Annotated in this window: 53 protein-coding genes, 1 tRNA gene and 1 riboswitch (1 of these 55 running past the window's edge); of the genes, 27 read left to right on the plus strand and 27 right to left on the minus strand. The window is 70.3% G+C overall.

Annotated features, from left to right (window positions below; all coding sequences use genetic code 11):
• Positions 1-1,980, plus strand: a 1,980-nt coding sequence (locus DAERI_RS14600) for a glutamine--tRNA ligase/YqeY domain fusion protein (RefSeq protein ID WP_103130174.1), incomplete at its 5' end; no start/stop codon positions are given.
• Positions 1,981-2,160: 180 nt separating this feature from the next.
• The gene (locus DAERI_RS14605; RefSeq protein WP_201262771.1) at positions 2,161-2,961 is read left to right on the plus strand and encodes a hypothetical protein; all 801 of its coding nucleotides are present in this window, start codon (positions 2,161-2,163) and stop codon (positions 2,959-2,961) included.
• Between the two features lie 40 nt (positions 2,962-3,001).
• Here the strand turns inward: DAERI_RS14605 and DAERI_RS14610 are convergent, their stop codons facing one another.
• Positions 3,002-4,402 carry a tetratricopeptide repeat protein gene (locus DAERI_RS14610; RefSeq protein ID WP_165794225.1) on the minus strand — a complete coding sequence of 467 codons (1,401 nt, stop codon included), beginning with the start codon at positions 4,400-4,402 and terminating at the stop codon, positions 3,002-3,004.
• A gap of 447 nt (positions 4,403-4,849) precedes the next feature.
• Here DAERI_RS14610 and ftsH point away from each other — a divergent pair, with 447 nt between their 5' ends.
• A complete protein-coding gene (gene ftsH / locus DAERI_RS14615) occupies positions 4,850-6,709 on the plus strand; it encodes an ATP-dependent zinc metalloprotease FtsH (RefSeq protein ID WP_103130176.1) in 1,860 nt (619 codons plus the stop codon).
• Positions 6,710-6,859: 150 nt separating this feature from the next.
• On the opposite strand, the gene DAERI_RS14620 is transcribed toward ftsH, so the two are convergent.
• The 4 genes from DAERI_RS14620 to DAERI_RS14635 form a co-directional block, all read right to left on the minus strand.
• Positions 6,860-7,399 carry a DinB family protein gene (locus DAERI_RS14620; RefSeq protein ID WP_103130177.1) on the minus strand — a complete coding sequence of 180 codons (540 nt, stop codon included), beginning with the start codon at positions 7,397-7,399 and terminating at the stop codon, positions 6,860-6,862.
• Between the two features lie 21 nt (positions 7,400-7,420).
• Positions 7,421-7,933 (minus strand): DinB family protein, encoded by a 513-nt coding sequence (locus DAERI_RS14625; protein ID WP_103130178.1) that lies wholly within the window; start codon positions 7,931-7,933, stop codon positions 7,421-7,423.
• Between the two features lie 287 nt (positions 7,934-8,220).
• The gene (locus DAERI_RS14630; protein WP_103130179.1) at positions 8,221-8,508 is read right to left on the minus strand and encodes a DUF1905 domain-containing protein; all 288 of its coding nucleotides are present in this window, start codon (positions 8,506-8,508) and stop codon (positions 8,221-8,223) included.
• A gap of 28 nt (positions 8,509-8,536) precedes the next feature.
• Positions 8,537-9,019 carry a DinB family protein gene (locus DAERI_RS14635; RefSeq protein WP_103130180.1) on the minus strand — a complete coding sequence of 161 codons (483 nt, stop codon included), beginning with the start codon at positions 9,017-9,019 and terminating at the stop codon, positions 8,537-8,539.
• An 89-nt stretch (positions 9,020-9,108) separates the two neighbouring features.
• Between DAERI_RS14635 and DAERI_RS14640 the strand changes: the two genes are divergently transcribed.
• The 6 genes from DAERI_RS14640 (at position 9,109) to DAERI_RS14665 (ending at position 14,329) form a co-directional block, all read left to right on the plus strand.
• Complete coding sequence (locus DAERI_RS14640; RefSeq protein ID WP_103130181.1) at positions 9,109-9,636, plus strand: (4Fe-4S)-binding protein; 528 nt, start codon at positions 9,109-9,111, stop codon at positions 9,634-9,636.
• Positions 9,637-9,660: 24 nt separating this feature from the next.
• Positions 9,661-10,968: a thymidine phosphorylase gene (locus tag DAERI_RS14645; RefSeq protein WP_103130182.1), complete on the plus strand. Its 1,308-nt coding sequence runs from the start codon at positions 9,661-9,663 to the stop codon at positions 10,966-10,968.
• Between the two features lie 7 nt (positions 10,969-10,975).
• Positions 10,976-11,905 (plus strand): phosphotransferase family protein, encoded by a 930-nt coding sequence (locus tag DAERI_RS14650; protein WP_103130183.1) that lies wholly within the window; start codon positions 10,976-10,978, stop codon positions 11,903-11,905.
• 69 nt (positions 11,906-11,974) lie between these two features.
• Complete coding sequence (locus DAERI_RS14655; RefSeq protein WP_103130184.1) at positions 11,975-12,427, plus strand: hypothetical protein; 453 nt, start codon at positions 11,975-11,977, stop codon at positions 12,425-12,427.
• 109 nt (positions 12,428-12,536) lie between these two features.
• Entirely contained in the window at positions 12,537-13,391 is an 855-nt protein-coding gene (gene accD / locus DAERI_RS14660) for an acetyl-CoA carboxylase, carboxyltransferase subunit beta (protein WP_103130185.1), read from the plus strand.
• The gene (locus tag DAERI_RS14665; protein WP_103130186.1) at positions 13,388-14,329 is read left to right on the plus strand and encodes an acetyl-CoA carboxylase carboxyltransferase subunit alpha; all 942 of its coding nucleotides are present in this window, start codon (positions 13,388-13,390) and stop codon (positions 14,327-14,329) included. Before accD ends, DAERI_RS14665 begins: the two co-directional genes overlap by 4 nt.
• A gap of 241 nt (positions 14,330-14,570) precedes the next feature.
• Here DAERI_RS14665 and sugE read toward each other — a convergent pair whose 3' ends face one another.
• The 8 genes from sugE to DAERI_RS14705 all read right to left on the minus strand — a co-directional run bounded on the left by sugE (position 14,571) and on the right by DAERI_RS14705 (position 21,015).
• On the minus strand, positions 14,571-14,891 hold the full coding sequence (gene sugE / locus DAERI_RS14670; RefSeq protein ID WP_103130187.1) for a quaternary ammonium compound efflux SMR transporter SugE: 321 nt from the start codon (positions 14,889-14,891) through the stop codon (positions 14,571-14,573).
• Between the two features lie 9 nt (positions 14,892-14,900).
• Positions 14,901-14,971, minus strand: a riboswitch (guanidine-III (ykkC-III) riboswitch).
• Positions 14,972-15,052: 81 nt separating this feature from the next.
• Positions 15,053-15,586, minus strand: a complete 534-nt coding sequence (locus DAERI_RS14675) for a hypothetical protein (RefSeq protein WP_103130188.1) — start codon at positions 15,584-15,586, stop codon at positions 15,053-15,055.
• A complete protein-coding gene (locus DAERI_RS14680) occupies positions 15,583-16,071 on the minus strand; it encodes a hypothetical protein (protein WP_103130189.1) in 489 nt (162 codons plus the stop codon). The genes DAERI_RS14675 and DAERI_RS14680 overlap by 4 nt, the downstream gene beginning before the upstream one ends.
• A 96-nt stretch (positions 16,072-16,167) precedes the next feature.
• A complete protein-coding gene (locus DAERI_RS14685) occupies positions 16,168-16,875 on the minus strand; it encodes an ABC transporter ATP-binding protein (RefSeq protein WP_103130190.1) in 708 nt (235 codons plus the stop codon).
• The gene (locus DAERI_RS14690; protein ID WP_103130191.1) at positions 16,868-17,671 is read right to left on the minus strand and encodes an ABC transporter ATP-binding protein; all 804 of its coding nucleotides are present in this window, start codon (positions 17,669-17,671) and stop codon (positions 16,868-16,870) included. Before DAERI_RS14690 ends, DAERI_RS14685 begins: the two co-directional genes overlap by 8 nt.
• Positions 17,664-18,641, minus strand: coding sequence for a branched-chain amino acid ABC transporter permease (locus DAERI_RS14695; RefSeq protein WP_103130192.1), 978 nt, complete (start codon positions 18,639-18,641; stop codon positions 17,664-17,666). The genes DAERI_RS14690 and DAERI_RS14695 overlap by 8 nt, the downstream gene beginning before the upstream one ends.
• Positions 18,638-19,498, minus strand: coding sequence for a branched-chain amino acid ABC transporter permease (locus tag DAERI_RS14700; protein WP_103130193.1), 861 nt, complete (start codon positions 19,496-19,498; stop codon positions 18,638-18,640). Before DAERI_RS14700 ends, DAERI_RS14695 begins: the two co-directional genes overlap by 4 nt.
• Positions 19,499-19,875: 377 nt before the next feature.
• Positions 19,876-21,015: an ABC transporter substrate-binding protein gene (locus tag DAERI_RS14705; protein ID WP_103130194.1), complete on the minus strand. Its 1,140-nt coding sequence runs from the start codon at positions 21,013-21,015 to the stop codon at positions 19,876-19,878.
• A gap of 341 nt (positions 21,016-21,356) precedes the next feature.
• Between DAERI_RS14705 and DAERI_RS14710 the strand changes: the two genes are divergently transcribed.
• From DAERI_RS14710 to DAERI_RS14720, 3 genes are all read left to right on the plus strand, one after another.
• Positions 21,357-21,665 (plus strand): hypothetical protein, encoded by a 309-nt coding sequence (locus DAERI_RS14710; RefSeq protein WP_103130195.1) that lies wholly within the window; start codon positions 21,357-21,359, stop codon positions 21,663-21,665.
• An 81-nt stretch (positions 21,666-21,746) separates the two neighbouring features.
• Entirely contained in the window at positions 21,747-22,190 is a 444-nt protein-coding gene (locus tag DAERI_RS14715; protein ID WP_103130196.1) for an acyl-CoA thioesterase, read from the plus strand.
• A gap of 20 nt (positions 22,191-22,210) precedes the next feature.
• Entirely contained in the window at positions 22,211-22,798 is a 588-nt protein-coding gene (locus DAERI_RS14720) for a histidine phosphatase family protein (protein WP_235610420.1), read from the plus strand.
• A gap of 6 nt (positions 22,799-22,804) precedes the next feature.
• Here DAERI_RS14720 and DAERI_RS14725 read toward each other — a convergent pair whose 3' ends face one another.
• Positions 22,805-23,323: a DinB family protein gene (locus tag DAERI_RS14725; protein ID WP_103130197.1), complete on the minus strand. Its 519-nt coding sequence runs from the start codon at positions 23,321-23,323 to the stop codon at positions 22,805-22,807.
• A gap of 43 nt (positions 23,324-23,366) precedes the next feature.
• Here DAERI_RS14725 and DAERI_RS14730 point away from each other — a divergent pair, with 43 nt between their 5' ends.
• From DAERI_RS14730 to DAERI_RS14760, 7 genes are all read left to right on the plus strand, one after another.
• Complete coding sequence (locus DAERI_RS14730) at positions 23,367-23,963, plus strand: hypothetical protein (RefSeq protein ID WP_103130198.1); 597 nt, start codon at positions 23,367-23,369, stop codon at positions 23,961-23,963.
• Positions 23,960-25,138, plus strand: a complete 1,179-nt coding sequence (locus DAERI_RS14735) for an MFS transporter (protein ID WP_235610413.1) — start codon at positions 23,960-23,962, stop codon at positions 25,136-25,138. The genes DAERI_RS14730 and DAERI_RS14735 overlap by 4 nt, the downstream gene beginning before the upstream one ends.
• On the plus strand, positions 25,135-25,956 hold the full coding sequence (locus tag DAERI_RS14740) for an enoyl-CoA hydratase/isomerase family protein (RefSeq protein ID WP_103130199.1): 822 nt from the start codon (positions 25,135-25,137) through the stop codon (positions 25,954-25,956). Before DAERI_RS14735 ends, DAERI_RS14740 begins: the two co-directional genes overlap by 4 nt.
• A gap of 1 nt (position 25,957) precedes the next feature.
• A complete protein-coding gene (locus tag DAERI_RS14745; protein WP_103130200.1) occupies positions 25,958-26,854 on the plus strand; it encodes an aminoglycoside phosphotransferase family protein in 897 nt (298 codons plus the stop codon).
• Positions 26,855-26,951: 97 nt separating this feature from the next.
• Positions 26,952-27,944: a malate dehydrogenase gene (locus tag DAERI_RS14750; RefSeq protein ID WP_103130337.1), complete on the plus strand. Its 993-nt coding sequence runs from the start codon at positions 26,952-26,954 to the stop codon at positions 27,942-27,944.
• A 188-nt stretch (positions 27,945-28,132) separates the two neighbouring features.
• On the plus strand, positions 28,133-30,205 hold the full coding sequence (locus tag DAERI_RS14755; RefSeq protein WP_165794226.1) for a prolyl oligopeptidase family serine peptidase: 2,073 nt from the start codon (positions 28,133-28,135) through the stop codon (positions 30,203-30,205).
• Positions 30,206-30,497: 292 nt separating this feature from the next.
• Positions 30,498-30,582, plus strand: a tRNA-Leu gene (locus tag DAERI_RS14760).
• Between the two features lie 56 nt (positions 30,583-30,638).
• Here the strand turns inward: DAERI_RS14760 and DAERI_RS14765 are convergent.
• Entirely contained in the window at positions 30,639-31,814 is a 1,176-nt protein-coding gene (locus DAERI_RS14765; protein WP_103130202.1) for a glycosyltransferase, read from the minus strand.
• Positions 31,815-31,853: 39 nt separating this feature from the next.
• Between DAERI_RS14765 and hisA the strand changes: the two genes are divergently transcribed.
• Positions 31,854-32,576 (plus strand): 1-(5-phosphoribosyl)-5-[(5-phosphoribosylamino)methylideneamino]imidazole-4-carboxamide isomerase, encoded by a 723-nt coding sequence (gene hisA, locus DAERI_RS14770; protein ID WP_103130203.1) that lies wholly within the window; start codon positions 31,854-31,856, stop codon positions 32,574-32,576.
• 27 nt (positions 32,577-32,603) lie between these two features.
• Here the strand turns inward: hisA and DAERI_RS14775 are convergent, their stop codons facing one another.
• Positions 32,604-33,800, minus strand: coding sequence for a YihY/virulence factor BrkB family protein (locus tag DAERI_RS14775; protein ID WP_103130204.1), 1,197 nt, complete (start codon positions 33,798-33,800; stop codon positions 32,604-32,606).
• A 94-nt stretch (positions 33,801-33,894) separates the two neighbouring features.
• Here DAERI_RS14775 and DAERI_RS14780 point away from each other — a divergent pair, with 94 nt between their 5' ends.
• From DAERI_RS14780 to DAERI_RS14795, 4 genes are all read left to right on the plus strand, one after another.
• Positions 33,895-34,314, plus strand: a complete 420-nt coding sequence (locus tag DAERI_RS14780) for a thioesterase family protein (RefSeq protein ID WP_103130205.1) — start codon at positions 33,895-33,897, stop codon at positions 34,312-34,314.
• Positions 34,315-34,385: 71 nt separating this feature from the next.
• Entirely contained in the window at positions 34,386-36,134 is a 1,749-nt protein-coding gene (locus DAERI_RS14785; RefSeq protein ID WP_103130206.1) for an NAD-dependent malic enzyme, read from the plus strand.
• Between the two features lie 147 nt (positions 36,135-36,281).
• Complete coding sequence (locus tag DAERI_RS14790) at positions 36,282-36,653, plus strand: hypothetical protein (protein ID WP_133162044.1); 372 nt, start codon at positions 36,282-36,284, stop codon at positions 36,651-36,653.
• Positions 36,654-36,719: 66 nt separating this feature from the next.
• The gene (locus tag DAERI_RS14795) at positions 36,720-38,456 is read left to right on the plus strand and encodes an NAD-dependent malic enzyme (protein ID WP_103130208.1); all 1,737 of its coding nucleotides are present in this window, start codon (positions 36,720-36,722) and stop codon (positions 38,454-38,456) included.
• A gap of 59 nt (positions 38,457-38,515) precedes the next feature.
• Here the strand turns inward: DAERI_RS14795 and lon are convergent, their stop codons facing one another.
• The 3 genes from lon to clpP all read right to left on the minus strand — a co-directional run bounded on the left by lon (position 38,516) and on the right by clpP (position 42,961).
• Positions 38,516-40,963 carry an endopeptidase La gene (lon, locus tag DAERI_RS14800; RefSeq protein ID WP_103130209.1) on the minus strand — a complete coding sequence of 816 codons (2,448 nt, stop codon included), beginning with the start codon at positions 40,961-40,963 and terminating at the stop codon, positions 38,516-38,518.
• A 169-nt stretch (positions 40,964-41,132) separates the two neighbouring features.
• Positions 41,133-42,353, minus strand: coding sequence for an ATP-dependent Clp protease ATP-binding subunit ClpX (gene clpX / locus DAERI_RS14805; RefSeq protein WP_103130210.1), 1,221 nt, complete (start codon positions 42,351-42,353; stop codon positions 41,133-41,135).
• Complete coding sequence (gene clpP, locus DAERI_RS14810; RefSeq protein ID WP_103130211.1) at positions 42,350-42,961, minus strand: ATP-dependent Clp protease proteolytic subunit; 612 nt, start codon at positions 42,959-42,961, stop codon at positions 42,350-42,352. Before clpP ends, clpX begins: the two co-directional genes overlap by 4 nt.
• Positions 42,962-43,510: 549 nt before the next feature.
• Here clpP and DAERI_RS14815 point away from each other — a divergent pair.
• Complete coding sequence (locus tag DAERI_RS14815; RefSeq protein ID WP_103130212.1) at positions 43,511-43,702, plus strand: hypothetical protein; 192 nt, start codon at positions 43,511-43,513, stop codon at positions 43,700-43,702.
• Between the two features lie 65 nt (positions 43,703-43,767).
• Here DAERI_RS14815 and DAERI_RS14820 read toward each other — a convergent pair whose 3' ends face one another.
• A complete protein-coding gene (locus DAERI_RS14820; protein WP_103130213.1) occupies positions 43,768-45,456 on the minus strand; it encodes a ribonuclease J in 1,689 nt (562 codons plus the stop codon).
• Positions 45,457-45,716: 260 nt separating this feature from the next.
• Between DAERI_RS14820 and DAERI_RS14825 the strand changes: the two genes are divergently transcribed.
• Positions 45,717-46,382 (plus strand): response regulator transcription factor, encoded by a 666-nt coding sequence (locus DAERI_RS14825; protein WP_103130214.1) that lies wholly within the window; start codon positions 45,717-45,719, stop codon positions 46,380-46,382.
• A 233-nt stretch (positions 46,383-46,615) separates the two neighbouring features.
• Entirely contained in the window at positions 46,616-47,071 is a 456-nt protein-coding gene (locus DAERI_RS14830) for a response regulator (protein ID WP_103130215.1), read from the plus strand.
• Between the two features lie 63 nt (positions 47,072-47,134).
• On the opposite strand, the gene DAERI_RS14835 is transcribed toward DAERI_RS14830, so the two are convergent.
• The 7 genes from DAERI_RS14835 to DAERI_RS14865 all read right to left on the minus strand — a co-directional run.
• A complete protein-coding gene (locus tag DAERI_RS14835) occupies positions 47,135-47,602 on the minus strand; it encodes a WGxxGxxG-CTERM domain-containing protein (protein ID WP_103130216.1) in 468 nt (155 codons plus the stop codon).
• Between the two features lie 126 nt (positions 47,603-47,728).
• Complete coding sequence (locus DAERI_RS14840) at positions 47,729-48,268, minus strand: HD domain-containing protein (RefSeq protein WP_103130217.1); 540 nt, start codon at positions 48,266-48,268, stop codon at positions 47,729-47,731.
• Between the two features lie 71 nt (positions 48,269-48,339).
• Positions 48,340-48,864: an HNH endonuclease gene (locus tag DAERI_RS14845; RefSeq protein WP_201262773.1), complete on the minus strand. Its 525-nt coding sequence runs from the start codon at positions 48,862-48,864 to the stop codon at positions 48,340-48,342.
• Between the two features lie 196 nt (positions 48,865-49,060).
• Entirely contained in the window at positions 49,061-49,711 is a 651-nt protein-coding gene (locus DAERI_RS14850; RefSeq protein ID WP_103130219.1) for a MarC family protein, read from the minus strand.
• A 359-nt stretch (positions 49,712-50,070) separates the two neighbouring features.
• On the minus strand, positions 50,071-51,699 hold the full coding sequence (locus DAERI_RS14855) for a C1 family peptidase (protein ID WP_103130220.1): 1,629 nt from the start codon (positions 51,697-51,699) through the stop codon (positions 50,071-50,073).
• Between the two features lie 139 nt (positions 51,700-51,838).
• On the minus strand, positions 51,839-54,919 hold the full coding sequence (locus tag DAERI_RS14860; protein WP_103130221.1) for an ATP-binding protein: 3,081 nt from the start codon (positions 54,917-54,919) through the stop codon (positions 51,839-51,841).
• A 101-nt stretch (positions 54,920-55,020) separates the two neighbouring features.
• Positions 55,021-55,625, minus strand: partial view of a hypothetical protein gene (locus tag DAERI_RS14865; protein WP_103130222.1) — the 3' portion only. It continues 49 nt past the right edge of the window; only the last 605 of its 654 coding nucleotides appear in the window; its start codon lies off the right edge, out of view; it ends in the stop codon at positions 55,021-55,023.

Below are 55,625 nucleotides of genomic sequence, written 5' to 3' on the forward strand. Positions count from 1 at the left end.
ACCGTGGACACGCCCGGCACGCCGAGCCCCTACCGGGACCGCACCCCGGAGGAGAACCTCGACCTCTTCCGCCGGATGCGCGCGGGCGAGTTCCGGGAGGGTGAACACGTCCTGCGGGCGAAGATCGACCTCTCAAACCCCAACATGAAGCTGCGCGACCCGGTGCTGTACCGCATCATGTACGCCGAGCACTACCGCACGGGGAACGACTGGTGCATCTACCCGATGTACGACTTCCAGCACCCCCTCCAGGACGCGATGGAAGGGGTCACGCACAGCCTGTGCAGCCTGGAGTACGTGGACAACCGCGCGATCTACGACTGGCTGATGGAGCAGCTTTTCGCCGGGGGGCCTCGCCCGCACCAGTACGAATTCGGGCGCCGGAGCCTGGAGTACACCATCGTGAGCAAGCGCAAGCTGCGCCGACTCGTCGAGGAAGGCTTCGTGACCGGCTGGGATGACCCGCGGATGCCCACCATCGCGGCGCAGCGGCGGCGGGGCGTGACCGCCGGGGCCATTCGCACCTTCGCCTCCCAGATCGGGGTGAGCCGCACGAACCGCACGGTGGACATCGCCCTCTACGAGCACGCCGTTCGGGACGACCTGAACCACAAGGCGCCCCGCGTGATGGCGGTCCTCGACCCTGTGAGGGTGATACTGAGCAACGTGGAGTCGGGCGAGACGCGCCTCCTCTCCCTCCCGTACTGGCCCCACGACGTGATCCGCGACTCGCCGGATGGTCGGGTGGCCCTGCCCACGGGTGAGCGAGTTTCACCTGAGCAGGCGGTGCGCGACGTGCCCCTCACCCGCGAGCTGTACATCGAGCGCGAGGACTTTTCCCTCGATCCCCCGAAGGGGTACAAGCGGCTGACGCGGGGCGGCACGGTGCGGCTGCGCGGCGCGGGCATCATCCGGGCGGATGAGGTGGAGACGGACGAGGCCGGGAACGTCATGGCGATCCACGCCACCCTGCTCGGCAACGACGCGAAGGCCGCCGGGGTGATCCACTGGGTCAGCGCGGAGCACGCCCTGCCCGCCGAGTTCCGCCTGTACGACCGCCTCTTCCGGGTGCCCCACCCCGAGGGCGACAACCCCGACGACATCCTCCCGCCCTTCGACCCTGAGCGCATGAGCCACGAGAACGAGGCGGTCCCGGTGGACACGGGCTTTCTGCGGTTCCTCAACCCCCACAGCCTGCGGGTGACGCGCGGCTTCGTGGAACCCAGCGTGGCGCATGACCCCGCCGAGACCCGCTACCAGTTCGAGCGGCAGGGCTACTTCTGGCGCGACCCGGTGGACAGCCGGGAGGGAGCACTCGTCTTCGGGCGGATCATGACCCTCAAGGACACGTGGGCGAAGGAGCAGAAGGCCGAAGGCAGCAAGCCGAAAGCTGAGGCGCCGAAGGTTGAAGCCCCCCAGGCCGCAGGTCCCAGACCTCAGGCCGCCCCCCTCACCCCCGAGCAGGAGGCCGAGGTCGCCCGCCTGACCGCTCAGGGCGTGGCGGAGGCGGACGCGCGCACACTCGCGCGAGACGCCGTTCTGAGGGAGTTCTTCTCCGGGGCGAACGCCGGGGAACACGCCGCGCAGGTCGCTGCCTGGACCGTGAACGATCTGGCGCCGGGCCTACGTTCGGGCGAGAGCCGCCTCTCAGCCTCCGACCTGCCCGCGCTCGCCGCGCTCCTGGCGGGGGGGCAGATCAGCACCCGCATCGCCAAGGAAGTCCTCGCCCGCGCCGCCGAATCCGGGGAGGCGCCCGCCGCCATCGTCGAGCGCGAGGGCCTGCGCGTGGTGACGGACACGGGGGCGATTGAAGCGGCCATCCGCGAGGTGATGGCGGCGAACCCCGACAAGGTGGAGGCGTACCGGGGCGGCAAGACGGGCCTGATGGGTTTTTTCACCGGCCAGGTGATGCGCGCGACCGGGGGCAAGGCGGACCCGAAGGTTGTGGCGGAGGTGTTGGGAGCGGCGCTGAAGGGCTGATCCCTCCGCCATTTCACCCAGCCCGCCGCCCCGCCACGTGGCGCATGTGGGGCGGCGGGTTCCCTTTTACCCTGGGCGGGTAGCAAATCCAGCCTGGAGGTGTCCCCATGTCCCGAAAAGTCAGTTCCGAGTCGGCCCCAGCTTTCGCCCTCTCCCGGTCTTCCCGAGGTTCTTATGGGCATGTCCCCCAGTCTGGAGCGGTCCTTCGCGCGGCTTGAACAGCGTGTGAAGGTCGTTCCGGCCCTCTCCCGCCGGGGCGTTCCGCTCCCGACGTTCGACATCGACGTGGCGCGTGACCGCCGCGGCGAACATTTCCTGGTGCGGCTGCCCCAGGACGGCGCCCCCGAGCTGAGCGTCCTCGACGTGCAGCCGGGGCTGCGGCAACTCCTGCTGCTGGCCCGCACGCCGGGGCGCAAGGACAAGTTCCTGTGCGGCTTCGACGAGCGCCATCTCTTCACCGCCGCCGTGCCGGGCGAGGGGGTGCGCGACGTGATCACGGCCATGCGCGCCCTCAAGCCCGCCGCCGTCCGCGCCGAGGAGGATCGCCTGGGTGTGCGGCCCCGCCACCGCCTGCGCCGTCACAATGCGGCTTCCCTGCGGCAGGGCGAGTGGTTCTTCGTGCCTGTGCCTGAGGTGGTCGTTCCTTCCGAGCGCCTGCGCCGCAACGAACCCCTCTCACGCGGGAACGGCAGCAAGGCACACATTTGTGCCGAGGCGGCCCGTCTCGGTGGTGAGACGGTCTATGTCTCCCGCCGCCACCGCCAACCCCTCACGCCCGCTCAGTACGAGCACCTGATCCGGCGCAACCCCAACGCCCGGACCTGGAACTGGGAGACGCGGGTGCGGAACCCGGAGCTGTACGTGCGCGGCGAGGTCCGCCACCCCGACCACGCGACCCTCTGGTTGCCCGGCTGGCACCGGGTTCTGATGAACACCGAGGGCGAGGCGCCGGGCGCGCGGTTCGTCACGTTCCTCGACTGAGAAGGGGGAGAGGCCGGGCATCCCACTGCCCGGCCTCCCCTCAGTTCAGCATCCGCCCGCTCTTCTCGCCCATCAACGCCTGGGCCTTGGTCAGATAATCCTGCAAGGTGCCGTACCAGTCGTCGCTCTCCGGGGTGTATTCCAGCGCCTGCTGGGCGTGGGCGTAGGCGGCGGCGGGGTCGCGGAAGCCCTGCTGGGCCATCACGTCGGCGGCCATCTGGTGCCCGGTGATCCAGTCGCGGCTGTGGGGGGCCGCCTCGCGCACCACCCGCTCGTAATGGTCGAGCGCCTCGTCGAGGTGGTAGTAGTCGAGCGCCACGCTGCCGAGCACCAGGCTGGCGGGCACGACCGCCCCCTGCGCGAGTGCCTGCTCAGCGGCGGTCTGCGCTTCCTGGAGTCGCCCCAGCCGGTAGTCGCACTCGGCGAGGTCGGCCAGGACTTCGGGCGCGTAGGGGTAGTCCGGCTCCTGCAAGACGGCCTCCAGCCGCTCGCGGGCCTCCACCGGGCGGTCGAGGTCGAGGAGAGCCACCCCGAGTTCGTGGAGCGCATAGGGCCGGTCGGCGTCCGTGGCGAGCGTCAGCGCCCGCTCGAAGTGCCGCAGGGCCTCCTCGTGCTGGCCGAGGTGCGTCATCACCTGGCCCCACACGAGGGCGACACCGTAGCTGGGGTCGCCGTGGGCCCGCTCCAGCCGGTCGGCCTCGCGGATGCTGGAGAGCGCCTCCTCGGGCTTGCCCAGGTTGAGCAGCGCCTGCGCCTGGAGGTAGTGCCAGGTGGCGAGGTTCAGGCCCTCCTCGGGGTCGTGGCCGGTGTAGAGGGGGCGGGCCTGGTCGAGGGCGGCCCCCGCCTCCTGCGGCTGGCCGAGTTGCAGCAGCAGCGCCGCGCCCTCCTGGAGCATGATCGCCCGGTTGAGGCCCCCCGCGTGGTGCGCCGCCTCCGCGTACAGGTGCGCCGCCTCCTGAAGATGCCCGAGCTGTTCCTCGCTGTCGGCCTGCCAGCTCCTGAGCCGCCAGCGCAGGTGTTCGGGCAGTTCTGCCACCGGGAGGTGGATGTCGAGCGCCGCCTGGGGCTGCTCGGCCAGGGCGAGGGCCGCAATCGCGTGATAGCGCGCCAGGGGGTCGGCGGCCTCACGCGCGGCGGGCGGGGGGGGCGCGGCATCGGGGCCATGCGTGCGGGCATCGAGTTCGGCACTCAGGGCGAGGTACAGCGGGTCCTCGCGCAGGGCAGGGTTCAGGGTGCGGGCCTCGCGCAGGGCGGAGCCGACCTCGGTGGTGGCGGCGTCGCCGTACAGGGCGTGGACGCTGGCGAGGTACAGCGCGAGCCGCGCCCGCTCGGGCCTGCGGGCTTCCCCCATGGCCCCTTCCAGCACGCTGAACGCCACGTCATAGTCGCCCCCCGCGAGCGCCGAGCAAGCCTGCTGCCAGGTGGTGGCGACATCGATCATCACCCCTCAGAATAGCGCGGGGAGGGAAGGGGCGTCAGGTTCGGGGCACGGTCTGCGGCCTGGGCTGCCACGCGCGTGACGCCTGCGTCCGGCGTGGGGACGACTTGCTGAACGGGAAAGGGGTCGGGGTGAGCATGACGCGCTCCCCTTCCCGAGCCGCAGGCAGCGCGGGCCTGGGTTGGGGATGCCGCGTTGCGCTCGGGGCCATCCTGCCGCGGGGTCTCGTCCTGAACCTTCAGCGCGCCTCTGCTGCCTCGTCACGTCTGTAGGGGAGTCGGCCCTGTTGCCCGTCCCGTAGGCGCGCTGCTCGCGGCCCCTCCTTTCTGTAGGTCCGCTCAAGCGCCTCTGTGACGCCCGCTACGCCTGGGTACCTTGAGTCTGGTACACTCAAGTCCGGTGGGACGGCTGCCGTCCCGATCGAACCCTTTCTCCCCCGGAGGACCACACTTGAGGCGGCTCAATCCCTGGCTGATCGTCCTGTTCGTTCTGGCGCTGTTCCTGATGTTCTCTCAGGCACCCATGAGCGGGCGGGCCAGTGTCAATTACAACGTGTTCAAGAACCTGCTCGAACAGGGCAGGATCGAGCGGGTCGTCGTGCAGGAAAACGTGGCGCGCGTCACGCTGAAGGAACCCACCACGGTCGACGTGAACGGCGCCGCGCAGCCCCGGCCGGTCACCGACTTCACCGTCCGGCTGCCCAGCAACCAGGCCACGCCCGACAGCGGGCTGATAGGCCAGCTTGAGGCGCAGGGCGTCAACTACCGCTTCGAGCAGGCGAGCCAGTGGCTGGGCATCCTGCTGAACTTCCTGCCCATCATCCTGCTGTTCGGCATGATGTACTTCTTCTTCATGCGCGCGCAGGGCGGTCAGAACGGCGTGATGCAGTTCGGGCAGAGCCGGGCCAAGAAGTACGGCAAGGAAAACCGCGTCCAGACCAAGTTCACCGACGTGGCCGGGCACGAGGAGGCCAAGCGCGAACTCATCGAGGTCGTGGACTTCCTGAAAAACCCCGGCAAGTACCACCAGATCGGCGCCGAGATCCCGAAGGGCGTGCTCCTCGTGGGGCCTCCCGGCACCGGTAAGACCCTGCTCGCGCGGGCCATCGCGGGCGAGGCAGACGTGCCCTTCTTCAGCGTCAGCGCGTCCGAATTCATGGAGATGTTCGTGGGTGTGGGCGCGAGCCGTGTCCGCACCCTCTTCGAGGACGCCCGCAAGAGTGCCCCGGCGATCATGTTCATCGACGAGATCGACTCCATCGGGCGCAAGCGCGGCGCGGGCATCGGCGGCGGCCACGACGAGCGCGAGCAGACCCTCAACCAGATCCTCTCCGAGATGGACGGCTTCGACAAGACGAGCAGCGTGATCGTCCTCGCCGCGACGAACCGCCCGGATGTCCTCGACCCCGCGCTGCTGCGCCCGGGCCGCTTCGACCGCCAGGTGACCATCGACCTCCCCAACCTCAAGGAGCGCGAGGCCATCCTGAAGGTCCACCTGCGGAACAAGCCCCTCGCCCCCGGCGTGGACGTGCCCGAGATCGCCAAGAGCACGCCCTACTTCTCGGGCGCGGACCTCAAGAACGTGACGAACGAGGCCGCCCTGGAGGCCGCGCGGCTCGGCAAGACCCAGATCGACATGAGCGACTTCTACCGGGCGCTCGACAAGATCACGCTCGGCCTGGAGAACTCCTCGCTGACGATCAGCCCCGAGGAGAAAAAGGCCATCGCCTACCACGAGGCGGGGCACGCCGTGACCGCCGCCGTCATCCCCGGCAGCGACAAGCTCCAGAAGGTCTCCATCATCCCGCGTGGCCGCGCGCTCGGCGCCGCCTTCTACCTGCCGGAGGAGCGGGCGCTGATGAGCCGGGAGCGGCTGGAAAACCAGCTCGTCGTCTCGCTGGGGGGCCGCGCCGCCGAGGAGGTCTTTATCGGCAGCGTCACGAGCGGGGCCGCCGACGACTTCCGCAAGGCGACGAACATCGCCCGCAAGATGGTGCTGGAGTGGGGCATGGGCGACAACTTCAAGAACATGGCGCTCACCACCGACTCCGGCCCGGTCTTCCTGGGCGAGGACATGGCGAAGCCCAAGGCCTTTTCCGAACACACCTCGCAGCTCGTGGACGAGGACGTGAAGCGCATCCTGGGCCGCGCCTACGAGCGGGCCAAGAGCCTGGTCAGCGAGTACGCGGAGGCCATGCACGAGGTCGCCGACGCGCTGCTCAGCCAGGAACTCATCACCGGCGACGTGGTGCGTGACGCGGTGACCCGGGCGCGCGGCCAGGGGCAGCCCGCACCGCAGCCCACCGTGTAAGCCCAGCCTGAAGCTGAAAGACAAAGCCCCCCGGAGACGGGGGGTTTGCCCTGTTGCCCGGCGCGAAAGAGTGGAGTCCTGCCGAGCGAGTCACCTCACCAGGCTCTCGGGGGACCCCTCACGCCGCTCAGGATGACTCCCCTTCTTCCGTCAACCGCTCTGCGCTGACGGTATAGGCGGCAGGTAGAACAGCAGGTCGAGGGACGGCGGCTTGATGTCCTGCGTCCTGAGCAGCACGGCAATCTGCGCGGTATGCCGGACCTCGTGCATCATCACGTGCCACAGCAACCCGTCCACCCGGAAGCGTTGGTGCTCCGGCGGCCAGTCCTCGACCGTCACGACACGTGCCAGCTCGGCGGCGTCCAGCCGGGCGAGGTAGGCCCGGGTGCTTTCCTCCACGGCGAGCCAGTAGTCCAGCAGGGGGGCGAGCGGCACGTCATCGTAGAAGGGACGGCCTCGGAGAGCCTGCACCCCGGGCAGATGGTCCTGCACCGGGGGTACCCGCCGGATGTCGCCGTGCAGCCAGCCGTCCTCGACCTCGGCGATGTGCCACACCAGGTCCTTGATGCAGCGGAACCGGTCGCCGTTCAGCAGCGGCCTGGCCAGCACCTCGTCCGGCACGTCCTCCAGCGTGGCCCACAGGTCCCGCCGGGCGCGGACGAGGTACTCGTAGGTTTCGGGGATGTTCATCGGTTCCTCCCGGGGCGACCTTCACTCCCGCCAGATCGCCCAGTGTTCTTCCAGCTTGTCCAGTTGCTCCTTCGGGCGCCCGCCCAGGCGCAGCAGGGCCATGACTTGTCCCCGGTGATGGCTGTCGTGGACGATGATGTGCTGGAGAAAGTGCGCCGGGTGCGAGGGATAGGTCCCCTCGTTCCAGGGATCGGCGAAGGGCTGCCCCGAGGTGATGGCGTCCTGAACCGCGCCGAGGGCCGCATCGTCCCCGATGGCGAAGGCGCGGCCCAGTTCGGCGGGGTCGCGCAGGCGCAGACGAAAGCTTTCGCCGTCGCGCGCGATGGCGGCGGGCAGACCCTCGGCGTGGGGGGGCGAGATGTTGGAGAGCCAGTCCAGGCGGAAATGCGCCATGTGGCCCAGGTGCTGCCCGACCGTCCACCCGCCCCGCCCGTCCGAGAGGTCCAGGTCAGCGTCAGCCAGGGTGCCCAGCAGAACGGCGTTCACCCGCCCGTTGCGGCGGAAGGATTCGAGCAGCAGATCAAGTTGGTTCATGAGGTCTCCTCTGGCAGGTCAGGCCCGCCGGGCTCGCCCGGCCGGGGGATCTTCAAACCCTGCGGGCGCGGGCCGGTCAGGCGGCGGTCTTCCCCGGATTCCACGGTGCGCGGGCTCGCGCGCAAGCGGCACGTCCTCCTGCCTGAACTCGTGGGGAGGCCAGCAGGGAGGACCGGGCGGTCCACCGTCATCTGCTGCGCCCCGGGCTGTCACGGCGGGACAGCCCCTGACCCCGCCGGTCGGCGTGGACATGTGCCGTGCGTTCAGCTCCATCCACAGCCCGGGAATCACGAGCGGAGTTCAAGCCGCACCGTCACCTCGTCGCCCTCCTGGAGCTGTTCTGCCCTTCGAACACTCGCCTTGACGGGCACGATGTAACGGTCATCCTTGGGAAACAGGGACGTTGTCCACTCGGTCCCGCCGATCCGAACCCGGACGGGAAGCATGCCCCAGCCGTACGTCACGAACTTGGAGGCGGCGTGCAGGTCGCGGCACTGCTCTGCGGGAACGGTCACGAAGTACCAGGGGGCGGGGCCAGCCCAGTGCCACACCGGGCCGCTGAACTCCAGGGTCATGGAGTTCCCCCTCGCGGGCATTGGCGGTTCACCGGGCCCAGAAGTCCGGCGGCGTGATGCCCAGCGCCCGCAGGTACACGTAGCCCTGCCCCCGGTGGTGAATCTCGTTGTCCACCACGCCGATGGCGGCGACCCACCCGGTCATGGGACCCCAGGCGAGCGGCTGCTCCTGGGCGTAGCGGGCGGGGGGAACGCCCGGCAGTTCGGCCTCGAGGCGGCGGCTCAGTTCGTCCCACGCGGTCAGCAACGCCTCCCGGGTCCGGGCGGGCTGCGCGTCCCAGACCGGCTCGCCCCAGTTCCCGGTCACCAGGCCGTTCAGCGTGTACGCCGTCACGCCGTGAATCTCCCACGCCATCTCCGCGAAGGGGCGCATGGGCGGCGCGGCAGTGAAGGTGAAGAGCTGGTCCTCGGGAAAGGCCTCGACAAGGCGGCGGGTCAGGCGGCGGTGGCTCAGCCAGTGGGCCAGGAAGTCGGCGGGGGTGAGGAACGTGGCGGTGGATGTCTGGCTCATGGGGGCCTCCACCCCCAGCGTAAGGGCGATTCCCGTCAGGACCTGACGGGTTGGGCGGCCCGGCACTGGGGTGGGGCGTACACTGGACCATGACGCAGACGACCCCACCGGATGACGTTCTGGCGCGCGGCAAGGCGTACACGGGAGACGGGGTGACCGTGTACTACGACCCGCCGCGCTGCGTCCACGTTGCCAACTGCGTGCGCGGGCTGCCGGAGGTGTTCCGCCCCCGCGAGCGCCCCTGGATTCAGGCGGGCAACGCGGCGGCGGAGCGCGTGGCGGAGGTCGTCCGCACCTGCCCGACCGGGGCCCTCCATTACGTGCTGGCGGGCGGCCCTGGTGAGCTGCCCGACCGGCCCACCACAGTCACCCCGGTGACCGACGGCCCGCTGGCGATTCGCGGCGACCTCGTGATTCAGACGCCGGGCGGGGAGGTGCGGGAGGTCCGGGCGGCCCTGTGCCGCTGCGGGGCGAGCGGCAACAAGCCCTTTTGCGACGGCACGCACGCGAGGATCGGCTGGAGGAGCGGGGGAGGGACGGCTCCCGAGGAGCGCGGCGACGACCACCCGGGGCCGGGCCAGCGGGCGGACGGGGCGCGGGAGTCGGGTGAGCAATAACTCCCCCGGGGCCTAGACTGCCGTATGACCTCTGCCCTGAACATCCCCGACCTGATCCGCAAGAAGCGCGACGGTGCCGAGCATTCCCGGGCCGAACTCGAAGGGCTCGTGCTGGGGTACACGCGCGGCGAGGTGCCCGACTACCAGATCAGCGCGTGGCTGATGGCCGTGTACCTGCGCGGCATGACCCCGCGGGAGACCGCCGACCTGACGCTGGTGATGGCCGAGTCGGGCGATCAGATGAACCTGGGGAACCTACCCCGCACCGTGGACAAGCACTCGACGGGCGGGGTGGGTGACAAGACCAGCCTGATCCTCACGCCCATGCTGGCGGCCCTGGGCCTGACCGTCGCCAAGATGAGTGGGCGCGGCCTGGCGCACACGGGCGGCACCATCGACAAGCTGGAGAGCTTTCCCGGCTGGACCCCCGAACTGCCCGAGGAGCGGTTTCTGGCGCAGGCCCGCGAGATCGGCCTCGCGCTGGTGGGCCAGAGCAGGGACCTCGCGCCCGCCGACGGGAAGCTGTACGCGCTGCGCGACGTGACCGCCACCGTGGACTGCCTGCCCTTGATCGCCTCCTCGATCATGAGCAAGAAGCTCGCGTCGGGGGCGCACACGGTCATCCTCGACGTGAAGGTGGGGGCGGGGGCCTTTATGCGCACGCTGGAGGACGGGCGCGCCCTTGCGCGGGCGATGGTGGACATCGGCACCCGGGCGGGGCGGCAGGTGCGCGCGGTGCTCACCGACATGGACGCGCCCCTGGGCCGCATGGCCGGAAACAGCCTGGAGGTGCGGGAGGCCATCTACACCCTGCGCGGTGAGGGGCCGGAGGACCTGACTGAGCTGTGTGTGGCCCTGGCGGTGGAGGCGCTCGCGGCCTACGGGGAGGACGAGGCCCAAGCGGAGGCCCGCGCCCGCGCGACGTTGCGGGACGGCTCGGCGCTCGAGCGGTTCCGCGCCTTCGTCGCCGCCCAGGGGGGGGACGGGGCACTGGTGGACCACCCCGAACGGCTGGACGTGGCGCCCGGACGGGCGGAGGTGCTGAGCCCGGCCTCCGGCTTCGTGGAGCGCATCGACGCCCTCTCCGTAGGGCGGGCCGTCCTCGCCCTGGGGGGCGGGCGCGAGCGCAAGGGCGAGGCCATCGACCACGGGGTGGGGGTGGAGCTGCTGAGGAAACCCGGCGAGGCGGTGTCGGCGGGAGAGGCCGTGCTGCGCCTCTCCCACCGGAATGGGCGGGGGCTGGAGACGGCCCGCGCGCTGCTGGAGGAGGGGCTGACGGTCACCGCGACGGCCCCGGCGCCCCAGCCACTCATCCTCGACCGGGTGAACTGAGCGGTTCGTGCCGTCCTCTTCCCTCTCGGACGTGTGGCGGGCCTGCTTTCCGCATCGGCCACACCCCGACGTGGCCCCGGCGGGGGAGGGCGACTCTTGCCGCGCCTTGCTGGCCGAGCACACCTGGCTCTTCCTGTTCGCCAAGCACCCCCTGGCCTCGGAGTGTCTGGACCGGGTGGCGCGCGTGCTGCCGCTGCTGGCGGGAGACAGTCCACTGCCCATCCCGGCGGTGGAGTACCACGGCCACCTCGCGGGCCTCGCCTACGTCGGCTACCGCTGCCTTCCCGGCACGGAACTCACGGCGGAACGGTTCGCGGCTCTGGCCCCGGGCCAGCGGCAGGCCCTGGCGGGGACGTTGGGCGCGTTCGTCGGGCACCTGCATGCCTTCGACCCGGCTGAGGCTGCCCGTCTAGGCGTCCCCAGCAGTGAATATCCCTTCGCCATGCAGGAGGACGAGTTGCTTCCCGGTTCGGCGGAGGAACTGTACCGGCAAGACCTGGGGGCGTTTGCGTCGTGGCCGGAGGCGGAGAAAGCCCTGGTCGGCGGGCTGGAGGACAGGCTGGCCGAGTATCTGCGGTTGACCCGCGCCTCGGCCCAGCCCCTGGTCCTCCTGCATGGCGAGGTGTCTACCGATCACGTCCTGTACGGTCCACACACTGGCCGACCGACCGGGATCATCGACTTCAACGGGATGATCGTGGGGCGGCCCGCCCGCGATTTCCTGTACCTGTATGGGGAGTATGGGCCTGACTTCGCGGCGGAGGTGCTGCGGCTTTACGGGCGCCTGCCCCTGGGGGAAGCACTTGAGGAACTGCGTTTCCTTCACCTCTGGCACGTGCTGGCACGGCTGCTGTGGGCCGTGAAGTACGGGTATACGACCAGGGCAGGAATGTTGCAGGGGCAGCTCCGCATCCTGCTCGCCGAAGCCGTGCCCTGACAGCTTTTCTTAATCCTCCCGTAACCCAACCTCTCTCAGGAAAAGCCGAGCTTGGGTTACGCTCACCCCATGCGGACGGTCGTGCTGATCATCATCGTCGTTCTCGCCGCCATCTTCGCGGTGCTGAACCGGCACGCCCTGATGTTCGGGCATACCCTGAGCCTGGGCTTCGTGACGTACACGGGCGTGCCGCTGGGCCTGATCCTGCTGCTGACGGCGCTGCTGCTCGCGCTGATCTTCTACTTCTGGGCGGGCGTGTCGCGCCTGCGCGCCCAGGCGGACAGCGCCCGGCTGCTGCGCGACATGGAGGCCCTGCGGGTGAGCCTGGACAGCCAGGAGGGCAGCCGCTTCGCCCAGCTCCAGACGTACATCGACGAGCGCTTCAAGGCGCTGGGACCGGGCACGGCGCCCACCCGGGGCCCCGAGCTGGAAGCCCTGGAGGCCCGCATCGACGCCCTCCAGCGCGACCTGAACGTGCAACTCGCGCAGATCGACGACTACCTGAAGCGGCGCCTGCGCTGAGCCTCCCCTCCGGCTTGCACCCGGTTCAGGGTCTGGCCGGGCTGCGCATCGGGGCCGGGGCCACTAGAATGCCCCGGGAAGCCATTTTTCCCCAGGAGGAGTGAAGCGTATGGCGCTCGACCGTTTTTTCCGCAGGCGCCGCCCCCAGCCGCAGGGCACGGGCGAGCTGCCGGACCTGTGGACCCAGTGCCCCCAGTGCAAGGCGGGGCTGTATAACCGCGACCTCGAGGCGAACTGCTTCGTCTGCCCCAAGTGCGGGCACCATTTTCGCCTGGACGCCCGCCGGCGCCTGGGCGTGCTGCTCGACGAGGGTTCCTTTGTGCAGCAGTCGGGCCGGGTCCACCCCACCGACCCGCTGGGCTTCCGCGACACCGAATCCTACCCCGAGCGGCTGGCCCGCGCCCAGGCGAAGACCGGCCAGCCCGACGCGATCCTGACGGGCACCGGGACGATGGGCGGCATCCCCGTCACCGTCGCCGTGATGGACTTCGCCTTCAGCGGCGGCAGCATGGGCAGCGTGGTGGGCGAGGAGATCGCGCGGGCAGCCGAATATGCGGCCCGGGAGTTCACCCCCCTCGTGCTCGTCGCGGCGAGCGGCGGGGCGCGGATGCAGGAGAGTGCGCTCTCGCTGATGCAGATGGCGAAGACGACGGTGGCGCTGGAAGAACTTGCCGCGCGGGGCCTGCCCTACATCACCATCCTGACCGACCCGACGACCGGGGGCGTGACCGCCAGCTTCGCCACCATCGCGGACGTGATCGTGGCCGAGCCGGGCGCGCTGATCGGCTTTGCGGGGCCGCGCGTGATTCAGCAGACCATCCGCCAGCACCTCCCCGAGGGGTTCCAGCGCGCCGAGTTCCTGCTGGAGCACGGCATGGTGGACGACGTGGTGGACCGCCGCGAGCACCGCATGTACCTCACCCGGCTGCTCGGCGTGCTGACCCGGCGGGAGGTGGGCGCTTGACCGCCGACGCCCTGAGCAAGCTCGAGGCGCAGGTGCGCGACCTGGAGGCGACCGCCCGCGAGACCGGGCAGGACCTCGGGGCGGCCCTCACGCCCCTGCGCGCCGAGGTCCAGAGACTCCGCGCCGAGCGGAGCGCCAACCTCTCGCGCTGGGACCGGGTGCAACTTGCCCGGACGCCGGGGCGGCCCACCGCGCTCGATTACGTCGAGCGGCTCTGCACCGACTTCACCGAGCTGCACGGCGACCGGGCGTACGGCGACGACCCCGCCCTGATCGGCGGCCCCGCGCGCTGGATGGGCACGCCCGTCATGCTCCTGATGCAGCAGAAGGGCCGCGACACCAAGGGCAAGATCAAGCGCCGCTTCGGCTCCGCCAACCCCGAGGGCTACCGCAAGGCCGCGCGCCTGATGGACCTCGCCGACCGCTTCGGGCTGCCCGTCGTGTCGCTGATCGACACCCAGGGCGCCTACCCCGGCATCGAGGCCGAGGAGCGCGGCCAGGGCTGGGCCATCGCCGAGAGCATCCGGCGGATGGTGCGCCTGCGGGTACCCGCCGTCTGCGCCGTGATCGGCGAGGGCGGCTCGGGCGGCGCGCTCGCCATCGGGGTGGGGAACCGGGTGCTGATTCAGGAGAACGCCTGGTACTCGGTGATCTCGCCGGAGGGCGCCGCCTCCATCATCTGGAAGGACGCCGCCAAGGCCCCCGAGGCCGCCGAAGCCCTGAAGCTCACGGCCCCCGACCTGCTGGAGCTCGGCATCGTGGAGGAGGTCATTCCCGAGCCGCCCGGCGGCGCGCACCTCGACCCCGATGCGGCGGCGCGCGCGGTCGGGGAGGCCGTCAGCCGATCCCTCGCCGATCTGGCCGGGCTGGATGGCGAGACGCTGCGCTCGGAGCGGGCCGCGCGGTTCCGCTCGCTGGGGGCGTTCACGGAGAGCTAGGCCCGTGCCGTGCCGGGGTGGGGTGGCCGGGAGGCGCGGCGCTCCACCTCCTCCCTGTTTCCCGCCCCCCGTACGAGTTCCGGCTGAACAGGTAGGCAATACCTGTGCTACGGATTCCGGTTGAACAGTTCCAAAACCGGTTCAACCCGAGCGGAGCGAGCAGGAACGTTGAGGGTTGCGGGGAAAGGAGTGATCGAAGCGGCGCTGTCCCGCTTCGATCACGGATGGGACGGAAACCGTATCAGTGCCCGCTCGTCGCCTTGAGTCCCACGATGGCGACGATCATCAGGACGAGGAAGACGATCCGCGCGGCGGTGACGGGTTCCCGGAAGAGCACGATCCCCAGGATGGCCGCGCCCACCGCCCCGATGCCCACCCACACCCCGTACGCCGTGCCGATGGGCAGCGTCTTGGCCGCCAGGCCCAGCAGCCCCATGCTGGCGACCATGCTGAGCAGGGTCAAGGCGGTGGGAAGGGGCCGGGTAAAGCCCTGGGTGTATTTCAGGCCGATGGCCCAGCCGACTTCCAGCAGCCCCGCGATCACGAGCAGAAACCATGCCATACCAGACCTCCCGCGCCGTCTTGTCGTGACCGGGTACGGCGGTGCTCTCGTCCGGAGTTCAGCCCATTCGGGGCGACTGAGAAGCAGTGTAGCGAAGCCCTGTCAGCAAAGCGGGAGCGGAGTGTAAACGCCCGCTTACACTCCGCTCCGGCCCGCTGTAGTCAGCGCCCGTACACCCGGTACCGGGCGGTGATGTCGAAGGTCACGCAGGGGTCCTCGCCGGGCCGCACCGGGGCGACGCACACGGTGAGCTTGCCCCCGACGCCGACGGTGTCCGGTTTGTCCTTCCCGGCCACGTCGCCGAGTTTGCCGAACGGTCCGCCCAGTTCCACCGCCGCATAGGTGCGGGAGGAGACGGCCCGGTGCAGCGGGTCGTCCCCCCGGTTGACCAGGGGCGCCAGCGGCAGCCAATGGCCGTTCCCCTTGCCGTCCTTCGCGTACAGGGTCGCCGAGACGCGCGGGATGAGGTAGAAGGTGCGCGGGCCCGGCCACCGCTCCCGCAGGGTGAGGGGCAGGCGCAGGACGCAGTTCGGGTAAGTCTCGTCGGCAAGCAGGAAGTTTTGGCGCGGCGCTCGCCAGTACGTGTCGGCGCAGGTCAGGCTGACCCGCTGTCGCGGCACGGCGACGGTGCGGGGAGCCTGCGCGTCCGCGAGGGTAAGCGTGCCGAGGGCCAGCAGAGCCAGGACGTGCTTCATGGGGTCTCCTCCTGAATGAGTTCGGCCTCCACCGACCCGTCGGCGGCGGTGAAACTGCAACTGAAGTCGGTGCGGGTGCCGTCCGGCAGGGCGACCCAGCCGTCCCAGCGTTTGCCGTCGGCGTTGGCGGAGAACTGGCCCGCCGCCTCACGGGCATTGGGGAACCGGAGCCCCGCCTGCCCCAGCCGGGCGCTCACCTCCGCGCGGCAACGGTCCATCAGCGCCGAACTGGCGATGCCGCCCGAGGTGTCGTCGGGGACAGCGGGGCTGGGACGCAGCAGGAGCACGGCGACGAGGACGGCCACGAGCGGCGGCAGCCAGCGCAGCGGCCACCACCAGGCCCGCGGGCGCAGGCCAGCACGAATCTCCTGACGGTAGGCGTGCAGGGCGAGCTGGTGACGGGCGCGCTCCTCCCGTTCCTGAAGGGCGCGGGCGGCGGCCAGCTCCTCGGCCTCGATCCGCCGCCGCTCCCCGTCACTCAACATACTCACGAGAGTGACAGGCTCATCTCAGGCCGTCGTCCGCCGAAAGAGGGAGGCGGAGGACCAGCGGCTGCCCCTCCGCCCCCCTGCCGCTCCCCGCTACACCCCCAGGTACGCGCTCCGCACCCGGTCGTCGCCCAGCAGCTCGCCCTGGGTGCCTTGCAGCGAGACGCGCCCGCCCTCCAGCACGTAGCCCCGGTGCGCGATGCCCAGCGCGGCGAAGGCGTTCTGCTCGGCCAGCAACACGCTCACGCCCGCCTCGTTCACCCGCCTCACCGCCCCGAACACCTGCTCGACCACCAGCGGGGCCAGGCCGAGCGAGGGCTCGTCGAGCAGCAGGAGTTGCGGGCGGGCCATCAGCGAGCGGGCGATGGCGACCATCTGCTGCTGCCCGCCGCTGAGGCTCCCGGCGGCGTCGTGGCGCTTCTCGACCAGGATGGGGAAGAGGGCATACACCCGCTCCAGCTCCCGGGCGGTCCCGGCGGCGTCCCGGCGGTGGACGAAGGCCCCCAGCCGCAGGTTCTTCTCCACGCTCAGTTCGGGGAAGAGCAGGCGGCCCTCCGGGCACTGCGCCACCCCATGCGCCACGTTGAACTCGGGCCGCCCCCCGGTGAGCGGCGTGCCGTTCCAGGTCGCCGTGCCCCCCGAGGGCCGCTGCAGCCCGCTCAGGGTGCGGAAGAGGGTGCTCTTGCCCGCCCCGTTCGCGCCCAGGAGGACCACGATCTCGCCCTTCTGGACAGTCAGGTTCACGTCGTGCAGTGCCCGGAAGGGGCCGTAGTTCACGCTCAGGCCACGGACCTCAAGCATGGGGAGCCTCCCGGCTGGCGGTTTGCCCCATCTGCCCGCCGTGCGCGTGCCCGCCCAGGTACGCCTCAATCACGGCGGGGTCGCGGCTGACCTCCGCCGGGGTGCCCTGCGCGATCTTCTGCCCGTGGTGCAGCACGATGATGCCGTCGGCCAGCCCCATCACCAGGTTCATCTTGTGCTCCACCAGCGCGACCGTCAGGCCACCGACCACCAGGTCGCGGATCAGGCCCATCAGGCTCACCGTCTCCTCCGGGTTCATCCCGGCGGCGGGCTCGTCCAGCAGGAGCAGCTTGGGGTCGGAGGCGAGGGCCATCGCTATCCCGACGCGCTTTTGCCCCTCCTGGGTGAGCGCCCCGGCGGGACGCCCGGCCTGCGCGGCCAGGCCCACCCGTTCCAGCGCCCGCATTGCCCCGCCCCGGCTCTCCGCCTCGTCCCGCCGCTCGCGCCCGGTCCGCAGCAGGGCGTCGAACAGCCCAGCGCGGGTGCGGACCCGGTGGCCGATCATGGCGTTGTCCAGCACGCTGAGTTCCTTGTAAATGGTCGTCGTCTGGAAGGTGCGCGCGATGCCGCGGGCCACGACTTGATGGGTCCTGAGCCGCGTGATGTCCTCCCCCAGAAAGCGGATGCGCCCGGAAGTCGGCTGGTAGAAGCCCGAGATCAGGTTGAAAAAGGTGCTCTTGCCCGCCCCGTTCGGCCCGATGATCGCGGTGATGCGCCCGGCGGGGATGGTGGCGGTCACGTCCCGGACCGCGTGCAATCCGCCGAAATGGATGCCCAGCCCCTCGACCTCAAGCATGGTCCACCGCCCTCTCGGTCCGGGCGCGGACACGGCGCACCTGAGCGCGGTCCCACAGCCCCGCCAGCCCCTGCGGCGCGAACAGGACGAGCAGCACCAGGAGTGGCCCGAACACGATGTACTGGTAGTCCTGGAGCCCCTTCATGAATTGCAGCGCCACGAAGATCAGCGCCGTGCCCAGCAGCGGCCCCGCCAGCGTGCCCACCCCGCCCACGAGCAGGTACAGCAGCACGGTGAAGGTCGTCGTCGGCCCGGTCACGCCCGAGCCCAGGAAGCCCACGTAGGCCGCGTACACGCCGCCCGCCAGCCCCGCCAGCGCCGTCGAGAGCATCAGCGCCCGCAGCTTGTGGGAATAGACGTCGATTCCGGCACTCCGCGCCAGGTCCTCCCCCCCCCGAATGGCGACGAGCGAGCGCCCGAAGACGCTGCCCCGGGTCCGCGCCACGATCAGCACGGTGAGGGCCAGCGCTGCCAGCGCCACGTAGTAGAAGTTGGCGGCCTTCGAGAAGTCGATGCCCAGGAAGGAGGAGGCGGGCGGCACCCCGTTCAGGCCCTCGTTCCCGCCCGTCAGCGCGTCCCACTTGTTGATGATCAGCGAGATGATGACGCCCACCCCCAGGGTGAAGATGGCGAAGGCGTCCCCCTTCGTGCGGAAGGCGACCAGGCCCAGCAGCAACCCGCCCAGGGCACAGATGGCGACCGCGGCGGGCCAGGCCAGCCAGAAGCTCCAGCCTGCCTTCAGCGTCAGGATGCCGACCGCATAGGCGCCGATGCCGAAAAAGCCCGCGTGGGCGAGCGGCAGTTGCCCGGTGTAGCCCAGCATCACGTTCAGGCCATAGGCGAGCATCGCCCAGATCATGGTGTTGATCGCCACGTCGAGGACGTAGCCGCCGGGGCGCAGCAGCGGCACCAGCGCCGCCAGCGCGAAGACGATGAGCCAGCCCAGCAGGCCGGGTTTGAAGCGGTTCACGTCCCCCTCCTGAACAGGCCCTCGGGCCGGATGGCGAGCACGATCACGAGCGCCGCGAAGCCGATCACGTCCGCGAAATCGAGGTTGATGTAAAAGCCCCCGAACACCTCGGCAAACGCCAGCAGGAAGGCGCCCACGATGGCCCCCGGCACGCTGCCCATGCCCCCCAGGATGATGATGGCGAAGACCTTGAGGTTCATCACCTCGCCCATGCTCGGGGCGACCGAGATGATGGGCGCGATGAGGGCGGCGGCGGCGGCGGCGAGCGCCCCCGAGATGGCGAAGGTAAGCATTCCCACCCGGTTCACGTTGATGCCGACCAGCCGTGCGCCCTCGCGGTTCTGGCTCATCGCCTCGATCGTCGCGCCCGTCAGCGTGCGCTTCAGGAAGTAGTTCAGCCCCAGCATCACCAGCAGCGAGGCGAGAATCACGATCAGGCGCTGCCAGGTGATAATCACGCCGCCCGCGTTCAGGATGCCCGGCACCGGCTCGGTGATCTGCTTGAAGTCCGGCCCCCAGATCAGTTGCACGGCGGCCTCCAGAAAGAACAGCACCCCGATGGCGGCGATCATGGAGTGGACGTGCGGGGCGTTTCGCAGCGGGTAGAACACCACCCGTTCGAGCAGCGCGGCGAGCAGGGCGACCGCCACCGCCGCGAGCAGCAGCGCGGGGACGTACCCCACACCCAGGCCGTTCAGGACGGCGTAGGTGAAGTACGCCCCCAGCATGTACAGGCCGCCGTGCGCGAAGTTGGGCACCCGCATCACGCCGTACACCAGGGTCAACCCCAGGGCCACGAGCGCGTACACGCCGCCCAGGGCGAGCGCGTTGAAGAGTTGTTGGAGCAGTAGGGTCAAGGCAGGGTCTCCGGGAAGAAAAAGACCGCGCCCCTCGTGGAGACGGGGTGCGGGCGGGGTGGGGGGAAGTCCATCAGGGTCAGCCAGGGCGGGGGACCCCGGAGGGGCTGGAAACGCGGCGCGGCTCTGCTTGGTGCATCCTGGTTTGACGGAAGAGGGTTCGGGCGGGATTCTCCTGGTCAGGGAGTTGAGGCCGGACAACCCACACCTCCCCTGTGGAGGTCACGCGAAACTGTAAGTACGGTAACTTACGGGGAGAAGGGTTCCGTTTGGGCAAAGCGGGCGTGTAAAGAAGAGCCAGTAGCACGGCGTCCCCTTCCGCTAAGGTGCTTCCCCGCTGGTCGCGCGAAGCCCCCCCTGTCAAAGGGGAGAGCATGTCACTTGTAGACCTTGGCGACGCGCAGCCGGGTGTACTTCCCGTCCCTCACGCTGGCGATGATGAACTCGGCGTCCACGTGGCCGTTCGGGGTCACGCCCGCGAGCTTGTAGACCGTCTTGCTCTGCGGCAGCGCCTTGGCGGCGGCGTTGAGCTGGGCGCGGATGGCCTGCGGGTCGTCGGTCTTCCCGGCCAGTTCCATCGCCTTGGCGATCACGTTCATGCCCATGTAGTTCAGGGCCGCCTCGCTGGTGGGGATCTTGCGGTAGGCGCGCTGGTACTGCGCCACGAAGAGCTGGGTGCCCGGGAACTCGCGGGTGGGAAGCACGCCGACCGAGCCGTTGAGGTAGGCGCGCGGCACGACCGTCTCCATCTGCTCGAACTTCGCCTGGTCCATCACGATGAAGCCGCCCTTGAAGCCCTGCTCGCGCGCCGCCTTGATCACGAGCGCGGTGGGCTGCGACGGCCCGCCCACGAACAGCACGTCGGGCTTCTCGGCCAGCGCCTTGGTCACCGCGCTGGAGTAGTCCACGGTCGTGGCGTAGTCCACCCCGTTGTTCGTGCCCACCGTGCCGCCCTGCTTCTTCCACTCGCCGGTGATCGCCTCGGCCCACTGCTTGCCGTAGGCGCTCGTGGTGCCCACCATGCCGAGCTTCTTGCCGAACGCCTTCATCTGGGTGGCGACGAAGGGTTGCAGGTAGTTGTCGTAACGCGGCGGCAGCATGAAGGTGAGGGGATTGTTGGCGTCCAGGATCTTGGGCTCGCTGGAGTAGGCCACCAAGAGGAAGTTGGGGTCGCGCGTGGTCAGCGGCTGCACGGTCAGGATGCCGCCCGCGTGCGGCACGAAGATCACCTCGATTCCCTGCGAGGTGAGGCGCCGCACGTTCGTGGCCGTCTCGTTGGGCAGGTAGCGGTCGTCCAGCGAGACGAGCTTGAAGGTGACCTTCTCGCCCCCCACGGTGACGCCGCCCGCCTTGTTGAGTTCGTTGATCGCCATCTCGATGCCGCTCTGCACGTCCTTGCCGTAAAAGGCCGCGCCGCCAGATAAGGGGCCGCTGTATCCGATGTTCACGACTTTGTCGGCCAGGGCGGAACCGGCAGCCAGGGTGAGGGCGAGGGAAACCAGCGTGCGTCGCTTCATAGGAACCTCCGGCGGGCAGGGCCAGGCACGGCCGGGGGAGAAGCACGGGGCCGTGAAGCCCTGAACGCGGTCCAAGTTGGGTGTGCCCGACATGCTGGCATGGGGGCGAGGAGGTGTCAATTGTCCTTCCCCCATTCCGGGAGCCCGCCGGATGAAAGGTGGGAGAAGGCCGCCCCGGCTGGCCCCGTCCCGGGAGGACCGGCCCGCCGACTTCACCCGGTCGGCCTGGTGCTGGGCAGTGGGATCAGCGTGGCGGCCCATTGTCAAGGAGCTGTGCAGAAACGGCCAGGGAACGCGGCGCTGTTTGCGAATCTTTTGAGGGCCGGGCGGTACGGTGTCTTATGGCCGCCCCGGAGGAGCTCACCACGCTGTTGGCGTTGCGGCGGCGCCTGCTGCTCGAACTCACGGACCTTGTCGAGCAGCTCAGCCGCTACCCCTACGGCCGCGTCGCGTCCCCGGAGTACGAGCAGGTGCTGACCACGTTGCAAAAAGCCTGGCACACCGGGGACCAGGTCTTCGAGATGAGCCCCGATCTCCTGCCCTACCTGCGCCAGGACGTTCGGGCGCTGGGCAGGCACGCCGAGGTGCTGCGCGGGATACTGGCGGGGCTGGCCTCCTCCGTACGGAGCAGGCTGCCCGAGGTGGGCTAGCAGGGCGCCTCTCTTCCCCCCGCCCCTGTACACTCACGGGCGCGCCGGGGCGCACAGCCCCGGTAGGAGAGAGGTCAGAGGATGGCGGAAGTCGTGAACAAGGCGCCCCGCAGCCGGGCGCGGATGCTGGAACTGGTGTTTCCCAAGGACACCAACTATTTGGGCACGGCCTTCGGGGGCTTCGTGCTGTCGCTGATGGACAAGGCGGCCTCGGTCGCGGCGGTGCGGCACGCGGGCGGCGCGGTCGTGACGGCCCGCATGGACGGCGTGGACTTCCACGTGCCCATTCGGGTGGGGGACGCCGTGGCCCTCGACGCGCGGGTGGTGCGGGTGGGCCGCTCCTCCATGCGGGTGCGGGTGGACGTGTACCGCGAGAACATGGCCTCGGGCGAGCAGCAACTCGCCACGACTGGTTTTTTCGTGTTCGTCGCCGTGGACGAGGAGGGACGGCCCCGCCCGGTGCCCCCCCTGGTGGACGGGCTGGACACGCTCAGCGAGGAACCCGACCCGGAGGCGCGTCCCTGAGCGCCCTGCACCTCACCCTGATCCGCCACGGCGCGACCGTCTGGAACGGCGAGGGCCGCTGGCAGGGCTGGACCGACATGCCGCTGGGCGAGGTGGGGGAGAGGCAGGCCGAACGGCTGGCGCGGCGGCTGGCTGGGACCGACCCCGGGACGGTGTACGCGAGCGACCTTCAGCGGGCCGCCGACACCGCCCGCCTGGCCCTGCCGGGGCACCCCCTCACCCTTGACGTGCGGCTGCGCGAGCTGAACTTCGGCCGCTACGAAGGCCGGACGACGGACGAGGTGCGGCATGACCCCGAGTACGCGGAGTGGCAGCGCGACCCCTGGACCCTTCCCGCCCCCGGGGGCGGCGAGAGCCTGCGGGGGGTGGCCGCCCGGCTGAGGAGTTGGGCCGAGGAGCTGCCCGCCGGGACGGTCACCGCCTTCACCCACGGCGCCGCCGTCCGCGCCCTGCTGTGCGACCTGTTCGGGTGGCCCGCCCCGCCGCAACCGGGCTACGTCCTGCCCTTCCCCTACCGCCTGGCCCACACAGGATTGACCCGCCTCACCCGGGAGGCGGGCCGCTGGATTCTCCTCACGTACAACGACCACGCCCACCTGGAGGTCTGAAGGGGTCTATCCCCCCAGCGCCAGGCCCACCTGGGCGAGGTGGTGGCGCAGGTGCCAGTCGTGCTTGGCGACGAGCCGCCACAGGTCCTGCCCGCCCTCCTGGGGGTGCGTGACCTGGCGGGCAAAGTGTTCGGGGGAGAGGCCCCCCAGGAGCGCCGCCCAGTGGGCGTTCGCCGCGTCCAGCAGGTCGAGCGCCACCCCCACCGGCAGGGCCGCGTCGGGGAGGGTCAGCCACGTCTCCTGATCGAAGGGCTGGATGACGTAGTCCCCGGTCGTCAGGGCGTAGCGCAGGCGGTTCAGGCCGTGGAGGTGGGCGTCCGCCGTGTGGTGGGCGAGCTGGGTGACGGTCCAACTGCCGGGGCGGTAGGTGCGGTTCAGGTCCGCCTCGTCCCGTCCTGTCAACACCCCCCGCCACTCGCGGGCCGCGCCCTCCATCCGCGTGGCGACCCCGGCGAGCGTGGCCGCGTCCCGACCCGGGAGGTCCTGAAGGGGGCCGATGGGATACTGCCGTGGGTCGGGGGTCATGCCCGCAGTATGGCTCGCTCCCCGCCACGCTAAGCTCTGCCCCATGCTGACGCTCGCGGAGGCGGCCCGCTTTCCCGAATCCCAGGTGGGCGCGGAGACGCACCGGCTGGCCGCCCACCCTGACCGCGTGCCCGCCGCCATGCTGATTCCCCCCGCCTTCGAGGAAGCTTTTTACCGCACGGCCAACCTGCCCGAGCAGCTCTCGCGCCTGCTGGCCCCGATCAACCCCGCCCGGCTCGACGAGGACCTGCTGGAGGTGCTCTCGGAACAGGCCCAGGCCCTCGTCCGCACGAGTTCGCTCCTGGACGACGCGGTGCAGGTCCTTTACCGGGCGCTGGGGAACGCGGGCCTCAGCGCGGGAGAGGTCCACGCCCGGCGCCCCGGGGAGCGGGAGACCGAGGCGGCGCGCGTCACCCCGCCCGGCACCGCTGCCCTGCACGCCGTCAAACGGCTGTGGGTGCGCGACTGGACCTTCGGGGCGCTGCTGACCCGGCTGGACGCCACGGGCAGCATTGGCCTGGAGGCCCGCCCGACGTTGCTGCTGGCCGGTCCACCCGGCGTGCCGGATGCCCGGGTTGCCGCCGAACTCGGGGTGGGGACGGCGCTCGTGAACCCGCTGGGGCTGGTCGGGCTGCCTTGAGTCCGGCCCCCCGCGTCCCGCACCCGCTGACCTTCGCCGTTCTCGGCACACTCGTCTTCCTGAACGTCTACGCGCCCCAGAGCCTGCTGCCCCTCCTCGCCCGCGAGTTCCGCGCCGGGGCCGCCGAGGTGGGCGGGGTGGTGGGCGCGGGTCTGCTGGCGATGAGCCTCGCGTCGCCGCTCGTGGGGGTGCTCGCCGACGCGGTGGGGCGGAGGCGGACGGTGCTGGCGGCCTTCGCGGGGCTGATGCTGCCCGCCGCGCTCGCCGCCCTGGCGCCCAGCCTGCCCCTGCTGAGTGCGGCGCGCTTCGCCCAGGGGCTGCTCATCCCCGGCGTGATGGTCGCCCTGAACGCCTACATCGCGGAGGAGGTGCCGCCGGAGAGCCGGGTCCGCGCGCTGACGAGTTACGTCACGGGCACCGTCCTGGGCGGCTTTCTGGGCCGGTTTCTCTCCGGTCTGGTCGCCGGGTGGGGCAACTGGCACGCCGCCTTCTGGCTCCTCGCCGCCGCGTCCCTCGCCGGATTCCTGCTCGCCCGCGCGGGGCTGCCGCGGGAACGGGCCTTCCACGCCCACCGTGATCCGCGCGCGGTCCTGTCGGGCCTGGCCGCGCACCTGCGGAACCCGGCACTCCTCGCCACCTGCGCGGTGGGGTTCCTGATCCTCTTCACGCTGGTGGGGACCTTCAACACCCTCACCCTGCGGCTGGCGGGGGCGCCGTATGGGCTGAGCACGGGGCAGACGGGGGCGATCTTCGCCGTGTACCTCCTCGGCGTGGTGATTACCCCCGTCGCCGGGCCGTTCCTCGCGGCGCGGGGGCCCCGAACCGGGCTGCTGACCGCCGTGGCCCTCAGCGTCACCGGGCTCGTCGTCACGCTCGCCGCACCGCTGCCGCTGGTGATCGGGGGTGTGGCGGCGGGGGCCTGCGGCGTGTTCCTGGCCCAGTCCGCCGCCCTCGCCGCCGTGCAGCGCAGCGTTCGGACGGCCCGGAGCCTCGCCACCGGCCTGTATCACCTCGCCTACTACGGCGGCGGCGCGGCGGCGAGCGTGGTCGCGGGGCACGCCTTCGAGCTGGGGGGCTGGCGGGCGGTCGTGCCCCTGGTCTTGGCGAGCATGGGCCTGGCCGCCCTGGTCGGAACGCTGGGGTGGCGGCGCCCCGGTGTTACCCTCCGCCCATGACCCCCGAGCAACTCACCGCCCCGGGCGCCTACCCCGGCCTCTCCCTCACCCTGCATGGCCCCGGCATCCTCGAACTCGTCATCCGCAGCGAGAAGACGCTGAACTCCGTGAACGCCGAGGCCCACCGCGCCCTGACCTACGTGTGGCGGGACATTGACGCCGCCCCCGGCGTCCGCTGCGTCCTGATCCGGGGCGAGGGGCGGGGCTTTTCCTCCGGCGGCGACTTCACGCTCATTGAGGAGATGGCGAACGATTTCACCGCCCTCGCCCGGGTGTGGCGCGAGGCGCGTGACCTCGTGTACAACGTCATCAACTGCGGCAAGCCCATCGTGAGCGCCATCCACGGCCCGTGTGTCGGCGCGGGATTGGCGGTCGCCCTGCTCGCCGACGTGAGCGTGGCGGCGAAAACGGCGCGGCTCCTCGACGGGCACGTGCGCCTCGGCGTCGCCGCCGGGGACCACGCCGCGATCATCTGGCCCCTGCTCTGCGGGCTGAACAAGGCCAAGTACCACCTCCTGACCGGCGAGCCCGTCTCCGGCGAGGAGGCCGAGCGCATCGGATTGGTCAGCCTCTGCGTGCCCGACGAGGAACTGCTGGACCGGGCGTGGACTGTGGCCCGCAAGCTCGCCACCGGCAGCCCCACCGCCGTCCGCTGGACGAAGTACGCCCTGAACAACTGGCTGCGGGCGATGGGGCCGACCTTCGACACCAGCCTGGCTCTTGAATTCCTGGGCTTTACCGGTCCCGACGTGCGCGAGGGGCTCGCCAGCCTGCGCGAAAAGCGAGAGCCGAGGTTCCAGGAAGACGCGCCGATCTGAGATGATCGCCGTTCCCGCCGCCTTCGCGGAAAGGACCATCGCCCGTTCCGGCGAGGCGGGCCGCCGCTGGATCGCGTCGCTGCCTGGGCGCGTGACTGAGCTGTGTACTGCGTGGGGTCTGGAGGTGGAAGGCCCAGCCATGTACGGGGAATGGGGCCTGGTCTTCGCCGTTCGCGGCCCCGATACGCCCGCCGTCCTCAAGGTCACCTGGCCGGACGAGGACGGCACGCTGGAGCGGGCGGTTGCCGCCTTGACGCTGTGGGACGGGCGGGGCGCGGTTCGGCTGCTGCGGGCGGATGTGGGGCGGCAGGCTTTGCTCCTCGAACGCCTCGACAGTGCGGCGGACCTGAGCGAGATCGGGGTGGAGGAGGCCCTGCACGTCGCCGGGACGCTCCTCAGGCGCCTCGCCATTCCAGCCCCCGCGGAGTTTCCCTCGCTGGGGACGGTGGCGCGGCGGATTTCCTCCTCCTTGCCGCGACGCTGGGAACAGCAGGGCCGTCCACTGCCCCGATACGTCATTGAGCAGGCCGTAGACCTTGCTTCCAACCTCGCCCCCTCGGTCGGGAATCTGCTCGTCAACTGGGACATTCACGACGGGAACGTGCTGAGGGCTGAACGCGAACCCTGGCTGGTGATTGATCCCCAGGTGCTCGCCGGGAATCCGGAATATGGCGTAGCCCAACTGGTGTGGTGGCGGCTGGAGGAAATCGAGGCGCACGGCGGGGTGAATTGGGCGCTTGACTGGATCGTGGATGCAGCAAGATTGAGCGCCGAGCTGACCCACGCTTGGACCTACGTCCGCACCGTCGATTACTGGCTCTCGGGGCTGGAGGCGGGGCTGACCATCGACCCGCCCCGGTGTGAGCGGGTGATTGAGGCGCTGGGGCGGGTGGAGTGAACTGTCCCCCCCCGAGGAACGCCCCCCGCCCCTCCCCACTCCCTCACGTTAGGATGGGCCGAAAAACTTCACCTTTCGGGAGGGCTTCACCATGACCATGAACACCAAGCAACCCGTCCGCGTGGCCGTGACCGGCGCCGCCGGGCAGATCGGCTACAGCCTGCTCTTCCGCATTGCCTCGGGCGACATGCTGGGCAAGGACCAGCCCGTGATCCTGCAACTGCTGGAGATCACGCCCGCCCTCAAGGCCCTCAACGGCGTCGTGATGGAGCTGCGCGACTGCGCCTTCCCGCTGCTGGCCGACATCGTGACGACCGACGACCCGATGGTGGCCTTCAAGGACGCCGACTACGCCCTCCTCGTGGGCGCGATGCCCCGCAAGGCCGGGATGGAGCGCGGCGACCTCCTGGGCGCGAATGGCGGCATCTTCAAGCCGCAGGGCGAGGCGCTGAACGCCGTGGCGAGCCGCGACGTGAAGGTGCTCGTGGTGGGCAACCCCGCGAACACGAACGCCCTGATCGCCCAGCAGAACGCGCCCGACCTCGATCCCAGGCAGTTCACCGCGATGGTGCGCCTCGACCACAACCGCGCCATCTCGCAGCTCGCCGAGAAGACCGGGCAGCCCGTCAGCGCGATCAAGAACATCACGATCTGGGGCAACCACTCCTCGACCCAGTACCCCGACCTGTCGCAGGCGACGGTGAACGGCCAGCCCGCGCTGGACCTCGTGGACCGCGAGTGGTACGAGACGACCTACATCCCCACCGTCGCCAAGCGCGGTGCGGCGATCATCGAGGCGCGCGGGGCGAGCAGCGCGGCGTCGGCGGCGTCGGCGGCCATCGACCACATGCGTGACTGGGCGCTGGGCACCCCGGAAGGCGAGTGGGTCAGCATGGGCATCCCGTCCGACGGCTCCTACGGCGTCCCCGAAGGGCTGATCTACGGCTTCCCCGTGCGGACCCGGAACGGCCAGTACGAGATCGTGCAGGGCCTGGAGATCAGCGACTTCAGCCGCGGCAAGATGGATGCCACCGCCCAGGAACTCATCGAGGAGCGCGACGAGGTCCGCAAACTCGGCCTGGTGAAGTAAGAAGGCAAGGGAGGGGGCGGGGTCTTTGGCCTCGCCCTCTTCTCGTTGCAGCAGTGGACGAAAAAAGAGTTGTCACCCTGAACGAAGTGAAGGGTCTCCCAGGGCAACGAGGAGATGCTTCGCTCAGCATGACAGCATTCTTCTTCCCAATGCTCCAGGCCGCGCCAGGTTGGGCGTCCCGTGACAGAATGCCCCCCGTGACCCTCCCATACCCCGAGTCCCCGCGTGGCGACCACGTGGATATCTACGCCGATGCCCAGGGCGCCGAGGTGCGGGTGCCCGACCCCTACCGCTGGCTCGAAGACCCCGACTCGCCCGAGACGCGCGCCTGGGTGGAGGCGCAGAACCGGGTGACGGATGCTTACCTGGATACCCTGCCCGCCCGCGCCGCCTACCGTGAGCGCCTGACTGCCCTGTGGGACTTCCCGCGCGGGGGCACCCCCTGGAAACGCGGGGAACGGTATTTCCGCCAGCACAACCCGGGCCTTCTCAACCAGCCCGTGTTGCAGGTCGCCGATGGCCCGCGTGGCCCCTGGCGCATCCTCCTCGACCCCAACGCGTTGAGTACGGACGGCACGGTCGCGCTGGCGGGCGCCTCCCTCAGCGAGGACGGCGGGCGGCTCGCCTACGGTCTTCAGAGCGGGGGCAGCGACTGGCTGACCTGGCACGTGCGGGACGTGGGGACCGGGGAGGACACCCCCGACCGCATCGAGTGGAGCAAGTTCAGCGGGGCGGAGTGGCTCCCGGACGGCAGCGGTTTTTACTACAGCGCCTATGACGCGCCGGGGGAGGGCGAGACGCTGACGGGGACCAACCGCAACCAGCGCCTGATGTTCCACCGAGTCGGCACCCCGCAGGCGGAGGACACCCTGATCGTCGCCCGCCCCGACGAGCCTGACTGGGGCTTCTCCCCCCGGGTCACCCACGACGGGCGGTATCTCGTGCTGGGCGTCTGGATGGGCACCAGCCCGAAGAACCTGCTGTGGGTCCGCGAACTGACCTCGGACGGTCCCTGGACCGAACTCGTCCCCGACTTCCGGGCGAGCTTCGACCTGATCGGGAGCGAGGGGGACGTGCTGCTCCTGAAGACCGACGAGGACGCCCCGCGCGGCAAGGTGATCGCCTGGAACGTGGTGACCGGGGAGCGCCGCGACCTGATCCCCGAGGGTCCCCACAAGCTGGAGTATGTGTCGCCAGTCCCGGGCGGCCTGCTCGCCGTCACGCTCGAGGACGCCAGCCACCGCGTTCGGCTGTACGGGCGGGACGGGACGTTTCGGCGCGAGGTGGCCCTGCCCGGCCTCGGGTCGCTCAGCGGACTGGAGACGCGCGAGGACGACCCCGAGGTCTTCCTGGGCTTCACCTCCTTCCTGACGCCCGCCACGCCCTACCGCCTGCTGCTGCCGGACGGCGAACTCGAACCGCTCGCCGACCCGCCCCTCACCTTCGACGCCTCGGCGTACGAGGTCACCCAGGAGTTCGCCACCAGCCGCGACGGAACGCGGGTGCCCCTATTCATCGTGGGGCGCAAGGGTTTGCCGCGTGACGGGAAAAATCCCACCCTCCTCTACGGCTACGGCGGCTTCAACATCAGCCTGACGCCCGCCTTCAGCCCCTCGCGCGTCGCGTGGCTGGAGCGCGGCGGCGTGTACGTGCAGGCCAACCTGCGCGGCGGGGGCGAGTACGGCGAGGAGTGGCACCAGGCGGGCACGCTGGAGCGCAAGCAGAACGTTTTTGATGACTTCATCGCCTGCGCGGAGCACCTGATCGAAACAGGCGTGACCTCCCCGGCGCACCTGGGCATTCAGGGGGGCAGCAACGGCGGGCTGCTCGTGGGCGCCTGCATGACCCAGCGGCCCGACCTCTTCGCGGCGGCCATTCCCCAGGTCGGCGTGCTCGACATGCTGCGCTACCCGCACTTCACCATCGGCTGGGCGTGGGCCTCCGACTATGGCCGCGCCGACGACCCGCAGATGTTCGCCACGCTCCTCGCCTACTCGCCGCTGCACAACCTGAAGCCCGGCACCACCTACCCGGCCACCCTCATCACCACGGGCGACCACGACGACCGGGTGGTGCCCGCCCACTCCTTCAAGTTCGGGGCCGAGTTGCAACGCTGCCAGGCGGGGGAGGCCCCCACCCTGCTCCGCATCCAGACGCGCGCCGGGCACGGGGCGGGCAAGCCGACTACGCTGGTGATCGAGGAGGCCGCCGACGTGTGGGCCTTTCTGGAGCAGGCACTGGGAGGGATGCGAACTGCCTGAGCAGGTCAACCGCAAAGTCGCAGGCACCGCCCCGTTTGACCCCTCTGCGGTGCGGCTCTGCGAGTTTGGCTCTGCGGGCCACCTACCTTGGCGGAGGCAACCGCCGGAGGGCAAGGGTGAACCCAGTTCCCCTCTAAGTGGGGCTGTCGGCGAAGCCGACTGAGGAGTTCACCAGCGCGCCCCGCCACCACAGGACTTCGTCGTTGCCCTGCCCGCCTGTTGACAGCCCCCCGACTCGCCGCTAAAGTAAGCAAGCCTGAAACGCGCCCCCGTGTGGGCGAAGCCAAGGAATGCCGAGGTGGCGGAATTGGTAGACGCACTAGTTTCAGGGACTAGCGCCGCGAGGCGTGTGGGTTCAAATCCCATCCTCGGCACCAGCGTAGGAACCCCCCGCGAGTCAGCGGGGGTTCTTGCTGTTGTGGCGGGACGAGCTTCAGGAGTTCTTCCCGGCCCAGAAGCGGCTGCGCGTCCGCCCCCGCGCCACCGTCCGCGCGTAGACCTCCTCCAGCGCGGCGGCGCGGGTGGGGAGGTCGTACTGGGCGGCGCTCGTCCTTGCCCCGGCTTGCAGGGCGGGCAGCCGGTCCGGGCGCAACATGCCCAGGAGTCCGGCGGCCAGCGCGTCCGGCGTGGGGTCGGTGACGATGCCGTTCAGCCCGTCCCGCACGAGGTCCAGCGCGGCGGGGCTGTGCGCGGCGACGAGGGGCGTTCCGGCCGCCAGCGCCTCGATCATGCTCATGGGCAGCACCTCCGAGGTGCTGGCGGTGAGGAAGGCGTCGGCGGCGGCGAGGGCGTCCGGCACGCGGGCATAGGGAAGCGGGCCGGTGAAGGTGACGCCCTGCGGCGCCCCGTCCTGCGCCTCCTCGCGGCTGGGGCCGTCGCCCACCACCACCAGCCGCAGCTCCGGGCGCGAGGCCTGCGCCCGGGCGAAGGCGCGCAGCAGCACGTCCAGGTTCTTCTCGGGCGCCAGACGGCCCAGGTACATCACGAGGGGCACGTCCCCCGGCACGCCGTGCTCGGCCCGGAAATCCTCGCCCCGCGCCTCCCGGAAGGCGGCGAGGTCCACCGGGTTGGGAAACAGCGTCACCTCGCCCCCGAAGCCGTACTCGCGCAGCATCTGCTCCATCGCGCGCCCCGGGGCGAGCACGGTGTCCACCCGCCGGGCGAAGGCCGAGATGTGCGGGCGCAGCATCGCCCGGCCCACCCGCCTCGGCATCGGGGTGTAGTGCAGGTACTGGTCGTACTGGGTGTGGGCCGTGAAGACGACCGGGGCGTTCGCCAGCCGCGACCACGTCAGCGCCAGCCGCCCGGCCAGGAAGGGGTGCATGGTGTGCAGCACGTCGAGGTCGCGCAGCGGCAGCCGCGCAGTGAGGAGCGGCCCGGGGGCCAGCATGATCGGGTAGTCGGCGGGAGCCCCCAGCGCCCGCGCCCCCGCGAAGGAGGAGTTGAGGCGGTAGACGCCCTCCTCGCGTTCCGGGGCCTGGGGGTGGCGGGGGGCGAAGATGCGGACCTCGTGGCCCCGCTCGCGCAGGCCGCGGGCGTACAGCGCCGTACTCGTGGCGACGCCGTTCCGGGACGGGAGGTAGGTGGCGGTGACGATCCCGATGCGCACGACCCCCGGAGTGTACCTGCTGGCCGTTATCCTGCCCGCATGACCGCTGCCCCCCTCCCCCAGATCATCCCCTGCGTGGACATCCAGTCGGGCCGCGCCGTCCGGCTGTATGAGGGTGACCCCGACCGCGAGACGGTGTACTTCGACTCCCCGCTGGAGGCCGCCCGCCACTGGGTCCGGCTGGGCGCGGGCCTGGTCCATCTGGTGGACCTCGACGCCGCCACGGGCCGGGGCCAGAACCGCGAGGTCATCCGGCAGATCACCGCCGAGCTGGAGGTGCCGGTCGAGGTCGGGGGCGGCATCCGCGACCGGGCCGCAGCGGAGGAGCTGCTCCGGGCCGGGGTGGAGCGGGTCGTCATCGGCACCGCCGCCGTGAAGAGCCCGGAGCTGGTGCGGGAACTGATCGCGGCCCACGGCCCCGAGCGGGTGATCGTGAGCCTCGACGCGCGCGGACTGGAGGTCGCCACCCACGGCTGGGCCGAGGGCAGCGGCGTCAGCGTGGCCGAACTCACCCCGACGCTGGCGGGGGCGGGCCTGGAGACGTTGATCTTCACCGACGTGACGCGCGACGGCACCCTGAGGGGCCTGAACCGCGAGCTGATGCGGCAGGTGCGCCAGCTCTGGACGAATACGCTCATCGTGGGCGGCGGGGTGGCAAATCTCGACGACGTGCGGCTCCTCGCCGAGGAGGGCATCCACGGCGCCATCGTGGGCCGCGCGATCTACGAGGGGACGCTGCCCTACCCGGTGACGGGGCTGTAGGGGGCAGAACGCGGGCGGGGTGTGACCCTATTTGCGCCGCACCCGCCGCGTGCCCTTCCAGCCCAGCACCCTCAATACCAGCACCGCCGGGACGGCCATGACCGCCGTGACCGCGTTCCACAGCGCCCGCCCCACACCCGGCACCGTGTCCCTCGGAACGAGGGTCCGCACCCGGAACGGTTCCCCGGCCCCACCCCGGGCAGGGGCGGCCTGCGGTCCCGGAATCTGTACCCGGCCACGGGCGTCCGCGCGGGCGTCCTGCGGGTCGGCGTTCGCCTGGGCCTCGGCCTCCTGGGCGCTGGGGGTGGGGTCGATCTGCGCGCCCTTGGCGGCCAGCGCCGCCTTCTTGCCGGTGTTGACCGCGCCGCCCGCGTGGGAGCCGTATTTCTGCGAGTACACCCAGGTGACCTCGGCGCCGAAGAAAAAGATCATCGCGCTGTAGTAGATCCACAGCAGCAGCGCCACCAGCGAGGCGGCGCCCAGGAAGACGCTCCCCGGCGCGGCCCGGCCCAGATAGATGCCGATGGCGACCTGGCCCAGCATGAACAGCACGGCGGTCACCGCACTCCCCACCCAGACCTCGCGCCACTGGAGCTTCACGGCGGGCAGGAACTTGTAGATCAAGGCGAAGATGGGGGTCAGCAGCGCGACGCTCAGCAGCGCGGTCCCGGCCCGCACAAAAAAGGCGCCCGCCCCAATCACGTCGCCCAGGTGTTGCGCGATGGCCGAGAGGTAGGTGTTCAGACCCAGGAAGGCGAGCAGCACCACGCCGATGCCCAGGATCAGCAGGAACGAGATCACCCGCGTCTGCACGATCTTGACAATGCCCTGGGGGGGTGGCGGGTCGGCCCCCCACATGCTGCTCAGGGCGTCCTGAAGCTGCACGAAGAGGCCGGTGGCGCCCAGAAGCAGGGTCACGAAGCCGATGACCGTCGCCACGATGGAGCCGCGTTGCAGGCCCTCCTGCTTGGTCACCAGTTCGCTCAGAAAGGAGGCGGCCTGCTCCCCCAGGTTCTGCGCGACCAGGCCGCCCTCGCCGAACAGATTATGGATGACGGCGTCGTTCGTCAGAAAAAACCCCGCGACCGCCACCGCGAACAGCAGCAGCGGCGCCAGGCTGAACATGGCGTAGTAGGCGATGGCCGCCGCCAGCCGGGGGGCCTTGTCCTGCCCGAAGGCGAGCGCCGCCTCCCGAATCAGCGTGAACAGGTCGGCGAACTTCATGCGGGCAGTCTAAGGGGCGGTTCCGAACGCTCCGGCCCACCACCGCACGGTATTTCCTTCACGGACGGTCCCGGACGCCTGCTACCTTGCCCCCATGCGCCCCATCCCGCCCGGCTACACCCAGACCCTCACCGTCCTGGTCACCGACGAGATGACCGTGCAGTTCGGCGAACTCGGCGCGGTCCACCCCGTCTACGCGACGTACTGGCTGGCCCGGCACTTCGAGGAGGCGGGCCGCAAGATCATCCTCCCCTTCCTGGAGGACGGCGAGGGCGGCATCGGCACCGAGGTGCAGGTCACGCACACCGCCTCGGCGCTGCCCGGCATGACCGTCACCGTGACCGCCACCTTCGAGCGGATGGAGGGCCGCCACATCGTCTGCTCCATGCGCGCCGTCTCCGAACTCGGCGACGAGATCGGGCACGGCACGACCGGCCAGTTGGCGCTCCCACAGGCGAGGATCGACGCGGGCTTCGAGCGGCTGCGGGAGCGGTGGGCGGCGCGCGGGGACTGACCGTTCCCGTGCCTTGCGTGCTTTTCGTGCCTGAACCCCGTCCAGTGCAGCCGAGCTAGACTTCTCCGGTTATGCCCGAAGCTCCGCGCGTCTCCCGCTACTACGACGTGAAGCGCGACGAGGACGGCCACCGTTACCTCGACGTGAACGTGACCGGCTTCTCGCTGCTGCATATCCCGCTGCTGAACAAGTCCACCGGTTTCACCCGCGAGGAACGCCGCGTGCTGGGCATCGAGGGCCTGGTCCCGCCCCACACAAGCACCCTGGAGGAGCAGAAGGAGCGCACCTACCTGCGCTACCTCCAGCAGACGACCGACCTGGAGAAGCACGAGTTCCTGCGCGCCCTGCAAGACCGCAACGAGGTGCTGTTCTACGCGATCTTCGCCGACCACCTGGAGGAGATGCTGCCCATTCTCTACACCCCGACGGTGGGCGAGGCCGTGCGCGTCTTCTCCCACATCTACCGCTACCCGCGCGGCCTGTCGGTGAGCACCGAGGACATCGACCGGGTGGAGGAACTGCTGGAGAACGTGCCGCTCAACGACGTGCGGATGATCGTGGCGACCGATTCCAGCGCGATTCTGGGCATCGGGGACCAGGGCTTCGGCGGGATGGCGATCTCCATCGGCAAGCTGAGCCTGTACACGGCGGCGGGCGGCGTGGGGCCGGACAAGACGCTCCCCGTCGAACTCGACGTGGGTACCGACCGCCAGGACCTCATCGACGACCCCCTGTACCTGGGCGTCCATCACCGCCGCCTGACCGGCCCCGAGTACGACGAGTTCCTCGACCGCTTCGTGGAGGCGACCGCCGCCCGCTACCCCAAGGCGATCATCCAGTGGGAGGACTTCGCGCGGGGCACGGCCTTCCGGGTGCTGGAGCGGTACCGCAAGGTCGTGCCGAGTTTCAACGACGACATTCAGGGGACGGGGGCGATGGCCCTGGCCGGGCTGATCAGCGCGAGTCGGCTCAAGGGTGAGCGGTTGCAAGACCAGACCTTCGTGGTCGTCGGTGCCGGGGCGGGCGGCATCGGTGTGGCGGGGGCGATTCGCCAGGGGTTGATGCAGGCGGGCCTGAGCTACGCGGAGGCGAACGCCCGCGTGTACGTGGTGGACCGCCACGGCCTGCTCATGCACGACCAGCCCGGCCTGGAGGCCTACCAGTTCTCCTTCGCCCGCCACGCGGGGGACATCTCCGGCTGGACGTACGAGGGCGAGTGGCCCACCCTGCACGAGACGGTCGTGAACGCCCGGGCCACGGCCCTGCTCGGCCTGACCGGTGTGCCCGGCCTTTTCCGCCAGCCCACCGTCGAGGCGATGCTCGCGCACACCGCCCGCCCCATCGTCTTCCCGCTCTCCAACCCGACGAGCAATGTGGAGGCGCAGCCCGCCGACCTCATCCGCTGGACGCAGGGGGCGGCGATTGTCGCCTCGGGGAGCCCCTTCCCCGACATCGAGCATGGGGGGCAAACCTACCCGGTCGGGCAGGGCAACAACGCCTTCATCTTCCCGGGGCTGGGCTTCGGGGCCGTCATCAGCCGCGCCCGCGAGATCACCGACGGCATGGTGATGGAGGCGGCGCAGACCCTCGCCGACGAGACCCCTGGCTACGGCGAGCGCGTCTATCCGCCCGTGAGCGCCCTGCGCGAGATCAGCCTCAAGGTGGCCGTGCGGGTCGCCCGCCGCGCGATCAGCGAGGGCGTCTGTGCCGAGCGCCGTATCCGCAACCTCACCGACGAGGAGCTGGAAGCCTTCGTCCGCCGCCGCTCGTGGGTGCCCAAGTACCTGCCGCTGAGAAAGGCGGCGGACGCGCGGGACTGAGGCGGAGTCGCGGCGTGACGGGTTGCCCCCGGCCAGCCCCGGGGGGTTACGATGGGGACGGCATTCGGCAACTTCCCGTCCTCTTGCCGTCGGTCTGGCCGTTCGTCCCCCCACGGAAAGGCAGGTCCAGCCATGCACTCCCGGCAGTTGGCATTCCGCGTCGCGTCTGTCTGGCTCACCCTCGCGGGCATCACCCTGCTGTTTCCCGTCCTCGCCGACCGGGTGTTCGCGCTCAACCTCACGAACTGGGGCCTGGCCTCCGAGTACGGCGGGGTGCTGCTGATTACGGGGGTGATGTACTGGGTCTTTGCCCGGGATGACGAGCGGTATGCCCCCCTGACGGGCCTGGTCGCCCTGGGAATGTTGCTCAACGCGGCGATCAACGCCTACTGGTGGGCCGTGGGGCACTACGCCCTGCAAACGGCGATCTTCAACATGGTGATCAACACGGCGCTGGCCGCCTGGCTCTGGACCCTGCGCCCCCGGGCGGTTCCCCCCGTCCCGGCTCATCCCCGCTAAGGTACGCGCGTCTTCCTGGGGAGACCTTTCCCGCCACCCCCGCCCCTTCGCCGATTACCCTGGGACATGGCCCACATCTCCCGCTACTACGACGTGAAACGCGACCCTGCTGGGCACCGCTTTCTGGAGGTGCGGGTGACGGGCTTTCCCCTCCTGCACCTCCCGCTGCTGAACAAGAGCACGGCCTTCACCGAGGAGGAGCGCCGCCTGCTGGGCCTGGAGGGGCTGCTTCCCCCGGGCGTCAGTTCCCTGGAGGAGCAGAAGGAGCGGGCCTACCTGCGCTTTCGCCAGCAGGGGACACCGCTGGAAAAGCACGCCTACCTCCGCAACCTCCAGGACCACAACGAGGTGCTGTTCTTCGCCCTGCTCGAAGACCACGTCGAGGAGATGCTGCCCATCATCTACACGCCCACCGTGGGGGAGGCCGTGCAGCAGTTCTCCCGCCTGTACCGCTATCCGCGCGGCTTCGCCATGAGTACGGCGCATGTCGAGCGCGCCCGCGAACTGCTGGGCAACGTCCACCTGCAAGACGTACGCATGATTGTGGCGACCGATTCCAGCGCCATTCTGGGGATTGGGGATCAGGGCTTCGGCGGCATGGCGATCTCTATCGGTAAGTTGAGCCTGTACACGGTCGCGGGTGGGGTGGGGCCGGACAAGACGCTGCCCGTAGAACTCGACGTGGGCACTGGACGGCAGGATTTGATCGAGGACCCCCTCTACCTGGGGGCCCGCCATCCCCGCCTGACGGGCGAGGCGTACGACGCCTTTATCGACGCCTTCGTGCAGGCGGTGCAGGAACGCTATCCCAAGGCGATCATCCAGTGGGAGGATTTTTCCAAGGACACGGCCTTCCGGGTGCTGGAGCGGTACAGGAAAGTCGTGCCCAGCTTCAACGACGACATCCAGGGGACGGGAGCGGTGACGCTGGCGGGTGTGTTACGAGCCTGCGCGCTGAAGGGCGAGTGGCTGAGGGATCAAGTGGTGGTGATCCACGGGGCGGGAGCCGGAGGAGCGGGGGTCGCCGCCGCCATCCGCGAGGGCATGGGCCGTGAGGGACTGGCTCCCGAGGAGGTCGCCCACCGCGTCTTCGTCCTCGACTCGCGCGGCCTGCTCACCGACGACCGCCGCATGGAGGACTACAAGCAGCCGCTCGCCACACCGAAGGGCATCACGGAAGGCTGGGCAGGCACCGACCTCCTCACTGTGGTGCGCGAGGCGGGGGCGACGGTCCTGCTCGGCCTCAGCGGGCAGGGGGGCATCTTCAACGAACCCATCGTGCGGGCGGTCCACGCCAACGCGGCGCGGCCCATCATCTTCCCGCTGTCGAATCCCACCTCGAACACCGAGGCCCTCCCCGAGGACGTCCTGCGCTGGACAGACGGCCAGGCCATTGTCGCCACCGGCAGTCCCTTCCCCGACGTGACCTTGGAAGGGCAGACATACCAGATCGGGCAGGGGAACAACGCCTTCATCTTCCCGGGCCTGGGCTTCGCCGCCGTCCTGACCCGGGCGAGCGAAATCACGGAAGGGATGGTCGCGGAGGCCGCCTACGCCCTCGCGGACTTCACCGCCCGCGAGTCCCCGGAGCGTACCTATCCGCCCACCCGCGCCCTGCGCGACGCCAGCCGCGCCGTCGCCCTGCGCGTCGCCCGGCAGGCGATCACGGAAGGGGTGGCGCGGGAGGAGCGGGTGCAGAACCTGAATGACGAGGAACTCGACGCCTTTATCGAGAGCCGTTTTTGGTTCCCGAAGTACCTGCCCTACCGAACGGCGGAGGGAGCCAGCCCCGACCTGACCTGATTTCAACCAAGAGAAACGCCCCCGATTCCTCGGAGGCGTTCCTGATGGCTGAGGGCGGCTTACGCCCCGGGCTGCGTCACGTCCCGGCCCTGGGTCGGGGGAATCGTGGCGGGCTGCTCCTCGGGCGCGGGCAGGAGGACCAGGTCGAGCACCTCGCCCACCCGCTCGACGGCGTGAATCCGCAGATCGCCGCGAATCGAGTCCGGCACTTCCTGGAGGTTGGGTTCGTTGTCCTTGGGGAAGACGACTTCCCGAATCCCGCCCTGGTGCGCCGCGAGCAGCTTCTCCTTGAGGCCGCCGATGGGCAGGACCCGGCCACGCAGGCTGATCTCGCCCGTCATCGCCACATCCATGCGGACCGGGCGGCCCGTCACGGCGCTGATGACGGCGGTGGCAATCGTGATGCCCGCGCTGGGGCCGTCCTTCGGCGTGGCGCCGTCGGGGATATGGACGTGAATGTCGAGCTTCTTGTGGAACTCGGGGTCGGCGCCGTACTTGGCCGCGTGGGCGCGCAGGTAGGCGACCGCCGCCCCCACACTCTCCTTCATCACGTCACCCATTGAGCCGGTCATGCTGACCTTACCCGTTCCCGGGGTGGCGAGCGCCTCCACGACGAGCATCGTGCCGCCCACGCTGGTCCAGGCCAGGCCCTGTGCGACGCCAACCTGGGGCTCTTTCTCCATCCGGTCGGGGCGGTGCAGCGGCACACCGAGGTACGCGGGGATGTCGGCGGCGTCGATCACCCGCACGCCCTCCCAGGGCTGCTCCAGCAGCTCGCGGGCGGCCTTGCGCGCCAGCTTGCTGATCTGGCGGTCGAGGTTCCGCACGCCGCTCTCGGCGGTGTACTCCTCGACGATGCGGTTCAAGGCCGCGTCGGTGATCTCCAGCCGACCGACCAGGCCGTGTGCCTTGACCTGGCGGGGCACCCGGTACCGCTTGGCGATCTCTACCTTCTCCGGCTGGGTGTAGCCGGGGATATTGATGACCTCCATGCGGTCGAGCAGCGGCCGCGGGATGGTCTGGAGCGTGTTCGCCGTCGTGATGAACATGACCTGCGAGAGGTCGTACGGCACCTCCAGGTAGTGGTCCTGGAAGGTGTGGTTCTGCTCGGGGTCGAGGACTTCCAGCATCGCGCTGGAGGGGTCGCCGCGCCAGTCGCTGCTCATCTTGTCGATCTCGTCGAGCAGGATGATCGGGTTGGTCACGCCCGCCGTCTTCATCGCCTGGATGATGCGCCCGGGCATGGAGCCGATGTAGGTGCGGCGGTGGCCGCGAATCTCGGCCTCGTCGCGCACGCCGCCCAGGGCCATGCGGACGAACTTGCGGTTGAGGCTGCGGGCGATGCTCTTGCCCAGCGAGGTCTTGCCCACCCCGGGAGGGCCGACCAGGCAGAGGATCGGGGCGCGCAGCTCGCCGTCCTCGATGCGCTCCTCGGCGGTGCGCTCGCGGCGCTGCTCCTCGGTCTCGCCGTCCTTGTGAGTGAGCTGGCGCACGGCCAGGAACTCCAGGATGCGGTCCTTCACGTCGCCCAGCGCGTAGTGGTCGGCGTCGAGGATGTCACGCGTGCGGGTGATGTCGAGGATTTCCTCGTCGCGCTTGCTCCACGGCACGTCGGTGAGCCAGTCGATGTAGTTGCGGACGACGGTGCTCTCGGGGCTGCCGCCGGGCGTGCGCTCGAGGCGTTGCAGCTCCTTGAGGGCCTTGTCCTTGACCGACTCGGGCATCCCGGCGGCCTCGATCTTCTCGCGCAGGGCCTCGACCTCGGCGGGGCCGTCCTCGCCGCCGCCGAGTTCCTTGGAGATCGCCTTCATCTGCTCGCGCAGGTAGTACTCGCGCTGGTTGGCGTCCATCTGCTCCTTGACGCGCCCCGCGATCTTCTTGTCCATGTTGAAGCGCTCGGTGTCGCGCGTCAGGAACTTCAGCACGGCCTCCAGACGCTGGCGGGGCGAGACGGCGCTCAGCACCTCCTGCTTCTCCTCGGGCGTCCAGGTGGCGTGGTGCGCGACCTGATCGGCCAGGGCGCCGGGGTCCGAGAGGTTCTTCAGGGCCTCAAGCTGGTAGTTGTCCAGCCGCAGGTTCTTGTTCTGGCGCTGGTACTCCTCGAAGGCGGCCTTGACCTCCTGCGCGAGGACCTGCACCTCGCGGCCCTCCAGCTCGGAGGCGGGGGCCGCAGCGGCCTGCGTCTCGGCGCGCACGCGCAGGTAGGCGGACGGCACCTCGTCCAGCACCTGGGCGCGCTCCTGCGCCTCCACGAGGACCTGGTAGGTGTTGTCGGGCATCCGAACGACCTGCTTGACGACGGCGAGCACGCCCATGTCGTACAGCTCGCCGCGGGCCGGGTCGTCGGTGCGCGGGTCGCGCTGGGTCAGCAGCAGCACGCGGCGGTCGGAGGCCTGCGCCTCGTCCACGGCCCGCTTGCTCTTGGGACGGCCGACATCCACGTTCATGGTGATGCCGGGCAGGATCACGATATTTCTGAGGGCGACGACGGGAAGTTCCCAGATCATGCTTGCTCCTTGGGACCGGGCCGGGAAGCCCGGGAAAGAGGTGAGGGGGATGCGGGAAGTCTTCCTGTGAGCCTACTCCGCAGCAGGCCCGCAGAGAAAAGACACCCCGCCCACGATGTCCCCAGATTCTAAGGACGCGGGCGGGAGGCGGCTGTAATCTATCTCTCTATTACGCAGACTTCTTGAGTCCCTTTGACTCAAGCAGTTCTAGGGGATGGTCGATGTTCCCCGCGTCGAAGCGCAGTTCCCGCAGGCCCTCGACGGGCAGCTCGAACAGCAGGTCGGTCATCGCCTTTTCGAGCACCGCTCGCAACCCGCGCGCCCCGGTCTTGCGCTCCTTCGCCCGGTGCGCGACCTCGCGCAGCGCCGCCTCGGTGAAGGTCAGGTCCACGTCCTGGAACCCGAACAGCGCCTGGTACTGCTTGACGATGGCGCCCTGCGGCTCGGTCAGGATGCGGACGAGCGCGTCCTCGTCGAGGTCCTGAAGCTGCACGACGAGCGGCAGACGGCCCACGAACTCGGGGATCAGGCCGAACTTCACGAGGTCCTCGGGCAGGAAGCGCAGCTCCTCTTTCTCCTCGCCCTTGTGCTCGGCGCCGAAGCCCACCGCGCGGACGTTCGTGCGGGCGCGGGCGATCTCGCTCATGCTCTCGAAGGCGCCGCCCACGATGAAGAGGATGTTCTTGGTGTTCACCTGCACGAGTTCCTGCTGCGGGTGCTTGCGGCCCCCCTGCGGCGGCACCTGCGCGACCGTGCCCTCGATGATCTTGAGCAGGGCCTGCTGCACGCCCTCGCCGCTCACGTCGCGGGTGATGCTCGTGCCCTCGGACTTGCGCGCGATCTTGTCGATCTCGTCGATGTAGATGATCCCACGCTCGGCGGCGGCCACGTCGTACTCGGCGGCCTGCAGGAGGCGGACGATCACGTTCTCCACGTCGTCGCCGACGTACCCGGCTTCCGTCAGCGTGGTCGCGTCCGCGATGGCGAAGGGCACCTCCAGCATCTCGGCGAGGCTCGACGCCAGCAGCGTCTTGCCCGTCCCGGTCGGCCCGATCAGGAGGATGTTGCTCTTCTGGAGGTTCACGTCGGGGTGCGCGAGGCGCTGGTAGTGACTGACGACCGCGACCGCCAGCGCCTTTTTCGCCTCGTCCTGCCCGATCACGAACTCGTCGAGGTAGGCCTTGATCTCCTTGGGGCTGGGGAGTTCTTCGAGGTTGAACTCGCTGCCCTTGCTCTTGTTCTGCTTGACGAGTTCGTGCGCCCGGTCGGTGCATTCGTTGCAGATAAAGGCCGCGCGGCCCGGCGCCTCGATCAGTTGGGCGATCTGGGGATGCTGCCGCCCGCAGAAGGAGCAGCGGTCGCCGCCGATGTTGGCCCCCCGGCCCGTCACAGCGCGGCCTCGATCTGGCGGGTGTTCTCGATCACCGAGTCGATCAGGCCGTACTGCATGGCCTCCTGCGGGGACATGAAGCGGTCGCGTTCCATATCGCGCAGCAGCTTGTCGTGCGGGATGTTGGTGTGCTTGTGATACAGGTCCACCATCTTGTCGCGCAGGTGCAGCACTTCCTTGGCCTGCACCTCCACGTCGGGCGTGTTCCCCCGGAAGCCCGCCGAGCCCTGGTGAATCATGATCCGGCTGTTGGGCAGCGCCAGCCGCTTGCCCTTGTCGCCCGCCATCAGGAACACGCTGCCCATGCTCATCGCAATCCCCACGCAGATGGTGCTGACGGGCGCCTTGATGTAGCGCATGGTGTCGTAGATCGCCAGGCCCGAATACACGTCGCCGCCCGGGCAGTTGATGTACATCTGGATCTCCTGCTCGGGGTTCTGGGAATCCAGCAGCAGCAACTGCGCCACGATGGTGTTGGCCATCTGCGGCTCCACGGGCGTGCCCACAAAGATGATCCGGTCCTTGAGCAGGCGCGAGTAGATGTCGTACATCCGCTCGCCCCGACCGGTCTGCTCGATCACGTAGGGAATCACGCTCATGCGGCGCATTATCGCACGGGTCCCCGGAACGAAGGTGGGCAAAGCTGCGCTGGGCACATTGGTGGGCAGGGGCCGGGGGCGGGGGTGAAGCAGTCGGGAAGAGCAGGGAAAAGGCCGTGCTGTGGGGTTAAACGCCTCTCCTGCCTGGCCCTTCAGTCGTTGCAGGCATCTGGACTAACCTCTTTGGCTTAGTGGGGGGAGGGGTGGCTGCAAAACTTCTTCCCTTTGAGGAGTTGAGGAATACGCGGCGGTTTCTGACTGAACGGGGAAGTCGTCCAGAACAGCAAGAAAAGCTCCTCCCCTTGAGGGGGGAGGCTCGGACTCGTAGAGCTGCCTGCGGAGGGGGTGAATCGAAGCGGCGTCCCGAGGCCATGAGGAAGGATGTTGGGCCTGTGTTCACCGTCCAGCCGATCGCACGCCCCCTCACCCCAGCCCTCTCCCACGGGGGGAGAGGGGGCAAGTGCCCACCATCGCCTTAAGTTCCCCCCACACGGCTTCTAATCGTGCGCCGGGCCTGACCCGCTTACGCTGGAAGTCCCAAGCCCAAGGAGGTTCAGCATGACAGACGACACCCGTTCCGACACCACCGTCTCCAGGTCCGAAACCACGCGCACAGAGACAACAGAAGTCACCACCTCGGAGGGAACCGAGACGGAGACCCGGCGCCACACCGAGACGCACGAGGTCCAGGAGGAGGCCCGGCCGGTGGTCGAGACCACCACGACGACCACGACCATCATCGAGGAGTGACGCCCGAATCCCCGAAATGAGCGAGGGCCGGAAGCGTCAGCCCCGGCCCTCCACCCTTTGCCCGCTCAGTCCACGATCAGCGGGATCAGCACCGGGTTGCGGCCCGTCACCTTGCGGATAAAGCGGCGCACGGCCCCGTACATGTCGTCGCGCACGTCCTCCAGCCGCTTCTTCTCGCGCAGGCCGCCTTCCACGGCGTCGAGGGCCACCTTGCGAATCTGCCCGTCGAGGTCGCGGTTGGTGCGCACGAAGCCGCGCGAGACGATCTCGACGTGCGGGGTGGGGTGCAGCACCGCCGTCATGATCAGGATGCCCTCCTGGCTCATGTTCGCCCGGTCGAGCAGCACGTCGTCCCCGATGTCGCCCACGCCCAGGCCGTCGACGTAAACGGCCCCGGCGGGCACGGTGCCCGTCACCTTGAACTCGTCGGGGGTCAGGCGCACCACGTCGCCGTTCTTGGCGATCAGGGTGCGGCGCGGCGGGCGCGGCAGCGTCTGGGCCAATCGGGCGTGGTTGATCTGGTGGCGGGGCTCGCCGTGCCAGGGCAGGAAGAACTTGGGCCGCGCGAGGTTGAGGACCGTGGCGAGTTCCTCCTGTGAGGCGTGCCCCGAGGCGTGGACCCGGTACGCGGGCGGGTAGTACACGTCCACCCCGATCTCGTACAGCCGGTTGATGACGAGGTTCACCGCGTCCTCGTTGCCGGGAATCGGGTTGCTGCTCAGGATCACCGAGTCGCCCCGCCGCAGCGCGATCTTGGCGTGGGTCCCGAAGGCGAGGCGCGACAGCACGCTCATGGGCTGGCCCTGCGACCCGGTGCAGACGTACAGCACCTGCTGGTCCTGCAGGTCGCCGACCTCCTCGTTCGTCAGCAGCGGCTCGGGCAGCTCCATGTAGCCCAGCCCCTGCGCGACCTGCGCGTACTTCAGCATGGAGCGGCCCTCCATCACCACGCGGCGGCCCTGGCGATGCGCGATCTGGATCACGTTCTGGATGCGGTGGACGTTCGACGCGAAGGTCGTCATGAAGACGCGGCCCCGGCACTTCGAGATCAGGTCCTCCAGGTTTTTCGTCACCTCCGCCTCGCTGGGCGTGCGGCCCGGGCGCTCGGCGTTCGTGGAGTCGCTGATCAGGAGGAGGACGCCCTCCTTCCCCGCCTGCTCGATGCGCGCCAGGTCCGACAGCTTGCCGTCGCTGGGATGCTCGTCGAGCTTGAAGTCGCCCGTGTGGATGACCTGGCCGACGGGCGTGGTGAGGATGTACCCCGCGTTGTCGGGGATGGAGTGGGTCATGCGGAAGAACTCGACCTGAAAGTTCTTGCCGAGGCGGACCTTGGCGTTCAGCTCCACCTCGCGCAGGTCCACGTCGCTGTCCTTGATGCCGAACTCGCTGAGCTTCTCGCGCACCAGGCCGAGGGTGAGGGCGCCGCCGTACACCGGCACCTTGGGCAGCCGCGGCAGGATGTAGGGCAGGCCGCCGATGTGGTCCTCGTGGCCGTGGGTGAGAATCCAGCCCTTGATGAGCCCGGCGTTCTGCTGGAGGTAGTCGATGCGCGGGATGATCAGGTCGATGCCCATCTGGTGGGCGTCGGGAAAGGCGAGGCCGCCGTCGACGACCATGATCTCGTCGCCGAGGCGGTACGCGGTGATGTTCTTGCCGATCTCGCCCATCCCGCCGAGCGGGATGACTTCGAGGTGGCCTGAGTTCTGCTGCCCTGGGGCCTGCCCTCCCGGGGCGGCCTTGCCTGGATTGGTCATGGGTCTTTCTCCGGTCGCACGCGGCCCGCTTCCTGCGCTGGTAGATTCCGAATCAGGCGGTGAATGGGGGCCGTGCGCTTTGAATGATGCAGCCACGCGAAAAGGGCGCGGCCCAGGAAAAACGGATTGTGTCGCCCGGTCGCGTGCGGCCCGGAGCGCGGTTTCCCCAAGGTAGCACAGGCCCCGGCGGGGGCAGGTCTCCCCCCACCCGCGCGGGGGACAACGGGTGAAGCCCGCGTGAAGGCGGGTATCATGTCCATGTGAGCGCCCAGAGAATTCTCGTAATCGAGGACGACCTCGATATCGCCAACGTGCTGCGGCTGGACCTGACCGACGCGGGGTACGCCGTCGAACACGCCGACTCCGCGATGAACGGCCTGATCCGGGCGCGCGAGGACCACCCCGACCTGATCCTGCTCGACCTGGGCCTGCCCGACTTCGACGGCGGCGACGTGGTGCAGCGCCTGCGCAAGAACAGCGCCGTGCCCATCATCGTCCTGACCGCCCGCGACACCGTGGACGAGAAGGTCCGGCTGCTGGGCCTGGGGGCCGACGACTACCTCATCAAGCCCTTCCACCCCGACGAGCTGGTCGCCCGGGTCAAGGTGCAACTCCGGCAGCGCGTCTCCGAGAGCCTGAGCATGGGGGACCTCACCCTCGATCCGCAAAAGCGCCTGGTGACCTACAAGTCCGAGGAGCTGCGCCTCTCGCCCAAGGAGTTCGACATCCTCGCGCTGCTGATCCGCCAGCCGGGCCGGGTGTACTCGCGCCAGGAGATCGGGCAGGAAATCTGGCAGGGCCGCCTGCCCGAGGGCAGCAACGTGGTGGACGTGCATATGGCGAACCTGCGCGCCAAGCTGCGCGACCTCGACGGCTACGGCCTGCTGCGCACCGTGCGCGGCGTCGGCTACGCCCTGCGCGGCTGAGGACGCCCACGCCCGGCTCGGAGCGGCCTCCCCGCGGGCCGGGTGTGACGAATCTGTGAGCCGGACGCGGGATGATGGCCTCGGCACGGCGGACGGGTACCATGGGCGGGTGTTTCGGTGCCCGAACTGCTGAGGAGGTCCCCCGGCCACGGCACGGGCCGGGCTGCCCGCCTCCCTGTCATTCACGCCCCCGCCTCTCTCCCGACCCTCCAGCCCACCACCTTGTGACGCCGATGCCGCCCTCTGACCCCCTGCCCAAGCCCCACATCGAAATCCTGCTCGTCGAGGACAGCGAGCCGGACGTGCTGCTCACCCAGGAGGCGTTCGCCGACGCCCGGGTGCCCAACCGTGTCCACGTGGTCGGGGACGGGGTGGAGGCATTGCGCTTCCTGCGCCGCGAGGGCGAGCACTGCTCGGCGCCGCGCCCGGACGTGATCCTGCTCGACATCAACATGCCGCGCAAGAACGGCCTGGAGGTGCTGGCCGAGATCAAGGCCGACCCCGACCTGGTCACCATTCCCGTCGTGATGCTCACCACCAGCCAGTCGGACGACGACGTGCGCGGCTCGTACGCCCGCCACGCCAGCGGGTACGTGGTCAAGCCGGTCGGTTTCGAGAACTTCCTCCAGGCCATCCGCGCCTTCGAGGACTTCTGGATGACCTACGTGCGCTTTCCGCCGCGGGCGTAGCGCCCCCAACAGCAGCACCAAGGCCCCGCACCTGCTGATCGGGGCCTTGGTTGATGAAGCGGCTCAGCGGCGGTCGCTGGAGTACGTCGCGCCCGTGGTCGTCGTTTGGGTGTGGACGACCGGCTCGCGGCGGCCACGGCCCGCGAGACCGGCCAGGCCGATCAGGCCCAGCAGGCCCCAGGGGAACTCGCGGGTGTCCGCCGTGCCGTTGTTGTTGCGGTCCACCACGCCGTCGCCGTTGGGGTCCACCGCGTTGTTCACCGTGTCGGTGGCATTGTCCACCGCGTTGCCCGCGGCGTCGGTGGCGGTGTCCACCGCGTTGCCCGCCGCGTCGGCGGCGTTGTTCACCGCGTCACCGGCGTTCTGGGCCGCCTGGTCCACCGCCGCGCCCGCCTGCTCGGCGGTGCCGTCGTTCGCGTCGGTGCCCGTGGAGCTGGTGTCCTGCACCTGCACGTAGTTCGCGCTGGGCGCGGTGGCGAGGGCGGCGGGGGCGGCGAGGATGAGGGTCAGGGTCAGCAGCGTCTTGTTCATGTGAACTCCTTGGAAATCGCCTGAGAAGGGCGGGCGAAGTAGGCACAGTGTGCTGGCCCCACATGGCACCCCGCTGAAAGTGACCTCCATGAGTCCTTCACGTGCTGGCCCCGTCGCCCGGGGGCCTCACCCCTCCTGCGCCGCCTGCATCGCGCTCAGGACGTTGTGCATATGCGTGTCCAGGTCCACCCCGAGTTCCTGGGCGCCCTGCGTGACCTCCTCCCGGTTCACGCCCGCCGCGAAGGCCCGGTTCTTGAAGCGCTTTTTCAGGCTGGAGAGTTCGACCTGCCTCACGTCCTTGTCCGGGCGGATGAGGGCGGCGGCCTGGACCAGCCCCGTCAACTCGTCCACCGCGAAGAGGGTCCGCGCCAGCCGCGTCTTGCGCGGGACGCCGGTGTACGTCGCGTGCCCCAGGATCGCGTCGAGCACTTCGGGCGGCGTGTCGGTATGCTCGCGCAGGTAGTTCACACCCCAGGTCGGATGCTCGTCCGGGTGCCCCTCATAGTCGAAGTCGTGGAGCAGGCCGGTGACGGCGTACAGCTCCTCGTCCTCGCCCCAGTGGCGGGCATACCAGCGCATGGCGGCCTCGACGTTGAGCATGTGCCGCCGCAGCGACTCGGAGGGGGTGTGTTCGGTCATCAGGGCGTAGGCCTGGTCGCGGTTCATGGGGGGCAGTGTAGGGCGGCGGGCAAAAAAGAGGAGAGACGCTGCCGCCTCTCCGGTCACGTCTTTTTCCCTCAGCCCCGCTCGCCGATGTACTGCGCCCACTCGGGCTGCCAGTGGGCGAACTGGCCGTGGGCGTACACACCGAACGTGGGCGCGCGAGGCCGGGTGCGCAGCGGCATCCCGGCCTCGTCGGGGGTGCGGTTCCCCTTGCGCTGGTTGCACGCCCGGCAGGCCGTGACGACATTCTCCCAGTTGTGGCGTCCCCCCCGCGAGCGCGGAAACACGTGGTCGAGGGTGAGGTCGGCCTCCGACCCGCAGTACTGGCAGGCGAAGGTGTCCCGGCGCAGGACGTTGCGGCGGTTGAAGGGCACCGGATGCACGCGCGGGCGCCGCACGTAGCGCCGCAACCGGATCACGCTGGGCACCCGCAGGATCGTGCTGGGCGAGCGCACCACGTCGCCGCTGACCTCCAGCACCTCGGCCACGCCGTACTGCAAGAGCGTGATCGCGCGCTTGGCGCTCGTCACGTGCAGGGGCTCGTACGACGCGTTCAGGACCAGCACGCGCGGTGCGTTCAGGTCCGGTGCCACGCGCATGCCGCGCGCTTCCTCTCTCGTCACGCTCGCCGTCAGGTTCACGGGGCCATTCTAGAGGTTGACCCGTGAGCGAATGTTGCGTCAGGTGGCCTAGAGCAAGGCTTATGCTCCTTCCAATAATCCGGGCCGGGGTGGGGAGCCGGAGAAGGCCTGTGTTCCGCGGACTCCGGGACCTTTCCAAAAAGGGGAGTTGCCCTCAGCCCTCCGCGGCGCCCCGCAGGAACTCCAGCACGCCGTCCGCCACGTACTGCACGGCCAGCGCCCCCAGCAGCACGCCCAGCACGCGCGTGACCACGTGAACGCCCGTCAGGCCGATCACCCGCGCGATCTGCCCACTCAGGCGCAGGGCGAGGTAGCACAGCCCCAGCACGAGGGCCGTGACCAGGAAGACCGCCGCCAGCAGCGCCGGGCTGCCGTGCGCGTCCCCCGCCAGGATCATGATGCTCGCCAGCGTGCCCGGCCCGGCGATGAGGGGAATCGCCAGCGGAAAGACGCTGATGTCCTGCCGCTCGTGGGCCTCCTGCTCCTCCTCGGGCGTCTCCTTGCTGCCGCTGGGGCGGGCGAACACCATGTCGAGCGCGATCAGAAAGAGCAGAATGCCGCCCGCCACCCGGAAAGCACTCAGGCTGATCCCCAGGTGGTCGAGCAGGGCCCGCCCGAACAGCCCGAACAGCAGGGTGATGCACCCCGCCACCAGCGTGGCCCGGACCGCCACCCGCCGCCGCTCGAAGCTGGGGCGGTTTCCGGCCAGCCCGATGAAGATGGGGGCCAGCCCGATGGGGTCCATCACGACCAGCATGGTCAGGAAAGTCTGGAGACTGATGCTGGAGAGTTCGGCCACGTTCACCCGACCAGCCTACCTGCTCGGCTCCAGCGGAAACGTCCCGGTGTTGGGGGGACGTGGACCGTCCGCGTGCTGTCCGCCGCGGGGGTCTGCCCCTTCTCCTGCTTGCGCCCTGCTGTCCGTACGGCGGCATCTGGCCGGGCCTGGGGCATTGGGCATCAAGCTGGCCATGTGGCGGGCAAGACCCCTCACCTAACCCTCTCGCCCAAACGCTTGATGTGCAATGAGCAGTTGGGCGAAGCGGCCTTTTCGTCGTGTGGCATGGGCCGAGCTACGCTCGCCACCCCCTCCCCAACCCTCCTCCGCAAGGGGTGAGGGGTCCCTGACGAAGCAGCGGGGTGAGGGGCCTTCTCCCCAATGCCCTACTCGGGCAGGAGCCCCGTGCTGGCCTGGCCGGTGAAGGTCTTCACGAAGGTCCAGGGCAGGTACACGTAGCCCTGGTCGCCCCAGCAGTCGCCCCAGGAATTCTTGACGATGAAGTACCCGTAGTCGTCCGCGATGGGAGCGCCCGGCACCTTCTTGGCGAGGTTCTGGCTGGAGATGAAGCCCGTCACCGTCATCACGTGGGTGAGCTGGAAGTCCGGCGTCCCGTTCGGGAGCGTCTTCATGGTCTGGAGAGGGGCGTAGCCGTTGGCATCGGGCGCCACGTAGCGCATGTCGAGCGTCAGGGTGGTCGCGTGCCCCACCACCGAGCGCAGCAGCAGGATCACCATGCTGCGGTCCTTGTTGTCCTGCTCCCAGAAGTCGCTGGGGGGCTGCATGCGGTAGCCCGAGCTGCTGCCGGTGTTGGGCAGGCCCCGCAGCAGGTAGATGCGGCCACCGAAGGGCACGTACATCAGGTAGCCCTGATAGTTGGTGTCCGAGCAAACGCCGTAGTTGTGGGTGGCGTCCTGGTAGCCGTCGCAGGAGTTCGTGTAGGTCTGGGTGTCGCTGTGCACCACCCGGCCCAGGCTCTTGTTGTACTGCCAGCCCTTCTCGTAGGCGAAGGTGTAGTTCGCCGCGCTGGCCTTCTGGGCGATGAAGAGGGGATCGCCGCCGTCACCGAAGTCGCGCGGCGCCCAGTCCAGGAAGCGGTGGCCCACGTAGTCCTGCTCGGAGAGGTTGACCTCCTTGTGGTCGCGCCGGGCGATCTCGGCCTCCAGCGCCGCCACGGTCGCAAAGCCCCAGCAGGTGCCGCGCTGGCCCTGGTCCTTCACGCTCGTCGTGAGGGTCTTGAGCGGCCAGTCGAAGTTCTTGTACAGGCCCAGGTTGGCGGGCGCCTCGCAGGCGCCTTTCTGGGTGCGGTCGAGCTGGTCCGCCGTGCCGACCTCCGAGGCGATGGGGTCGAGGGTAAAGATCAGGTCGGAGATACGCCCCGCGTACTCCCGGGCGATGCTCCCGACCTTGCGGTTGAGGTCGAGCAGGTGCCGGGCGTCGAGCTGGCGGGCCTCCTCGGGGGTGGGCAGGCCGAACTGGGTAATGTTGATGTCCAGTTTGCCCAGGGCCGCCGCGAGGTCCGGGTACAGCTCGGCGTACAGGTTGGCCTGGTTCCCCTGGGTGGGGAAGGTGCGGGCATGGGTCGCCAGGCTCGCGCGGCCAAAGGCGGGTCCCATCAGCACGACCTGCTTCGGCCCGCCCGCCGTCGGGACGCTCACCAGCCGGTCGCCGTCCGGATTGATCGCGTCCGGCGGGTTGGGGCCGAGCAGCGCGCCGAACTCGGGATGCTCCTGGATATAGGCGCGGGCGTCCTGCTCATCCTGGGCGTCCTGCTGCGCCTGGCGGGCCTTCTCGTCCGCGAGGTCCTTGGCGGTGACGACCCTGGCCCCGTCCTTCACGAGGTCCATGAACGCGCCCGGGGTCACGGGCTGCGCCCCGGCGGGCAGGGGGGCGCCGAACTCGGGCTGCCCCCCGAAGAAGGCGTCCTGGGCGGGGTCATTCCCGGGACCCCCCGACTGACCACAGGCGATCAGGCTGACGGACAGGCCGAGGAGCAGGGCGTGGGGCTTGAGCATGATGAACTCCTTGGACGGGGGAATGGGGGAGGAGGGTGGCCCCTGGCGGGGACGCCGGGCGGGGTGTAGGGCAGCAGGTCTCCTTTCGCCGCCCAGGGTGAAGGAGACCCGGTGATGCCCGGGTCAGGGAAAAGCGGGGTTACGCCGATGCGCCGATCAATTCGGCCCAGTGGGGGGGCAGGGTCTCGCCCACCTCGCGCCAGCGGGCGCGGGCGTCCTCGTAGAGCCGCTTGAGGCCGCGGTGGTTGCCGCCCGCCCGCAGCGCCCGCAGGGTGAGGAGCAGCGCCCCCCGGTCGTAGGGCTCGGCCTCCAGCAGCAGGCGCCCCAGCCGGGCCGTTTCCAGCGGGTCGGGGCCGAGCAGGGCCGCCATCCGTTCCCGCAGCGCGTGGTGCAGCGCCTCGCGCACGCTGTCGTCGGCCAGGTCCAGGGTGAGGCCCGCCAGGTAGGGGCCGCGCCACAACCGGGTCTCGCCGGTCCTCAGGAAGGTCTCGGCGTCGGAGCCCACCTCGCCGAGCGCGTAGCCGCCGGGCGTGGTCTGGATCAGGCCCCGGCCCAGGGCGGAGCGGGTGAGATGCACGAGTTCCTTGAGGGACACCGCGGCCTGCCGCTCGCCCACCCCGGGGTAGAGCGCCTCCAGCAGGCCGGGCCGGGACACCTCGGCCTGGCCGCGCAGCCGGGCCTGGAGGAGCAGGGCGAGGAGTTCCTGGCGCCGCCCCCCCCGCACGGGCCGGGTCCCGCCGCCGTCGCCGAAGCACATCTCCCCCAGGACATCCAGCCGCAGGGTGGGGGCCGCCGCCGGAGTGGGGCCGGTCTCCAGTTCGGGGAAGAGCCGCCGGGCCTGCGCGGCGTGACCCGGCAGGCCGTGCGTCTCGAACCAGGCCAGCCGCTCGCGGGCGCCCGCCAGGTCGTTCGCCAGGCGGTCGAGGTGCAGCCCGGCGGCGTGCGCCTCACGCGGGTTGCCCATCCGCCGGGCGATGGCCTCGGCCTCGCTGAGGGCCGCCCGCGCCTCGTCCGTATGACCCAGGGCGGCCAGGGCCGTTCCCCGGGCCTTCAGGGCGATCAGCCGCAACTCGGGCATGTCGAGCGCCCCGAGGAGGTCGAGGGCCTCCCCGGCGAGGGCCGCCGCCCGCCCGGCCTCCCCGGCCCAGCCCTCGGCGAGGGAGAGGGTGGACAGGCTCTGGACCCTGGAGCGCAGGTCGTCCAGCCTCCGGGCGTGGTCGAGGGCGGCCCCGGCGTGCCTGACGGCCAGGACGCGGCTGTGGGCGGGCTGCCAGGAGCGGTACAACTCGCTCAGCGCGCACTCACAGTCCACCAGGTAGCCGCTCACATCGACGCCCTCCAGAAAGGCGCGGGCCTCCAGCAGCAGCGTCTCTGCGCGCTCGTACTCGCCCGACTCGGCAAGGGCCGTGCCGTAGGCGACCTGGGCGATCACGTGGGCGGTGGGGTCCCCCAGGGCGCGGCACACCCGCAGCGCCTCCTCCAGGCAGGCGTCGCGCTCGCGCAGGCGGCCCAGGGTGCCCAGCGCCATCGCCCGGTTGAACAGCGCCGCGTCGGTCAGGCGCAGGTTCCCGCTGGCGCGGGCGAGGTCCAGCACCTCGTGTTCCAGCCGCTCCATGCCCTCGAAATCCCCCCGCACCTGCCGGACCACCGACTGCGCCTTCAGGGCGAGTGCCCGGCCCTCCGGGCTCAGGCCGGGCCGGGCGAGGACCCCCACCGCGATGGCCTCGGCCTCCTCGCTGCGGCCCTGGTAGGCCAGGGCGCGGGCCGCCCGCCACAGCGTCCCCGGGTCGGCGTGGGCGAGCAGGCCGGGGTGGGCGTCCAGCAGCTCGATCAGCCCGTGGTTGTCCTGGGCGCGCAGCCCCAGCACCCGGGCGAGGAAGGCCGGACCCCGGCGCACCTCCGGCGGGAGGTCCTCCAGCAGCCGCTCGCCCTCGCGCCCCTGGCCCTGCGCCGCGAGGAGTTCGGCCTGGAGCCACAGCGCCTCCTCCCGGGTGGCCGGGTCCCCCGCCGCGAGCCGGGCCAGCCGGGTCGCCTCGCCCACATCCACTTCGCGCAGGTTGCGGGCCGCCTCCAGGGCCAGCCGGGCGGCCTCCCCGCCCCGCGCGTGCCCCGCCGCCCGGGCGAGGAACCGCGCCGCGACCACCCCGTTGCCCGCGGCCTGTGCTCGCCGCGCCGCCGCCCCGAGGAGCGCGCGGGCCCCGGACGCCTCCAGCCCCGCGGCTTCAATCAGCGCCGCCGTCTCCGCCGGGTCGTCGGGGGGGAGCAGCACCAGGGCGCGCCGGGCCAGCTCGCGTTGCCCCGCCGGGTCCAGCACGTGGCCGCACAGCTCGCGGTACAGCGGGTGCGCGAAGTTCTCCCCCACGAACACGCTGCGCCGCTCCAGTTCCAGCCGCGCGGCCTCCAGCTCGTCCGGCGTCAGGGCGGCGACCCGTGCCCACAGCCCCCGGCCCGCCCCCTGCGGCAACGTCGCGCGGGCGCCGAGCGCGGCGGCAAGCGTGGGGACACCCGCGGCCTCCCGCAGCGCCCCCTCGATCAGGGCCTCGACGCTCAGCGGCACGACCTCCCGCGCGGGCTCGCGCCAGTGCCAGTGCCGGGTGTCGTTCCACAGGTGCCCGGTCCGGGCGAGGTCGCGGACATAGGCCAGCGTGAACAGCGGATTGCCCGCGGCCCGCCGGAAGACCCACTCGGCGGCCTCCCCGGGCAGTCGGCCCCCCACCTCCCCCTCGATCAGCAGGCGCGTGCGCTCGGCGTCCAGCGGCTCGCAGCGCTCGGCCTCGAACGCCTCGGGGGGGCGGGTCCGGCTTGTCACGAGCAGGCCCACGCCCCGCGACCGGCGGGTGCCGCGCGCCAGGGCACTGAAGAAGTCCAGCCGCTCCGGGGACACCTCGTGCAGGTCCTCGACGTGGAGGATCAGGGGCGCGGCGGCGCGCAGCCGGGCCAGGGCGGCCTCGGCGGCGTGGGCCGTCTCGACGTACTCGCCCCGAGCGAGCCGCTCCAGGGTCGGCTCCGCCCAGGCGGGCAGTCGGGGTGAACCGGGCACGGCCCGCACGAGGTCGGCCAGCGGCGCCCGGGCGTGAACCGTGACCGTCCGGCAGGCTGATCCCCGCAGCCACGCCCGGGCCGTGAACGTCTTGCCGACGCCCGGTTCGCCCCACAGGCCCAGCGCCAGGCCAGCGCGCCGCAGGTGAAGCGACCGGAGACGGGCCTCGAAGTCGGTCATGCCGCGCAACCACCCCCGTTTCCACCCAGGAGGACGCCCTCTCGTCTCAGATGGTACAGAAAAGCCGGGCGGCGGGGGCTAGAGAAGGTGTGCTTTGGCGCTCAGGGTTGCACGTTGACCGTCAGCGTCCCCTCCGCCGCGAAGCTCCGGTCCCCCTGCCGCTGCACGCCCTGCACCAGCACCGTGTAGGCGTTGGCCGCGGTGCCCGGCGCGACCGTGACCCGCAGCGGGACGGCCGTGCCCGCCGGGGCGCTCGCCTGCCCCAGGGTGAGGGTGACCCCCGGCGAGGAGCTGCGGGTCCGCAGGGCGAAGGGGCCGGGGTGCGACTGCGCCGTGTACCCGCTCACCCGCGCGGTGAGGTCAAGGGACCCGCCCGCCCGGAGGGTGACCTCCGAGACCGAGCGGCGGCCCTCCGGGGCGATCACCACGTACCCGCCCGCGCAGCCCGTGGTCCGCAGCACGCCGATGTCCCGCACCCCCACCGCGAGCGCCGGGAGAAAGGAGGCGACCACCAGCCCCAGCCCCAGCCCCACCCGCCGGGGCCGTCCCCAGTTCGTCGTGGTGAAGGCGATGCCGCCCGGCCCCAGCAGCAGCGGCACGAGCAGGGCCAGCGTCGTTCGGCCCTCGCAGGGGTCACGCAGCAGCGCCGCTTCCAGCCCCCGCACGAGCAGGAACAGCAGCGCCCCCAGCCCCCACCCCAGCAGGA

It is taken from the genome of Deinococcus aerius, assembly GCF_002897375.1.
In the GTDB taxonomy this organism is placed as follows: Bacteria; Deinococcota; Deinococci; order Deinococcales; family Deinococcaceae; genus Deinococcus; species Deinococcus aerius.

Bases quoted from the DNA above. Each gene is read 5' to 3' on its own strand.
- DAERI_RS14675 (WP_103130188.1), bottom strand. From the start codon at position 15,586: ATGAAGCACGTCCTGGCTCTGCTGGCCCTCGGCACGCTTACCCTCGCG.
- DAERI_RS14845 (WP_201262773.1), bottom strand. From the start codon at position 48,864: ATGCGCGTGGCACCGGACCTGAACGCACCGCGCGTGCTGGTCCTGAAC.
- DAERI_RS14755 (WP_165794226.1), top strand. From the start codon at position 28,133: ATGCCCCCCGTGACCCTCCCATACCCCGAGTCCCCGCGTGGCGACCAC.
- DAERI_RS14740 (WP_103130199.1), top strand. From the start codon at position 25,135: ATGACCCCCGAGCAACTCACCGCCCCGGGCGCCTACCCCGGCCTCTCC.
- DAERI_RS14830 (WP_103130215.1), top strand. From the start codon at position 46,616: ATGCCGCCCTCTGACCCCCTGCCCAAGCCCCACATCGAAATCCTGCTC.
- DAERI_RS14835 (WP_103130216.1), bottom strand. From the start codon at position 47,602: ATGAACAAGACGCTGCTGACCCTGACCCTCATCCTCGCCGCCCCCGCC.
- DAERI_RS14785 (WP_103130206.1), top strand. From the start codon at position 34,386: ATGCCCGAAGCTCCGCGCGTCTCCCGCTACTACGACGTGAAGCGCGAC.
- DAERI_RS14680 (WP_103130189.1), bottom strand. From the start codon at position 16,071: ATGTTGAGTGACGGGGAGCGGCGGCGGATCGAGGCCGAGGAGCTGGCC.
- DAERI_RS14635 (WP_103130180.1), bottom strand. From the start codon at position 9,019: ATGAGCCAGACATCCACCGCCACGTTCCTCACCCCCGCCGACTTCCTG.
- DAERI_RS14690 (WP_103130191.1), bottom strand. From the start codon at position 17,671: ATGCTTGAGGTCGAGGGGCTGGGCATCCATTTCGGCGGATTGCACGCG.
- DAERI_RS14710 (WP_103130195.1), top strand. From the start codon at position 21,357: ATGGCCGCCCCGGAGGAGCTCACCACGCTGTTGGCGTTGCGGCGGCGC.
- DAERI_RS14605 (WP_201262771.1), top strand. From the start codon at position 2,161: ATGTCCCCCAGTCTGGAGCGGTCCTTCGCGCGGCTTGAACAGCGTGTG.
- DAERI_RS14795 (WP_103130208.1), top strand. From the start codon at position 36,720: ATGGCCCACATCTCCCGCTACTACGACGTGAAACGCGACCCTGCTGGG.
- DAERI_RS14610 (WP_165794225.1), bottom strand. From the start codon at position 4,402: ATGATCGATGTCGCCACCACCTGGCAGCAGGCTTGCTCGGCGCTCGCG.
- DAERI_RS14685 (WP_103130190.1), bottom strand. From the start codon at position 16,875: ATGCTTGAGGTCCGTGGCCTGAGCGTGAACTACGGCCCCTTCCGGGCA.
- DAERI_RS14630 (WP_103130179.1), bottom strand. From the start codon at position 8,508: ATGACCCTGGAGTTCAGCGGCCCGGTGTGGCACTGGGCTGGCCCCGCC.
- DAERI_RS14645 (WP_103130182.1), top strand. From the start codon at position 9,661: ATGACCTCTGCCCTGAACATCCCCGACCTGATCCGCAAGAAGCGCGAC.
- lon (WP_103130209.1), bottom strand. From the start codon at position 40,963: ATGATCTGGGAACTTCCCGTCGTCGCCCTCAGAAATATCGTGATCCTG.
- DAERI_RS14780 (WP_103130205.1), top strand. From the start codon at position 33,895: ATGCGCCCCATCCCGCCCGGCTACACCCAGACCCTCACCGTCCTGGTC.
- DAERI_RS14725 (WP_103130197.1), bottom strand. From the start codon at position 23,323: ATGACCCCCGACCCACGGCAGTATCCCATCGGCCCCCTTCAGGACCTC.
- DAERI_RS14620 (WP_103130177.1), bottom strand. From the start codon at position 7,399: ATGAACATCCCCGAAACCTACGAGTACCTCGTCCGCGCCCGGCGGGAC.
- DAERI_RS14655 (WP_103130184.1), top strand. From the start codon at position 11,975: ATGCGGACGGTCGTGCTGATCATCATCGTCGTTCTCGCCGCCATCTTC.
- hisA (WP_103130203.1), top strand. From the start codon at position 31,854: ATGACCGCTGCCCCCCTCCCCCAGATCATCCCCTGCGTGGACATCCAG.
- DAERI_RS14705 (WP_103130194.1), bottom strand. From the start codon at position 21,015: ATGAAGCGACGCACGCTGGTTTCCCTCGCCCTCACCCTGGCTGCCGGT.
- DAERI_RS14640 (WP_103130181.1), top strand. From the start codon at position 9,109: ATGACGCAGACGACCCCACCGGATGACGTTCTGGCGCGCGGCAAGGCG.
- DAERI_RS14750 (WP_103130337.1), top strand. From the start codon at position 26,952: ATGAACACCAAGCAACCCGTCCGCGTGGCCGTGACCGGCGCCGCCGGG.
- DAERI_RS14625 (WP_103130178.1), bottom strand. From the start codon at position 7,933: ATGAACCAACTTGATCTGCTGCTCGAATCCTTCCGCCGCAACGGGCGG.
- DAERI_RS14775 (WP_103130204.1), bottom strand. From the start codon at position 33,800: ATGAAGTTCGCCGACCTGTTCACGCTGATTCGGGAGGCGGCGCTCGCC.
- clpP (WP_103130211.1), bottom strand. From the start codon at position 42,961: ATGCGCCGCATGAGCGTGATTCCCTACGTGATCGAGCAGACCGGTCGG.
- DAERI_RS14745 (WP_103130200.1), top strand. From the start codon at position 25,958: ATGATCGCCGTTCCCGCCGCCTTCGCGGAAAGGACCATCGCCCGTTCC.
- DAERI_RS14855 (WP_103130220.1), bottom strand. From the start codon at position 51,699: ATGCTCAAGCCCCACGCCCTGCTCCTCGGCCTGTCCGTCAGCCTGATC.
- accD (WP_103130185.1), top strand. From the start codon at position 12,537: ATGGCGCTCGACCGTTTTTTCCGCAGGCGCCGCCCCCAGCCGCAGGGC.
- DAERI_RS14820 (WP_103130213.1), bottom strand. From the start codon at position 45,456: ATGACCAATCCAGGCAAGGCCGCCCCGGGAGGGCAGGCCCCAGGGCAG.
- DAERI_RS14860 (WP_103130221.1), bottom strand. From the start codon at position 54,919: ATGACCGACTTCGAGGCCCGTCTCCGGTCGCTTCACCTGCGGCGCGCT.
- DAERI_RS14715 (WP_103130196.1), top strand. From the start codon at position 21,747: ATGGCGGAAGTCGTGAACAAGGCGCCCCGCAGCCGGGCGCGGATGCTG.
- DAERI_RS14815 (WP_103130212.1), top strand. From the start codon at position 43,511: ATGACAGACGACACCCGTTCCGACACCACCGTCTCCAGGTCCGAAACC.
- DAERI_RS14840 (WP_103130217.1), bottom strand. From the start codon at position 48,268: ATGAACCGCGACCAGGCCTACGCCCTGATGACCGAACACACCCCCTCC.
- DAERI_RS14730 (WP_103130198.1), top strand. From the start codon at position 23,367: ATGCTGACGCTCGCGGAGGCGGCCCGCTTTCCCGAATCCCAGGTGGGC.
- sugE (WP_103130187.1), bottom strand. From the start codon at position 14,891: ATGGCATGGTTTCTGCTCGTGATCGCGGGGCTGCTGGAAGTCGGCTGG.